This window comes from Siminovitchia terrae (genome assembly GCF_003605405.2).
GTDB lineage: Bacteria > Bacillota > Bacilli > Bacillales > Bacillaceae_C > Siminovitchia > Siminovitchia terrae.
In genome coordinates this window covers 1-57,671 of sequence record NZ_QYTW02000019.1, presented here as the reverse complement: position 1 = coordinate 57,671, position 57,671 = coordinate 1, and the positions used below count along the sequence as shown (strand labels likewise).

51 protein-coding genes, 1 tRNA gene and 1 pseudogene are annotated in these 57,671 nt (G+C 41.4%); 44 read left to right on the top strand and 9 right to left on the bottom strand.

Translation table 11 applies throughout. The features are described from left to right. Positions 1-105 precede the first annotated feature (105 nt). The 18 genes from D5F11_RS17020 (at position 106) to D5F11_RS16935 (ending at position 21,060) form a co-directional block, all read left to right on the top strand. Positions 106-441, top strand: a complete 336-nt coding sequence (locus D5F11_RS17020; RefSeq protein ID WP_120116075.1) for a PadR family transcriptional regulator — start codon at positions 106-108, stop codon at positions 439-441. 1 nt (position 442) lies between these two features. After that, entirely contained in the window at positions 443-1,321 is an 879-nt protein-coding gene (locus D5F11_RS17015; RefSeq protein ID WP_120115992.1) for a permease prefix domain 1-containing protein, read from the top strand. Between the two features lie 402 nt (positions 1,322-1,723). After that, a complete protein-coding gene (locus D5F11_RS17010; RefSeq protein ID WP_120115991.1) occupies positions 1,724-3,088 on the top strand; it encodes an amino acid permease in 1,365 nt (454 codons plus the stop codon). 514 nt (positions 3,089-3,602) lie between these two features. After that, positions 3,603-5,579, top strand: a complete 1,977-nt coding sequence (gene uvrB / locus D5F11_RS17005; RefSeq protein ID WP_120115990.1) for an excinuclease ABC subunit UvrB — start codon at positions 3,603-3,605, stop codon at positions 5,577-5,579. Positions 5,580-5,586: 7 nt separating this feature from the next. Next, complete coding sequence (gene uvrA, locus D5F11_RS17000; RefSeq protein ID WP_120115989.1) at positions 5,587-8,472, top strand: excinuclease ABC subunit UvrA; 2,886 nt, start codon at positions 5,587-5,589, stop codon at positions 8,470-8,472. A gap of 73 nt (positions 8,473-8,545) precedes the next feature. Further along, on the top strand, positions 8,546-9,730 hold the full coding sequence (locus tag D5F11_RS16995) for a DUF4097 family beta strand repeat-containing protein (protein ID WP_120115988.1): 1,185 nt from the start codon (positions 8,546-8,548) through the stop codon (positions 9,728-9,730). Between the two features lie 3 nt (positions 9,731-9,733). After that, positions 9,734-10,090 (top strand): phage holin family protein, encoded by a 357-nt coding sequence (locus D5F11_RS16990; RefSeq protein WP_120115987.1) that lies wholly within the window; start codon positions 9,734-9,736, stop codon positions 10,088-10,090. Positions 10,091-10,338: 248 nt separating this feature from the next. Then, positions 10,339-11,274, top strand: coding sequence for an HPr(Ser) kinase/phosphatase (hprK, locus tag D5F11_RS16985; protein WP_120115986.1), 936 nt, complete (start codon positions 10,339-10,341; stop codon positions 11,272-11,274). A gap of 214 nt (positions 11,275-11,488) precedes the next feature. Then, positions 11,489-12,298, top strand: coding sequence for a prolipoprotein diacylglyceryl transferase (gene lgt / locus D5F11_RS16980; RefSeq protein WP_120115985.1), 810 nt, complete (start codon positions 11,489-11,491; stop codon positions 12,296-12,298). A gap of 29 nt (positions 12,299-12,327) precedes the next feature. Then, positions 12,328-13,266, top strand: a complete 939-nt coding sequence (locus tag D5F11_RS16975) for a nucleoside recognition domain-containing protein (protein ID WP_120115984.1) — start codon at positions 12,328-12,330, stop codon at positions 13,264-13,266. After that, on the top strand, positions 13,266-13,916 hold the full coding sequence (ppaX, locus tag D5F11_RS16970) for a pyrophosphatase PpaX (protein WP_120115983.1): 651 nt from the start codon (positions 13,266-13,268) through the stop codon (positions 13,914-13,916). Before D5F11_RS16975 ends, ppaX begins: the two co-directional genes overlap by 1 nt. Next, positions 13,916-14,446, top strand: coding sequence for an acyltransferase (locus tag D5F11_RS16965; protein ID WP_120115982.1), 531 nt, complete (start codon positions 13,916-13,918; stop codon positions 14,444-14,446). The genes ppaX and D5F11_RS16965 overlap by 1 nt, the downstream gene beginning before the upstream one ends. 20 nt (positions 14,447-14,466) lie before the next feature. After that, a complete protein-coding gene (locus tag D5F11_RS16960) occupies positions 14,467-16,143 on the top strand; it encodes a tetratricopeptide repeat protein (RefSeq protein WP_244861986.1) in 1,677 nt (558 codons plus the stop codon). Positions 16,144-16,293: 150 nt separating this feature from the next. Beyond that, a complete protein-coding gene (gene trxB, locus D5F11_RS16955) occupies positions 16,294-17,244 on the top strand; it encodes a thioredoxin-disulfide reductase (protein ID WP_120116073.1) in 951 nt (316 codons plus the stop codon). A 687-nt stretch (positions 17,245-17,931) separates the two neighbouring features. Next, the gene (gene rapZ / locus D5F11_RS16950; RefSeq protein WP_373316015.1) at positions 17,932-18,810 is read left to right on the top strand and encodes an RNase adapter RapZ; all 879 of its coding nucleotides are present in this window, start codon (positions 17,932-17,934) and stop codon (positions 18,808-18,810) included. Continuing rightward, positions 18,807-19,790, top strand: coding sequence for a gluconeogenesis factor YvcK family protein (locus D5F11_RS16945; RefSeq protein ID WP_120115980.1), 984 nt, complete (start codon positions 18,807-18,809; stop codon positions 19,788-19,790). Before rapZ ends, D5F11_RS16945 begins: the two co-directional genes overlap by 4 nt. A gap of 24 nt (positions 19,791-19,814) precedes the next feature. Next, positions 19,815-20,774 (top strand): DNA-binding protein WhiA, encoded by a 960-nt coding sequence (whiA, locus tag D5F11_RS16940; RefSeq protein ID WP_120115979.1) that lies wholly within the window; start codon positions 19,815-19,817, stop codon positions 20,772-20,774. A 28-nt stretch (positions 20,775-20,802) separates the two neighbouring features. After that, the gene (locus D5F11_RS16935) at positions 20,803-21,060 is read left to right on the top strand and encodes an HPr family phosphocarrier protein (protein WP_120115978.1); all 258 of its coding nucleotides are present in this window, start codon (positions 20,803-20,805) and stop codon (positions 21,058-21,060) included. A 69-nt stretch (positions 21,061-21,129) separates the two neighbouring features. Here the strand turns inward: D5F11_RS16935 and clpP are convergent, their stop codons facing one another. Further along, entirely contained in the window at positions 21,130-21,732 is a 603-nt protein-coding gene (gene clpP, locus D5F11_RS16930; RefSeq protein WP_120115977.1) for an ATP-dependent Clp endopeptidase proteolytic subunit ClpP, read from the bottom strand. Between the two features lie 230 nt (positions 21,733-21,962). On the opposite strand from clpP, the gene D5F11_RS16925 reads away from it, so the two are divergent. Then, a tRNA-Arg gene (locus tag D5F11_RS16925) sits at positions 21,963-22,034 on the top strand. Between the two features lie 82 nt (positions 22,035-22,116). On the opposite strand, the gene D5F11_RS16920 is transcribed toward D5F11_RS16925, so the two are convergent. From D5F11_RS16920 to D5F11_RS16910, 3 genes are all read right to left on the bottom strand, one after another. Next, complete coding sequence (locus tag D5F11_RS16920; protein WP_120115976.1) at positions 22,117-22,548, bottom strand: tyrosine-type recombinase/integrase; 432 nt, start codon at positions 22,546-22,548, stop codon at positions 22,117-22,119. Positions 22,549-23,260: 712 nt separating this feature from the next. Beyond that, positions 23,261-23,719, bottom strand: a complete 459-nt coding sequence (locus D5F11_RS16915) for an ImmA/IrrE family metallo-endopeptidase (RefSeq protein WP_120115975.1) — start codon at positions 23,717-23,719, stop codon at positions 23,261-23,263. Position 23,720: 1 nt separating this feature from the next. Further along, positions 23,721-24,080 carry a helix-turn-helix domain-containing protein gene (locus tag D5F11_RS16910; protein ID WP_120115974.1) on the bottom strand — a complete coding sequence of 120 codons (360 nt, stop codon included), beginning with the start codon at positions 24,078-24,080 and terminating at the stop codon, positions 23,721-23,723. Positions 24,081-24,653: 573 nt separating this feature from the next. On the opposite strand from D5F11_RS16910, the gene D5F11_RS16905 reads away from it, so the two are divergent. The 13 genes from D5F11_RS16905 to D5F11_RS27515 all read left to right on the top strand — a co-directional run bounded on the left by D5F11_RS16905 (position 24,654) and on the right by D5F11_RS27515 (position 38,405). Further along, on the top strand, positions 24,654-25,430 hold the full coding sequence (locus D5F11_RS16905; RefSeq protein WP_120115973.1) for a phage replisome organizer N-terminal domain-containing protein: 777 nt from the start codon (positions 24,654-24,656) through the stop codon (positions 25,428-25,430). After that, on the top strand, positions 25,375-26,214 hold the full coding sequence (locus D5F11_RS16900; protein ID WP_120115972.1) for an ATP-binding protein: 840 nt from the start codon (positions 25,375-25,377) through the stop codon (positions 26,212-26,214). The genes D5F11_RS16905 and D5F11_RS16900 overlap by 56 nt, the downstream gene beginning before the upstream one ends. Positions 26,215-26,442: 228 nt before the next feature. After that, on the top strand, positions 26,443-26,931 hold the full coding sequence (locus tag D5F11_RS16895; RefSeq protein WP_120115971.1) for a sigma factor-like helix-turn-helix DNA-binding protein: 489 nt from the start codon (positions 26,443-26,445) through the stop codon (positions 26,929-26,931). A gap of 495 nt (positions 26,932-27,426) precedes the next feature. Further along, positions 27,427-27,942, top strand: coding sequence for a phage major tail protein, TP901-1 family (locus D5F11_RS16890; RefSeq protein ID WP_120115970.1), 516 nt, complete (start codon positions 27,427-27,429; stop codon positions 27,940-27,942). A gap of 56 nt (positions 27,943-27,998) precedes the next feature. Next, a complete protein-coding gene (locus D5F11_RS16885) occupies positions 27,999-28,361 on the top strand; it encodes a tail assembly chaperone (protein ID WP_120115969.1) in 363 nt (120 codons plus the stop codon). Between the two features lie 113 nt (positions 28,362-28,474). After that, on the top strand, positions 28,475-28,735 hold the full coding sequence (locus D5F11_RS16880) for a hypothetical protein (RefSeq protein WP_120115968.1): 261 nt from the start codon (positions 28,475-28,477) through the stop codon (positions 28,733-28,735). Continuing rightward, the gene (locus D5F11_RS16875; protein ID WP_120115967.1) at positions 28,728-30,581 is read left to right on the top strand and encodes a phage tail protein; all 1,854 of its coding nucleotides are present in this window, start codon (positions 28,728-28,730) and stop codon (positions 30,579-30,581) included. The genes D5F11_RS16880 and D5F11_RS16875 overlap by 8 nt, the downstream gene beginning before the upstream one ends. 10 nt (positions 30,582-30,591) lie before the next feature. Then, the gene (locus D5F11_RS16870) at positions 30,592-31,377 is read left to right on the top strand and encodes a distal tail protein Dit (protein ID WP_120115966.1); all 786 of its coding nucleotides are present in this window, start codon (positions 30,592-30,594) and stop codon (positions 31,375-31,377) included. Positions 31,378-31,677: 300 nt separating this feature from the next. Next, the gene (locus tag D5F11_RS26670; protein ID WP_185830760.1) at positions 31,678-36,357 is read left to right on the top strand and encodes a phage tail protein; all 4,680 of its coding nucleotides are present in this window, start codon (positions 31,678-31,680) and stop codon (positions 36,355-36,357) included. Further along, the gene (locus D5F11_RS16860) at positions 36,357-36,758 is read left to right on the top strand and encodes a hypothetical protein (RefSeq protein ID WP_120115965.1); all 402 of its coding nucleotides are present in this window, start codon (positions 36,357-36,359) and stop codon (positions 36,756-36,758) included. Before D5F11_RS26670 ends, D5F11_RS16860 begins: the two co-directional genes overlap by 1 nt. Then, entirely contained in the window at positions 36,758-36,976 is a 219-nt protein-coding gene (locus tag D5F11_RS16855) for a hypothetical protein (RefSeq protein ID WP_120115964.1), read from the top strand. Before D5F11_RS16860 ends, D5F11_RS16855 begins: the two co-directional genes overlap by 1 nt. Positions 36,977-37,009: 33 nt before the next feature. After that, entirely contained in the window at positions 37,010-37,402 is a 393-nt protein-coding gene (locus D5F11_RS16850; RefSeq protein ID WP_120115963.1) for a phage holin family protein, read from the top strand. 37 nt (positions 37,403-37,439) lie between these two features. Continuing rightward, positions 37,440-38,405 (top strand): DUF3597 family protein, encoded by a 966-nt coding sequence (locus tag D5F11_RS27515; protein WP_245998244.1) that lies wholly within the window; start codon positions 37,440-37,442, stop codon positions 38,403-38,405. A 1,755-nt stretch (positions 38,406-40,160) separates the two neighbouring features. On the opposite strand, the gene D5F11_RS16835 is transcribed toward D5F11_RS27515, so the two are convergent. The 4 genes and pseudogenes from D5F11_RS16835 to D5F11_RS27510 all read right to left on the bottom strand — a co-directional run. Then, complete coding sequence (locus tag D5F11_RS16835) at positions 40,161-40,457, bottom strand: ImmA/IrrE family metallo-endopeptidase (protein ID WP_120115961.1); 297 nt, start codon at positions 40,455-40,457, stop codon at positions 40,161-40,163. Positions 40,458-40,531: 74 nt separating this feature from the next. Further along, on the bottom strand, positions 40,532-41,032 hold the full coding sequence (locus tag D5F11_RS16830) for a DUF5067 domain-containing protein (protein WP_185830759.1): 501 nt from the start codon (positions 41,030-41,032) through the stop codon (positions 40,532-40,534). Positions 41,033-41,079: 47 nt separating this feature from the next. Next, positions 41,080-41,433 (bottom strand): helix-turn-helix domain-containing protein, encoded by a 354-nt coding sequence (locus D5F11_RS16825; protein WP_120115959.1) that lies wholly within the window; start codon positions 41,431-41,433, stop codon positions 41,080-41,082. Between the two features lie 452 nt (positions 41,434-41,885). Further along, positions 41,886-42,420 (bottom strand): annotated as a pseudogene (locus tag D5F11_RS27510) (transposase); the annotation flags it as partial. Between the two features lie 503 nt (positions 42,421-42,923). Here D5F11_RS27510 and D5F11_RS26665 point away from each other — a divergent pair. Then, positions 42,924-43,070 carry a hypothetical protein gene (locus tag D5F11_RS26665; RefSeq protein ID WP_185830758.1) on the top strand — a complete coding sequence of 49 codons (147 nt, stop codon included), beginning with the start codon at positions 42,924-42,926 and terminating at the stop codon, positions 43,068-43,070. A gap of 350 nt (positions 43,071-43,420) precedes the next feature. Here D5F11_RS26665 and D5F11_RS16820 read toward each other — a convergent pair whose 3' ends face one another. After that, positions 43,421-43,738, bottom strand: a complete 318-nt coding sequence (locus D5F11_RS16820) for a CotD family spore coat protein (RefSeq protein WP_120115958.1) — start codon at positions 43,736-43,738, stop codon at positions 43,421-43,423. Between the two features lie 509 nt (positions 43,739-44,247). Here D5F11_RS16820 and rpoN point away from each other — a divergent pair. The 11 genes from rpoN (at position 44,248) to smpB (ending at position 57,459) form a co-directional block, all read left to right on the top strand. Beyond that, on the top strand, positions 44,248-45,588 hold the full coding sequence (gene rpoN, locus D5F11_RS16815) for an RNA polymerase factor sigma-54 (protein ID WP_120115957.1): 1,341 nt from the start codon (positions 44,248-44,250) through the stop codon (positions 45,586-45,588). Positions 45,589-45,603: 15 nt separating this feature from the next. Beyond that, positions 45,604-45,864 (top strand): glutaredoxin family protein, encoded by a 261-nt coding sequence (locus D5F11_RS16810; RefSeq protein WP_120115956.1) that lies wholly within the window; start codon positions 45,604-45,606, stop codon positions 45,862-45,864. A gap of 934 nt (positions 45,865-46,798) precedes the next feature. Beyond that, positions 46,799-47,806 carry a type I glyceraldehyde-3-phosphate dehydrogenase gene (gene gap / locus D5F11_RS16805; RefSeq protein ID WP_120115954.1) on the top strand — a complete coding sequence of 336 codons (1,008 nt, stop codon included), beginning with the start codon at positions 46,799-46,801 and terminating at the stop codon, positions 47,804-47,806. Positions 47,807-47,931: 125 nt separating this feature from the next. Continuing rightward, complete coding sequence (locus D5F11_RS16800; RefSeq protein ID WP_120115953.1) at positions 47,932-49,116, top strand: phosphoglycerate kinase; 1,185 nt, start codon at positions 47,932-47,934, stop codon at positions 49,114-49,116. A 36-nt stretch (positions 49,117-49,152) separates the two neighbouring features. Beyond that, the gene (tpiA, locus tag D5F11_RS16795) at positions 49,153-49,914 is read left to right on the top strand and encodes a triose-phosphate isomerase (protein ID WP_120115952.1); all 762 of its coding nucleotides are present in this window, start codon (positions 49,153-49,155) and stop codon (positions 49,912-49,914) included. Further along, positions 49,907-51,439, top strand: a complete 1,533-nt coding sequence (gene gpmI / locus D5F11_RS16790; protein WP_120115951.1) for a 2,3-bisphosphoglycerate-independent phosphoglycerate mutase — start codon at positions 49,907-49,909, stop codon at positions 51,437-51,439. Before tpiA ends, gpmI begins: the two co-directional genes overlap by 8 nt. A 272-nt stretch (positions 51,440-51,711) precedes the next feature. Then, a complete protein-coding gene (eno, locus tag D5F11_RS16785) occupies positions 51,712-53,001 on the top strand; it encodes a phosphopyruvate hydratase (protein ID WP_120115950.1) in 1,290 nt (429 codons plus the stop codon). A 78-nt stretch (positions 53,002-53,079) separates the two neighbouring features. Continuing rightward, on the top strand, positions 53,080-53,313 hold the full coding sequence (gene secG / locus D5F11_RS16780; protein WP_120115949.1) for a preprotein translocase subunit SecG: 234 nt from the start codon (positions 53,080-53,082) through the stop codon (positions 53,311-53,313). Positions 53,314-53,806: 493 nt separating this feature from the next. Next, on the top strand, positions 53,807-54,553 hold the full coding sequence (locus tag D5F11_RS16775) for an alpha/beta hydrolase (RefSeq protein WP_120115948.1): 747 nt from the start codon (positions 53,807-53,809) through the stop codon (positions 54,551-54,553). A gap of 17 nt (positions 54,554-54,570) precedes the next feature. Beyond that, entirely contained in the window at positions 54,571-56,907 is a 2,337-nt protein-coding gene (gene rnr, locus D5F11_RS16770) for a ribonuclease R (protein ID WP_120115947.1), read from the top strand. Between the two features lie 84 nt (positions 56,908-56,991). Next, entirely contained in the window at positions 56,992-57,459 is a 468-nt protein-coding gene (gene smpB, locus D5F11_RS16765) for an SsrA-binding protein SmpB (protein ID WP_120115946.1), read from the top strand. Positions 57,460-57,671: the final 212 nt, after the last annotated feature.

Here is a 57,671-nt window from a genome sequence, read left to right as displayed (position 1 = left end):
AAAGGTGTTTACAATTTATTGTTTTTGGCATATTATTATGACAGACAAAGTAATATTATGAATATAATACTTTGGGCTGTTATGGTTCTAAGAGGTGGTGAGCAGGTGAAAGGGAAATTATCGTCTGATTTGTTGCGGGGGCATACGGATACGATTGTGTTGAGTATTTTACAAAAAGGCGACAGTTACGGTTATGAAATATATAAAACGATTTTGGAAAAGACAGATGACCAATATGAACTGAAGGAAGCCACGCTTTATTCCAGTTATCGAAGATTGGAAAAGGAAGGGCTGATCGTTGCTTATTGGGGTGATGAGACACAAGGAGGAAGACGCAAGTATTATCGAATTACGGATAAGGGAAAAACGCAATATTATCAAAACAAACTGGATTGGGAGTTTACCCAGCAAATATTAAATAGATTGCTTGAGGAGGGATAAAATGAGTAAACAGGTGAAGAGATATGTGGACGATTTATTCAAGGGGTACGTGGATACACCTGCATTGGAGGATTTCAAAGAAGAGATTGTTTCTAATTTGATTGAACGGATCAAAGGACTGGAAAGTGAAGGAATGGATGAAGAAGCAGCGTTTACCAAGGCCATTGGTGAGCTGGGCGATATTACTGCGGTGGCGGATGATATCAGCCGCCAAAAAAGGAATGAAGTAATCGGACAGATGTATTTTCAGCATAAAGTAGAGGTGGGTTTAAAACATGCTATCGGGTACGTCATCGCGGGAATTTTATTTTTGTTTGGGCTGACAGTCGGATTCATCTCATATTTTTCAACGGATGTAATCTCGCAGGGCATTTCTTCCTCGCTTCCATTTATTGTGATTTCTGGAGCCGCTTTTGTTTTTCTCGGTTTAACACAAGAGACGGCCAGTGACTATCCGATGTCTTGGATCCGCGCCCTCATTTATGCCGTTGCTGTAGGCGGAATCCTTTTCGGTTTGATAACCGCGGCATCTTTGTATTTTATGGACAATATGGGCCTTCATGCTGTGCTCGGAACATTGCTTCCATTTGTCATTCCAGGAGTTGGGATATTGGCTTTCTTACTGCTGACTGAAAAGAGCCGCCACAAGCCATGGGTCATTGAAGAGCAAAAAATTTGGATGGAGCGCTATATTAAGAAGGATCCCAAGCGAGTGGCTCAAGGTGGACTGTTATCGGGAGCTTTATGGATTCTTGCCATTGCCATGGTCATCCTTGCAGGATTTAAACTTGGGATCATCTATGCCATTGTTGTATTTTTAGTTACGATTGCATTGCAGTTATTCATTGAATTTTGGGTGCAGGCAAAAAGCTATGATTGAGTTAAGGGGTCAGACCCCCTTTAGCGCGTTAACGCGCTGGGGGTCTGACCCCTCTTTTGACGAGGAATCCTCGACAGTCTTTATATTTTATAGTAATATAGTACCAGTAAATACCAATCGGAAATAAAAAGCAGCAGAAAATTGACTAAATGAAAAGAAAAATCTTGAAGTGAAATTGCACTTTACCCCTACTTTCGCTGTTTTTATGGTAAAGTAACAAAAAGGGAGGTTAAGGACAAAAGTAAAATTTAAAGGTTTTTTTAGGTTTGATTAAAGGAAGAAAAATGAATGAAAATTTTGTTGATATAATGTAATCGCTTCCTAAAAAGAGGGGTAGTATGAAATGGTTATTTTTAGGTGAAACAATTTCACAAATCCTAAATAGTTAGAGAGGTCATTTACATGCAGCAAGAAAATCTATCAAGAGGTTTAAAGAACAGGCACGTACAATTAATTGCCATAGGCGGGGCAATTGGAACGGGTTTGTTTCTTGGAGCGGGGAAATCGATTCATCTGGCAGGGCCGTCTATTTTATTTGCTTATCTAATTACAGGCACTATTTGCTTTTTAATTATGCGTTCACTTGGAGAGATTCTTTTAAGCAATTTAAACTATCATTCTTTTGTTGACTTCGTTCAAGACTATTTTGGTGATACGGCAGCCTTTATCACTGGATGGACATACTGGTTCAGCTGGGTTACTATTGCAATGGCTGATTTGACAGCGGTTGGGATTTATATACAATATTGGTTTCCGAGTGTGCCCCAGTGGATCCCGGGTCTCATAGCATTGGTTTTGTTGTTATTGATGAATTTAGCCACTGTAAAACTTTTTGGGGAATTGGAATTTTGGTTTGCATTAATTAAAGTCATTGCCATTTTATTATTAATCGTTGTTGGTATTTTTATGATTTTGAAGGGCTTTTCCACAGACGCAGGTCCATCAAGTTTCACCAATCTATGGAGTCATGGCGGCATGTTTCCGAATGGCATGACCGGTTTTTTTCTTTCATTCCAAATGGTTATGTTTGCGTTTGCAGGTATTGAACTTGTAGGACTCACTGCTGGTGAAACAGAAGACCCAGAAAAGGTTATCCCGAGAGCGATCAATAATATTCCTATACGGATCATCATTTTCTACATCGGTGCATTGCTGGTGATTATGAGCATATATCCGTGGACAGCCGTTAAACCGACTGAAAGTCCATTTGTCCAAGTATTCGCAGCGGTTGGTATTGTAGCGGCTGCAGGCATTGTCAATTTTGTTGTTCTGACATCAGCTGCATCGGCTTGCAACAGTGCCATTTTTAGTACAAGCCGGATGGTCTATTCACTGGCAAAAAACCAACAGGCTCCCAAAAAATTTATAAAACTGACAACTCATAAAGTGCCTTCTAATGCATTGTTCTTTTCAACTGGTGCTGTACTGGTAGTTGTCGCTTTGAACTATGTCATGCCGGAAGGAGTATTTACGCTTATCACGAGCGTTTCCACTTTTTGTTTTATCTTTATTTGGGGAATTACCGTCCTTGCTCACTTAAAATATCGCAAAACAAGGCCTGATTTAGCCAAAACAAGTAAGTTTAAAATGCCACTGTTCCCATTTGCCAATTACTTAATCCTTGCTTTCTTCGGATTTATTTTGGTAGTGCTTGCACTTGGAGAAGACACCCGAATTGCCCTGTTTGTAACCCCAGTTTGGTTTATTCTTTTGTTCGTCATAAATAAAATCCGGGTTATGAGAATAAAGGGTGCGGAACAGGTGTGACGGAAAAAGGCAATAAAAAAGAAAGTGAAGCGAACCTAGTTTTGTAGATTCTGTTATTGGCCAAAGTGCATGTGCAGAAGTCTGCGAGGACATCAGATAATATATATAACTACTTTTTCTACAAGTCGACCGGCTGGATTAAAGTCCAACCGGTCTATTTCATTTTTATCTTTTTTACACTCATGATCAATATTTGGGGTAAATTGGAATTACCGCATATTTTCTATTAGTCAGGGGTTGAATGGAAAGAAGGCGTATTTGAACATACCCCATTTTGTATTCTTGCTACAATCACTACTTGACGAAATAGCATTAAATCATGCTCACCATCCATAGAGTGTTTTTTGATAAAAAATACAGTTGAGCAACTCCATGATTTTACACGTTGTCGAAAGTACGTTCGCATATTTCTGGTTATGAAAGGGCCGTTTGTGGTAAAATGACTGTATGATTATTTTAAGTGAAAATGCTGCAGAGTTTATAGATATAGAAAGAAAAACGGGAGGGTGCCGGCGTGAAAAATCAGTTTGAAGTAGTATCGAAATATAAGCCTGCTGGTGACCAGCCAAAGGCGATTGAACGTCTGGTCGAAGGATTCCATACAAGAAAAAAATATCAGACGCTTTTGGGGGCGACGGGTACAGGAAAGACGTTCACTGTCTCAAACATGATCAAGGAAGTGAACAAGCCGACGCTTGTTATTGCCCATAACAAAACGCTAGCAGGGCAATTGTACAGCGAATTCAAGGAGTTTTTTCCGAACAATGCAGTTGAGTACTTTGTCAGTTTCTATGATTACTATCAACCTGAAGCATATGTTCCACAGACAGATACGTTCATTGAAAAAGATTCCAGCGTAAACGATGAAATTAACCGGCTTAGGCACTCGGCAACTTCCGCTTTGTTTGAACGGAATGATGTCATTATCATTGCCAGTGTATCCTGTATTTATGGCCTCGGTTCCCCGGAAGAATATCGGGATCACGTCCTGTCACTTCGAACAGGGATGGAGATAGAGAGGAACCAGCTTTTACGCAGGCTCGTCGATCTTCAATATGCTCGAAATGACATCGAATTTACGAACGGAACGTTCCGTGTACGCGGGGATGTCGTTGAAATTTTCCCCATTGCTCGTGAGGAACAGTGCATCCGAGTTGAATTTTTCGGCGATGAAATTGAGCGAATCCGTGTAGTGGATGCTTTGACCGGAGAAATTGTTGGCGACCGGGATCACGCAGCCATTTTCCCTGCTTCCCACTATGTAACTGGTGAGGAAAAGCTAAGAGTTGCCATTAAGAATATTGAGCTTGAACTGGAAGAACGGCTAGCTCAACTTCGGGCAGAGGAAAAATTACTTGAAGCCCAGCGACTCGAACAGCGGACAAGATACGACTTGGAAATGATGAGGGAAATGGGATTTTGTTCAGGGATTGAGAACTATTCCCGTCATTTGACTTTAAGGCCAGCGGGAGCCACTCCTTTCACGCTGCTAGACTATTTTCCCGACGATTTCCAAATTGTTGTCGATGAGTCACACGTCACGCTTCCACAAATCCGTGGAATGTACAATGGCGACCAAGCACGGAAGCAGGTACTAGTCGATCATGGCTTCCGTCTGCCGTCTGCACTTGATAACCGGCCCCTCATGTTTGAAGAATTTGAGAAGCACATTAACCAGATCGTCTTTGTATCTGCGACACCCGGACCATATGAATTGGAAAAAACGCCAGAAATGGTTGAGCAGATAATCCGCCCGACGGGGCTGCTCGATCCGACAATCGATATCCGTCCTATCGAGGGGCAAATCGACGACCTGCTTGGGGAAATTAATGAACGGGTTGAAAGAAACGAACGTGTCCTGGTGACGACACTTACGAAAAAAATGTCGGAGGATTTAACGGACTATTTAAAGGACGTTGGGGTGAAAGTTCAGTATCTGCACTCTGAAGTCAAGACTTTGGAAAGGATAGAAATTATCCGTGATTTAAGACTCGGAAAATATGATGTTCTGATAGGAATTAACCTTCTGCGTGAAGGGCTGGATATACCGGAAGTATCTCTAGTGGCCATTCTTGATGCGGATAAAGAAGGTTTCCTTCGTTCCGAGCGTTCGCTCATCCAGACAATTGGCCGGGCAGCACGAAACGCAAACGGGCATGTAATTATGTACGCAGATAAAATCACTGATTCCATGGATCAAGCGATTAAAGAAACGAAGCGGAGACGCGCTATACAGGAAGAATATAACCGGAAGCATGGCATTACACCGACTACGATCCAAAAAGATGTCCGCGATGTTATTCGAGCAACAACCGCTGCGGAAGAGACAGAAGAATACACTTATGAAAATACAAAGAAATTAACCAAAAAGGAAAAAGACAAGCTAATTACTTCAATGGAGAAAGAAATGAGAGAAGCGGCAAAATCGCTTGATTTTGAACGAGCGGCCCAGCTTCGCGATGCCATTTTGGAGTTGAAAGCGGAAGGATGAAACAGCGATGGCACTAGAAAAAATTATTGTTAAAGGTGCACGTGCCCATAACTTAAAAGATATCGATGTCACGATTCCAAGGGACCAGCTCGTCGTGGTCACGGGGCTTTCTGGTTCCGGAAAATCCTCGTTGGCGTTTGACACCATTTATGCGGAAGGACAGCGGCGCTATGTTGAGTCGTTGTCCGCCTATGCCAGACAGTTCTTGGGACAGATGGACAAACCGGATGTTGATGCCATTGAAGGGCTATCTCCGGCTATTTCAATCGACCAAAAAACAACAAGCAGGAATCCTCGTTCAACTGTCGGAACAGTTACGGAAATCTATGACTATCTTCGCTTGCTGTTTGCCCGGGTGGGCCGGCCAATTTGTCCTGTCCACGGAATTGAAATTACATCCCAGACAATTGAGCAAATGGTTGACCGGATTATGGACTATCCGGAAAAGACAAGAATTCAGGTGCTTGCTCCTATTATCTCTGGAAGAAAAGGCGCCCACGTCAAGGTAATGGAGGACATAAAAAAGCAAGGCTTCGTTCGTGTACGAGTAGACGGTGAAATTCTGGATCTTACTGAAGACATCCAGCTTGAAAAAAATAAGAAGCATTCGATCGAGGTTGTCGTTGACCGGATTGTAATCAAAGAAGATATAGAAACACGTTTGGCTGATTCTCTTGAAACCGCGCTCGGTCTTGGCGACGGAAAAGTCATGATTGATGTGATCGGAGAAGAGGAACTACTGTTCAGTGAACACCACGCATGTCCGGAATGCGGCTTTTCCATTGATAAATTGGAACCGAGAATGTTTTCATTCAACAGTCCATTTGGTGCCTGCCCGGAATGTGATGGTCTCGGATCGAAGCTTGAAGTCGATAAGGAGCTTCTCATTCCCGATGATTCTTTGACATTGAACGAAGGGGCGATTGCTCCCTGGATTCCTGTCAGCTCGCAGTATTATCCACAGCTTTTAAAAACAGTGTGCAAGCATTATAGAATCAACATGAATGTCCCCGTGAAGGATCTGCCGAAGGAGCAGCTGGATAAAATTTTATATGGTTCTGGAGCTGATTTGATCCGCTTTCGCTATAAAAATGATTTTGGCCAGGTGCGGGAAAGCAACATTAGATTTGAAGGTGTATTCAAGAATGTGGAGCGCCGTTATCATGAAACAAGCTCCGACTATATAAGGGAACAGATGGAAAAATATATGACGGATCAGTCTTGTCCACGCTGTAAGGGCTACAGGCTGAAAGAAGAAAGTCTCGCAGTCAAAATAGAAGACAAGCATATCGGACAGGTGACAGAGCTCTCTATTCAGGATGCCTCGGAATTTTTCCAGACCATTCATTTATCCGAAAAAGAGATGCAGATTGCGCATATGATTTTAAAAGAGATCGACGAGCGGTTGAGCTTTCTAGTTAATGTTGGCCTTGATTATCTAACATTGAGCAGGGCCGCAGGTACGCTTTCCGGAGGGGAAGCACAACGGATCAGGCTGGCCACGCAGATCGGTTCCCGTCTAACCGGCGTATTGTATGTACTCGATGAGCCCTCTATCGGGCTTCACCAGCGAGATAATGACCGCTTGATTGATACGCTGAAAAATATGCGCGATATCGGTAATACGTTGATTGTTGTGGAACATGATGAGGATACGATACTGGCTGCAGACTATTTGATCGACATCGGCCCTGGGGCAGGTGTTCATGGCGGGGAAGTGGTGGCCTGCGGTACGCCGAAAGAAGTGATGAAACAGCCAGACTCATTGACAGGGCAATACTTATCTGGGGAAAAATTCATTTCGCTTCCGCTTGAGCGCCGTACTTCTGATGGCCGATTCATTGAAATAAAAGGTGCGAAGGAAAACAATTTAAAAAATGTGAATGTGAAGATTCCACTCGGTGTATTCGTTGCTGTTACGGGTGTTTCTGGTTCCGGGAAAAGTACGTTGATCAATGAGATATTACACAAGTCCCTTGCGATGAAGCTCCATAAAGCCAAAGCTAAACCCGGAGCCCATAAGGAAATTAAGGGACTGGATCATTTGGAAAAAGTGATTGATATTGACCAGTCACCGATAGGCCGTACGCCGCGTTCTAACCCGGCTACGTATACTGGCGTGTTTGACGATGTCCGCGATGTGTTCGCTTCTACCAATGAGGCAAAAGTACGGGGCTATAAAAAAGGCCGCTTCAGCTTTAACGTCAAGGGCGGAAGATGCGAGGCATGTCGTGGGGACGGGATCATCAAGATCGAGATGCACTTTTTGCCTGATGTGTATGTCCCATGCGAAGTTTGCCATGGTAAAAGGTATAATCGGGAAACACTGGAAGTAAAATATAAGGGTAAAAATATTGCAGATGTTCTAGATATGACTATTGAGAACGGATTGGAGTTTTTCGAAAACATTCCGAAAATCAAACGGAAACTGCAGACGATTGCCGATGTAGGGCTGGGCTACATGAAGCTGGGGCAGCCGGCAACGACACTTTCCGGTGGAGAAGCACAGAGAGTAAAGCTGGCATCCGAGCTTCACAGGCGTTCAAACGGCCGCTCCATTTATATTTTGGATGAACCGACAACTGGACTTCACGCTGATGATATAGCACGGCTATTAAACGTTTTGCAGCGGCTTGTCGATAATGGAAACACGGTACTCGTCATTGAACATAATCTGGATGTAATCAAGACAACGGATTATATCATTGATCTCGGACCAGAGGGCGGCGATAAGGGCGGAACGATTGTTGCTACAGGGACGCCTGAAAAAATTGCAAGTTGCCCTAAGTCCCACACAGGCCAATATTTGCAGCCGATTTTAGAAAGGGATAAGGCCCGTATGAAACGGCTGATCGCCTCGCAAGAAATGAAAGAAAAAGCCATTGCCAAGTAATTTTTGCTGAAAGTGAAACATTTTCCCGTTCATCTCGTATTAAATTAAAGATGAAAAAATAGGAGGATTGACCATGAACCAGGATCGAAAACGAATACTTGAAATGGTACAAGAAGGAAAGCTGTCGGCCCAGGAAGCTATCGTTCTGCTCGATGCATTAGAAGGTGGGGATGCTGAAGGCACAAAGGAGGAGCCTTCAAGCCTCGAAGAGCAATGGACGGAAGCACCTTCAACGGCTGAGTCGAAAGCGGAATCCAATTCAGGATCAACTCGTGGCTCAACACAAAATGAACAGAGTAAATCGAAGGAATCCGGTTCTGGCGATGACACTTTCTATTCGCAAATTGAGCAGGCTGGCGAGCGAATTTTCGATTTCGTCAATACGGCTCTTCGGAAAATCAAGGATATAGATTGGCAGATTACTCAATCGGTGGAAGTGCCTCATGTTTTCCAGCAGGCGGATGAGCAAATTGAGCGAATCGATATTGATATTGCCAATGGTCCAGTTCGTATCATTGCATGGGAACAGCAGGAAGTCCGTGTGGAATGTCAGGCGAAGGTATATCGTGTGGAAGATCGGGATGAGGGGCGAAGCTACTTCCTTGATAATACGGTTTTCTCCCAGGATAATGGAATGCTATGTTTTGCTACGAAATCCAAATGGATGCGCGTGGAGACAACAGTGTATATTCCAAAGAAAATCTATAAAAAGATAGCAGTTCGTGTGTTTACTGGTGAAATGACAGGTGAACTGCTGGAAACTGAGCATCTGATTGTAAAAACAACGAACGGAAAAGTCGACTTGACTGGCATTTCCGGGAAGAAGCTTGATGTGGATACAGTAAACGGTCAAATAAAAGTGATTGATTTAAATGCAGACCGGGTTGAGGCTGAAACTGTCAACGGGGCGATTGACCTGTCAGGGTTCTGTAAAAAGGTTGAGTTGAAATCTTTTAATGGGAATATTCATTGCACATTGGAGCATTCCGGAGCCGAAGTGATAGAAGCTAAAGCAGTGACAGGAAATATTTATGTAAATGTTCCAGATACTGCAACGATTGACGGAGAAGTTCGGTCCAATCTCGGAAGCTATAAGCTGGATTTGGAAGGTATTAACGTTCTTCATGAAAAGAAGGAAGTTATCCAAAAGCAAATGAAGTTCAAACGCAGTGGCTCGGATGACAAAACACTATATCTTGAAGCAGATACAAAAACCGGCTCCGTCTTCATTCGAAAAGCGAACCCAAAAGGTGTATAAAGCATGAGATGGTTAATTGGAATTCTCATCAACGCAGTTCTTTTCATCGCTTTTGCCGGTTACTTTGAAGGATTCCATGTCTCAAGCTTTGGAGCGGCTGTCGCGGCAAGCCTTGTACTGTCAATATTGAACGTCTTGGTGAGGCCGCTCCTCATCCTTTTGACCTTGCCCATCACCTTGCTGACGCTTGGATTCTTCTTATTAGTGATCAACGCCGTCACATTATCAATGACTGATGCCATCATGGGCAGCAAATTTGAAATTGACGGATTTGGACTTACCTTCCTGATCGCGGTGATCATGGTATTGATCAATTTAATCATTCAAAAAACAATACTAAATCCTGATCGTAATAAATAACCCGGACAGCCTTGGCTGGACCGGGTTATTTGCATCACTTATAACGGCAGCCACTCTCTTATAACCGGTGCCACTCTCTTATAAACCACCACCAATCCCGTAATAACCTCTCTCTCCCTGCTCCTCCAAACACAAAATTTCTTGAAAAGTGGAGTTTATTGAGTAGAAAATGCTAAAATAGACAAGGTAAAGTTTTTTGTGTAGAATCCAAATTTCACAGCAAGAGGTTTGGATAAGGAGGGATTCCGATGGCGAAAGTTCGTACGGAAGATATCATCAAAGAATTCGATCTGGAGCTGGTCAGTGGCGAGGAAGGGGTTCACAGACCGATAACGACTAGTGATATTTCCCGGCCCGGGTTGGAGATTGCTGGTTTTTTTCATTACTATCCGGCCGAGCGTGTTCAGCTTTTGGGGCGTACGGAAGTGAAATTCACGGAAATGCTCATGACAGGCGAAAGAAGATATCGCATGGAGCAGCTTTGCACTGATTCTACTCCGTGCATTATTATAACGGGTGGAATGGACATACCCGAAGAATTGATTGAAGTATCTGAACGGCATTCGGTTCCGGTTTTGAGGACAGAGATGAAGACAACCGGTTTTTTAAGTCGGCTTACTTATTACCTAGAAAATAAGCTGGCCCCCACAACGGCTGTTCACGGAGTGCTTGTCGAGATATATGGAGTTGGGGTTCTGATCACTGGACAGAGTGGCGTGGGAAAAAGTGAAACAGCGCTTGCGCTTATTGAAAGGGGTCACAGGCTTGTTGCGGATGACTGCGTTGAAATCCGCCAAGTCGATATGGACAGGCTGGTAGGAACTTCACCGGAATTGCTTGAGCATCTACTGGAGATTCGCGGGTTGGGTATCATCAATGTGATGACGTTGTTCGGAGCGGGTGCTGTCCGACCGTATAAAAGAATTACGCTGACGATTCATCTAGAATTCTGGGATGGTGAAAAGCAGTATGACAGGCTCGGACTCGATGAAGAAACAATCAAAATCTTTGATACGGAAATTACAAAATTAACAATACCTGTAAGGCCAGGGCGGAATCTCGCGGTCATTATCGAAGTGGCAGCGATGAATTTCCGTTTGAAAAGAATGGGAATGAATGCGGCTGAGCAGTTTGCTGACAGACTTTCCGACGTGATTACGGAAGAAGAAAGCCAGTTTGATTAACTTCATTCAGCAGAAGCCTCCCACTTCTATAAGTGGTGAGATGAAAGCATATTGGTATTCCGTTTAGTAGGGTTTCAAACCCCGGCTGAATAAAGTTAAAGCCTCCGGCGGATGCCACAGATTTTCAGAGGAATGTATCGAGTGGAGCTTGATAAAATCTGGGCGCAAATACGCCAAGGCGAATTTGATAAATTTATTCATGGAGTTGAAATTTATGGAGCAGGATATTCAACCGCTGAACCCAATTGCTATAGAAATTGGTCCGTTTGCTGTCCATTGGTACGGAATTATCATCGGCCTGGGCATTGCATTGGCATTATATATTGCGATGCGTGAGGGAAACAAGCATCGCCTTGATAAAGAGACTTTCCCTGATCTGCTCATATGGGCGATTCCAATTTCAATCATTTGCGCCCGCATATATTACGTGATTTTCCAGTGGGATTATTATTCTCAAAACCCTGGGCATATTATAAAAGTTTGGGAAGGCGGCATTGCCATTCATGGCGCTCTCATAGGAGCGGTTGCCACAGCTATCGTCTTTTCCAAATTCAAAGGGATTTCGTTCTGGAAGATTGCGGACATTGCAGCCCCAAGTATCATCCTTGGACAGGCGATCGGACGCTGGGGAAATTTTATGAATCAGGAGGCATATGGTGGAGAAGTAAGCCGCGCCTTCCTCGAAAATATGCACCTTCCCGAATTTATTATCAATCAGATGTACATACAAGGCGCCTATTACCATCCGACGTTCCTCTATGAATCCATTTGGAATATCATCGGATTTGTCCTGCTGATTTTATTGAGAAAAGTGAATTTGCACCGTGGCGAGCTCTTTCTATCTTATGTGATTTTCTATTCAATCGGCCGCTTCTTTGTTGAAGGAATGAGGATGGATAGCCTGATGCTGACGAGCGGCTTAAAAATGGCACAGGTCATTTCTCTTGTATTGATAGTCGGCGCGGTGATTCTTTGGGTATACCGGAGAAAAGCAGGTTTGGCAAAAGCTCGTTATGATGAATGAAGATATTGCTTAATGGGAGAGAATGATGATTGTATAAAACGTCAGTGAAGCAAGGGGCTATTAATGGAGTCAAAACAATCTGGACATTGGGAAAGGTCATTTTTCCGGTAACCTTGTTTGTTGTCGTGCTGCAGCATACTCCCATACTGCCATGGGTGATCCGGCTGATAGAGCCCATCATGGGGATTTTTGGATTATCGGGAGATGCAGCAATCCCACTTGTGCTCGGAAATTTCCTGAATTTATATGCAGGGATTGCGGGGATCATGTCGCTGGACTTGACAGTCAAAGAGGTTTTCATCATTGCTGTCATGATGTCCTTTTCTCATAATCTGTTCATTGAATCATCGGTTGCCATGAAGGTCGGAGTGCCGTTTTGGCTAATTCTGACGGTGAGAATCGGGTTAGCAGTCATTTCGGCTATAACCATTAATCTATTGTGGAACGGCGGTCAGGAAATGGCGCAATACGGTATGATTTCTGTGCAGGAAGAACAGGTGACAGGGGTTGTCTCTGTCATCACGCTTGCTTTGAAAAAGGCATTTCTCGGTGTCTTACAACTGACTGTCATCGTCATGCCTCTTATGGTTGGAATTCAGCTTTTAAAAGATTATAAATGGTTGGATGTCTTTTCACGCTGGGTCGCTCCATTCACCCGGATGCTAGGGATGAAAGAGAATACATCGACAACGATGGCTTCAGGGCTCGTTTTCGGACTTGCTTATGGAGCAGGGGTTATGATCCAAGCGGTCAAAGAAGACGGTGTAAGCAAAAGAGATGTGACACTTGCGTTTATTTTTCTTGTCGCCTGTCATGCAGTTGTTGAGGATACATTGATCTTTGTTCCGCTTGGAATTTCGGTGTGGCCGCTGCTAATCATCAGGCTTTTGACAGCCATTATCTTGACATGGTTCGTGGCATCTGCGTGGAGACAGGATGATACTGCAAGAGAAGGGAAAGTTGCATAATGACTGATAAAATCAACACATTGTTATTTGATCTGGATGGAACTCTTCTTGATACGAACGAATTGATCATTACCTCCTACTTGCATGTTTTTGAGCAATTTTATCCCGGAAGGTTTACTCGGGAGGATGTTCTACCGTTTCTGGGGCCTCCGCTGATGGATGCTTTTGCAAGTGTGGATCCTGAAAAGGCGGATGAAATGGTTGACATTTATCGGAAGTTTAATATGGAAAAGCATGACATGCTTGTACATGAGTTTGAAGGCGTCTATGAGACGATACGGACGCTGCATGAAAATGATTTTAAAATGGCGATCGTATCGACGAAGATTAGAAAAACTGTTTTAAAGGGGCTTGCACTTACGAATTTGGATGAGTTTTTTGATGTCATCGTTACACTTGATGAGGTAGAAAAAGCGAAGCCGGATCCGGAGCCGCTTGAAAAAGCGCTTGCCGCACTTGGATCGAAGCCTGGAGAAACAATGATGATCGGTGACAATTATCATGATATTTTAGGCGGAAAAAATGCTGGCACTTATACATGTGGAGTGGCCTGGTCTGTGAAAGGGGAGGACTTTTTAAAGGAGTACAACCCGGATTATATGCTTAAGAAGATGTCCGATCTTCTCGATATTGTCGGAGTGGGCATCTAATGAGAAGGACGGAACGGTTTCCAGTTGAGGGAGCCAATTCTTTATGGCATATATACAAAACTGTCCCTTTCTGGAAGGTAATGCGGAATTTCATCATCATCCAGGCAGCAAGGTACACCCCTTTTTTAACTGTGAAAAATTGGATGTATCGTGTATTCCTGAACATGTCAGTTGGGGAGAAAACCTCCTTTGCACTGATGGTTATGCCAGATATTATGTTTCCAGAAAAAATCTCTGTCGGAGCTAATACGATCATTGGCTATAATACGACTATCCTTGCGCATGAATACTTGATCAAGGAATACAGACTGGGACCTGTCGTTATAGGGGATAACGTTCTGATCGGTGCGAATACGACGATTCTCCCAGGGGTTGAGATTGGTGATGAGGCGGTGGTTTCCGCTGGCACCCTCGTACATAAAGATGTTCCGGCAGGGGCATTTGTCGGTGGAAATCCAATGAAAATCATCTATACAAAAGAGGAAATGGATGAACGGCGTAATGCCGATTCTTTCTATACGAGTGAATGACCCTTTTTAAGGGTCATTTTTTGATTGAAAAACCGATTTTACAGTTAAATGACTATTTGTACGTTCTATTAGGTCTGCATTTGGCATATGAATTTGAACGTTTCCCTTTTTGGCGATTTAAACAGACAAACTTGTATGGTATACTACAAAAAGCGACAAAGGACGATAGCAACGGAGGAAACACGATGTCCAGATACTCGAAAAAGAGACGAAATCGGGCGAAAATCTATACTTTTTTGCCGACAGGAGATTACTATTTTCATAGAGGGCTCCAGTCATACGATCGCTTTGATTTTACTAATGCCAAAAAGTACTTGCAGAGAGCTTTGGAGCTGGAACCGTTGGAACCGATGATTGCTTGCCAGCTCGCTCTTGTCCATACCGAGACAGGGGATTATGAAAAATCCAATCAGCTCCTGCTTATGACTTTAAATGAACTGGATGAGCGGATGACAGAGTGCTACTATTTTTTGGCAAATAACTATGCTCATATGGGCCTGCTAACGGAGGCCTACCGTTATGCAAAGCTTTATTTGGAAAAAGATGAGGTAGGAGAATTTACAGACGAAGCAGAAGAGCTGCTCGATTGGATAGGGTTTAGCGATGAGGATAATATTTCATTGATGAAAGAGCAGGAGGACCTTCTTCAAATGCAGGAAGAGTCAAAATCTCTGCTGGAAGATGGAAAGTATGCTGAGGCTGTACGATTGCTCGAGGAAATTGTAAAAGCATACCCTGATTTCTGGCCTGCCTATAACAATTTGGCGTTGGCTTATTTCTATGAAGGTGAGACGAGCAAAGCTTTTTCAATGACGGAAAAAGTAATCGCTCATAATCCAGGCAATCTGCATGCGTTGTGCAACCTGGCTGTATTTTATTTTTATGAAGATCAAACAGATGATCTGGATCGTTTGTTGAAAGCATTAGAAAAAATCAAACCGATGATTCCGGAACACCGTTATAAATTGGGAGCAACGTTTGCACTGGTCAAACAATATGACTTAGCTTATTTTTGGCTTCGCCATCTCCAAAAGTCAGGTTACCAGGGGAATGCCGGTTTTTATTACTGGCTGGCGAAGGCGGCTTATTTTACCGGAAATGAGAAAGCGGCAAAGGCTGCCTGGGATCATCTCGTTTTGCTTGAACCTGAAAAGGCGGGTTCTGAGCCGTGGGACGAATCTCTTGAAGAGGCTGATAAAAGAAGCAAAGGAGACCGAGCATTATTAAGCTTGCTCAGAAGCGACAATATCCCGGAACGGCTGTGCGCGATTTTCTTTATTGCGATTTCTGACAGACAGCCGGCGCTGCTGACCCATCCCTCTTTCAAATCGATTGATGAATTTAGCTACCCGGAGAAGCTATATTTAGCAACGGTTCTTCAAGTGGAAAAAAAGCAAAAACTTGGTACTGGAATGAGAATCGATAAGGGGCATGAAACGGCTTTTGAATTATATGAAAAGCATAAGGATCGTCCAGCTGATGTTTTTGAGTTGCTCAAAATTTGGTTTGAAATCTTTCAAAAGGTCATAGAGGACGACGGAAAATTTGCAAATCCTTCGGCTTATGCCGCTGCTGCGGAATATGTTTGGAGCATGCAAAAAAACGATACGAAAACACAACGCGAAATGGCAAAAAAATACGGAGTTTCTCCTGCTACACTCCGAAAATATATTACAAAAATAGAACTTTATCTTTAATTGAGCATATGTTTGGACGTACAGCAAATACTTTAATACGATATAAAGGAAGGGCTAATTAAAAACATTATAAAATTAAAATTGTTCTATTGTCGGAATTTGTTTCGATACGGACAAATACTCTTAAATATCTGAAGGAGTGTAAAAATGATGTCAGAAGATAAAATTTATGATGTGATTATTGCTGGGGCAGGGCCGGCTGGAATGACTGCCGCTGTCTATGCATCACGTGCAAATATGTCTACTCTCATGATTGAACGCGGAGTTCCGGGCGGTCAAATGGCGGATACAGCAGATGTTGAGAACTATCCTGGTTTCGAAACTATTCTGGGACCGGATCTTTCCACAAAAATGTTTGAACATGCCAAAAAATTTGGAGCTGAATATGCTTACGGTGACATCAAGGAAATTGTTGATGGTCACCCTTATAAAATTGTCAAAGCTGGGAACAAAGAATATAAGGCTTATGCTGTTATTGTTGCCACCGGCGCTGAGTACCGGACGCTTGGGGTTCCTGGAGAATCAGAATTGAAAGGACGAGGAGTTTCTTATTGTGCAGTGTGTGATGGCGCATTTTTTAAAGACAAAGAGCTGGTCGTTGTCGGAGGCGGAGATTCTGCAGTTGAAGAAGGCGCTTATTTAACCCGTTTTGTTTCAAAAGTGACCATTGTTCACCGCCGCGATAAGCTGCGGGCTCAGAAAATTCTTCAAGACCGTGCGTTTGCCAATGATAAAATTGACTTTATTTGGAACCACACTGTCAAGCAAATAAACGAAAAGGATGGAAAAGTAGGTTCAGTCACTCTTGTTTCGACCGAAGACGGATCCGAAACAGAGTTCAAGACGGACGGGGTGTTCGTTTATGTAGGAATGAACCCGTTGACACAATCCGTCGAAAACCTTGGTATCACAAATGAAACTGGATATATTGAGACCAATGAAAATATGGCGACAAGCGTTCCTGGTATTTTTGCAGCTGGGGATGTACGTGATAAACTGTTGAGGCAGATCGTTACTGCTACAGGTGATGGAAGCATCGCAGCACAAAGTGCGCAAACTTACATTGAACGTTTGAAAGAAGAGCAGCTTGCTAAAAAGTAATTGAGAAGCGTAATCACCATTTAATCTGTTTGTAACAGTGTTGCAATGAAATTTGTGTATATTTATTTATGAGATATTGACCCCCTTTTTATACAATATCCCTTTTTGATGCACAGGATGATTCCTGTGCTTTTTTTATGTTGAGCTTACTAAAAAATATTGATAACTTTTGTAATATTCAACTTCTATGGATTGGGTGTTCCAGTCCGTCGGCGTACAGGAAATACTAGTATAATTGAAATGGACAGGGTGCCGAGTATTGATGCTGTAGCTGTAGAGGAAGTACTTGGGCAAGCGAAGCGACAGGGTGTCATGCTCTGAACCAGCCGACGCCACAGAGGCGGCCGTACGTCATCAACGAAAGGGTCTGGGCAAATTGCGGTGATGGTTGAGGAATTGCCTTCACTTACTTCGCTTTGTGTTTTTCTTCTAAGGCTACTGGCTTGAAGCTTTTCTTATTGGATGACTATGACTATATTTTTGTGTTATTTTAGCCATGGAAACTTTGCCATGGCGCTGTCCTTCTTCAAAGGAAAATAGTATAATGTGTAAAACATCATCTTTTTTTACAAGTATATTTTAAAACTACGCATAATAACGAGGAGCGTACAAGCTGCTTTTACATATACATATGTAAAATCCCTGGTTTCAGATTAGAGAGGGTGAATTTCCATTAATAACGGGTCCATGGAGGATATTCAGTTAGTTATCATTACAGGCATGTCAGGCGCAGGGAAAACGGTAGCCATCCACAGCTTTGAAGATTTAGGTTTCTTCTGTGTAGACAATTTACCTCCCGCATTGATGCCAAAGTTTCTGGAATTGATGAAGGAATCAGGAAATAAAATGAACAAGGTTGCGCTTGTGATGGATTTAAGGGGCCGGGAGTTCTTTGATACTCTGCTTAGAGTCATTGATGAATTGTCCAATTCCAATTGGGTGACACCGCAAATTTTGTTCCTTGATGCAGATGATGCAGCGCTTGTCCGCAGATATAAGGAGACGCGCCGCTCCCATCCGCTTGCTCCCCTTGGCCTTCCTCTGGAGGGTATCAAGCAGGAACGGGACTTGTTGGAGGAGTTGAAAGGCCGGGCGCAGCATATTTATAATACATCCCAGATGAAGCCAAAAGAATTGCGGGAAAAAATCCTTACCGAGTTTTCCGCAAATAAACAAGCAACCTTTATTGTGAATGTCATGTCATTCGGATTTAAGCATGGGATTCCTATCGATGCGGATCTTGTCTTTGATGTGAGGTTTTTGCCTAACCCCCACTACATTGACCATATGAGGCCGAAAACAGGACTAGAGAATGAGGTGGCAAGTTATGTTCTCAAGTGGAGTGATACACAAAAATTTCTTGCAAAAGTAACTGACTTGCTTGCATTCATGCTCCCGCATTACAAACGGGAAGGCAAAAGCCAACTCGTGATTGCTATCGGCTGTACAGGCGGGCAGCATCGATCGGTTGCATTGACGGAATATATAGGGCACTTTTTTGAAGATGACTATCATATCCGAATCACACACCGTGATATCAAAAAGAGAAAGGAAATAGCCACATGACGGCACTGTCGAAACCTAAAATTGTTGTCATTGGCGGAGGTACTGGCCTTCCTGTATTATTGAGGGGGTTGAAAAAGCACCCTGTTGATATCACGGCCATTGTGACTGTCGCTGATGATGGAGGTAGTTCCGGAAGATTAAGAACAGAGCTTGAAATTCCGCCGCCCGGAGACATCCGAAACGTTATTGCCGCATTATCCGATGCTGAGCCGCTTATCATTGATATGTTTCAGCACCGCTTCAATACATCAAATGAGCTTTCTGGCCATTCGTTGGGAAATCTGATAATAGCCGCTCTGACATCCGTTACCGGTGACTTTGTTCAGGCCGTGAGGGAAATGAGCCGAGTACTGAATGTTCATGGGAAAGTCCTTCCCGCCGCCAATCAGAGCGTAGTGCTTCATGCGGAAATGGTGGATGGTTCTTTCGTTTCGGGAGAATCAAAAATTCCGGCTGTGGGAAAAGAAATCAAGAAGGTGTTTTTGACTCCTGAAGTGATTAAGCCTCTTCCGGAGACGATTCAGTCGATCTATGAAGCGGATTTGATCGTGATCGGACCGGGAAGTTTATATACGAGCATCCTTCCGAATCTTCTTGTTCCAGGTCTGGGAGAAGCAGTATGCAATGCAAAAGCGTGCAAGGTTTATATTTGCAACCTGATGACCCAGCCGGGTGAAACAACAGGTTTTACGGCAAGCAGGCATGTGAATGCTCTGTATGATCATATGGACTGCTCTTTTATCGATACTATTCTTGTGAATAATAAAGAGATTCCTCCTGATCTTCAGCATCGTTATGAGAAAGAAATGGCTATTCCCGTTTATTTCGATGTCGATCGGCTAATTTCCCTCGGGATGGAGGTTGTCCAGGGAGAAATAGCCACCATCGAAAAGGGTTTTATCCGCCATGATACAGAAGCGGTGGCAAACATACTTTACTCATTATTGGGCAGGGATATGAGCCGGATTGCCAGCACTTAGACGTTGGTAAAGGAGGAAGCGACAATGTCTTTTGCCTCGGAAACGAAAAAGGAAATTACAAATATTCCTTTAAAGGATTGCTGCTTAAAGGCGGAGCTTTCTGCGCTGATTAGGATGAATGGTTCATTATCTTTTTCCAACCGGGAATTGGTTGTGAATGTTCAAACTGAAAATGCAGCAATTGCCAGGAGGATTTATGTATTAATAAAAAAGAATTATGATGTGGCAGTTGAATTGCTTGTGCGGAAGAAAATGCGTTTAAAGAAAAATAATGTATATATTGTCCGTTTAAAAGAGAATGCTGAAGCCATATTGAAAGATTTGATGATTCTCGGCGACAATTTCATGTCCATCCGTGAAATTTCTTCCGCATTGATCAATAAGAAGTGCTGCAAAAGGTCCTACATGCGAGGAGCTTTCCTCGCGGGAGGGTCGGTAAATAATCCAGAGAGATCATCCTATCATCTTGAGATTTTTTCACTGTATAAAGAGCATAACGAATCATTATGTGAACTCATGAACGAGTATGGGTTGAACAGCAAGACACTTGAAAGGAAAAACGGTTATATCACCTATTTGAAAGAGGCTGAGAAGATAACCGAGTTCTTGAATATTATCGGAGCTCACAATGCACTGCTCCGCTTTGAGGATGTTCGGATTGTCCGGGACATGCGTAATTCAGTCAACAGGCTGGTCAACTGTGAAACTGCCAACTTGAATAAGACAATCGGCGCGGCTTTGAGACAGGTTGAAAATATCCGTTACATCCAGGAGACTGTCGGGCTTGAGTATTTGCCGGAGAGACTCCGAGAAATCGCAGAGCTCAGGATGACCCATCAAGATGTTACTCTCAAGGAGTTGGGTGAAATGGTGTCAAGTGGACAAATCAGCAAATCGGGCATCAATCATCGCCTGCGAAAAATTGATGAAATAGCAGATAAGCTTCGCTCAGGCGATCCATCTCTTTTGATTAATAAAAAATAAGTTTGAGAAAAATGAAGGAGGAAGCAAATTGGCAGAAAAAGAAGTGACAGTAGGGTTGAAATCAGGATTGCAAGCTAGACCAGCAGCGCAATTTGTTCAGGAGGCTAACCGTTTTTCATCAGATGTTTTCATTGAAAAAGACGGTAAAAAGGTTAATGCAAAAAGCATTATGGGATTGATGAGCCTTGCAGCCGGAACTGGAGCATCCATCAAATTGATTGCTGAAGGACCGGACGAAGAAGAGGCGATTAATACACTGGCGGATTTCGTTGAAAATGACCGCTGATGAAATAACAAAAGGGCTATCCTTTGAGTCTTTTGCCAGACTTTCAGGATAGCCCTTTTGGCGGCCATTTTATTTATCTTTAGTGAGACCTTCATTTCGGTCGATGATGTGATCGATCAAACCATATTCTTTCGCTTTTTCCGCAGTCATGAAGTTATCGCGGTCAGTGTCTCGCTCAATCACTTCAAGCGGCTGGCCTGTACGTTCAGCTAAGATTTTGTTGAGTTTTTCGCGCATGAACAAAATACGTCTTGCTGCGATCTCAATTTCAGTTGCCTGTCCTTGAGCGCCTCCAAGCGGTTGGTGAATCATCACTTCACTGTTTGGCAATGCGTAGCGTTTGCCTTTTGTTCCGGCTGCAAGTAGGAAAGCACCCATAGAAGCTGCCATACCAATACAAATGGTCTGAACATTCGGTTTGATAAACTGCATTGTATCGTAGATTGCCATGCCGGCAGTGATGCTGCCGCCTGGGCTGTTAATGTAAATGGATATATCTTTTTCAGGGTTTTCCGCTTCAAGGAATAAAAGCTGCGCGACAATTGAGTTCGCGACATTATCGTCTATCCCGCTGCCAAGCATGATGATCCGGTCCTTAAGTAACCTTGAATAAATGTCGTATGCTCTTTCCCCACGGTTTGTCTGTTCAATAACTGTTGGAATTAAATTCATCTTTCTCCTCCTCTTTAAACTGGCTAATCAATCGGTCAGTTTCATTGTAGTAACTTCATGTGTAATGTTATCATACATTGATGGTCAAGAAAGGTCAAACGATTCGCTTTTTCCTGACAAAAGAGAATGTCCTACAACCATATTAACCAACTAGACATATTTTAAACTATATTAAGGGTTGCAAGCTCCATATTTATCGATTATAATCATATATCGTACGGTAAAAATTTGCCCTCGTAGTGTAACGGATAACACGCAAGATTCCGGTTCTTGAAATATGGGTTCGATTCCTGTCGAGGGCGCTAAAACCTTGAAGCATCAACATTTGTTGGTGCTTCATTTTTGTTTTGACCTAGTTTTGTCCGACTGACTAATTTATTCCCTCTAATTTGTTTGAAACCATTTTTTCATAAATTCGTTTATTTTATTATTATTTAATTGAGCCGATCGGTTAGACATATGTCCATATGTTTCTAACAAAATGGTTTTATCTACGTCACCTAATCTTCCACCAATGTAATTCAAATCCGAAATACCAGCTTCCCACATAATGGTCTCATGGGTGTGCCTGAACATGTGAGAGGTAGTGTGAGTGATCTTGTTCCTGTTGCACAACGTTTTCAATGCCCCTGCATAGTTCGGCATCTTAATAAATTCTCCAATTGGATTGATAAACAGGAAATCTGGTCTTTCTTTGATACCTACAATCCATGTATTTCTAATATGAAGCCATTCCTTCAATTTTTCAACTGTAAAATCATCTAATCCAATAATTCTTTTCCCTGATTCACCTGTCTTTGTTGTGCTACTTTCTATATTCCCTTACAAGCGTTTTATCTAAGTTAATGGTACATTAATGTCTTCATTGAAGTTAGAAAGCTGCAGATCGCAAATTTCGCCTATTTTGGAGCCTGTTCCTGCCAACAACATAGGTGATATATGAATACTGAGGGTGCCTTTCCTTAGTAAGCTCTTTTACATTTTATTTTTCCTTTGCCTCTTAAGGGGATCTATGACAAGTTTTAGTTCATTTCTCTTAGCTAATCTGGTAGCAGATATTTTCATTGAGATCGGATAAATAATTTTTTGGGTTTCGGCCGATCCTCGCTAAAGGTGGTAATATCTTTCAAGCGTTTGTTTTAACTTCATTCAGCAGAATTCTCCGACTTCTGTAAGGGGTGAGATGAATGCATATTGGTATTCCATTCAGTGGGGGTTCAAACTCCAGCTGAACGGAAATTTATCGAGAGGAGCTCGATAAAATCTGGGCGCAAATACGCCAAGGCGAATTTGATAATAAGAGAGTATGAACTTCACATACTCGTAATAATATTTCCCTTGATAGAAGAGCTCGCATTTTTATTTCTGCATTGTTGTTTCTCTATATTATTTACAAACTTGGGAGTAGGATGCTTCCTCTTTCAGATACGGATTCTCCAAGACTTCTTGTTCAATTTCTTGGAGAAGTAATTTTTATTTGTTTTAGGATGCTGACTATTTCTATAAATCTCCTACTATAAGCTTTTAGTTAATCAAACAGCTCTAGGACTCCCAAAGGATCAAAACAAATAGTATAATTGTCAATCGTGGTGAAAGGGCCGTATTTTTCCCGGTAGCGCTCAATAGCATCCTTTAAAAACTCTTCTGATACTCCAAGATACTCAGCCAACTCATAACGGTTTCTTACTCTTGATTGATGTGCTTTTACAATTTTTTGGAGAGGAAACAGTTTTTCATAGGCCCATGAGCGGGCTTTTAATTCTTGTTTTCGATTCTCAATTTTTGATTGATCTAGGATGTTTCCTGCAGATGTATGGTAATGACCTAATTCTTCCGCTAAGATGCAAGCTTTTTCAGATGTAGTCGAAATGTGCTTGTTAATCCAAATATTGTTATCGCAATATAATCCTTTAATGGTTGGTTTCATAGGCTTTTCATAGATGTCAACTCCCTGATCAGAAGCCTCTCTCAGAAGTCTTTCATACATTTTATTCTCCCTTTTGTTTTCTTTTTGATTTTACGAATTCCATAAATTTTTCAATTTCTTCTAATTCGTCTTCTGTCCAATTTTCTCCTTCATGATGGGCAGCAATCGTATATAATCCTCCTTTAGCAGTGCCGCGTGGTCTAGCATCTTCGCTTAATCCAGCTAAATAATCAGCGGATACCTGAAAATGATCAGCGAATATCCTAACAATTTCCATTTTTGGATCAGATTGTCCGTTTTCGTAGCGTGATATCATACTTTTGCTTATCGTGGTAGCATATTTTTCATTTAATTTTTTCGCCAACTCTTCAATACTTCGGTTGCCTCTTAGTTCTTTTATCCGTCTACCAAATACACTCATTTTCAATCTCCCTTTGGCATTCCTGATTTAGGAATATAGTATAATATAGATTCCTTAAATGCAACATTTCTTTATTTTATTTCCTTTTGAGGAACGTTATTAATTGACAGTGGTCAATATGTGTTTTATAGTAATGTTGTTCCATAAAAGGAACAGCAAAAATAATATTTGATTAAGCAAAGACAAGTTTATTATAAACTCACAGTATTTTTAAAAAATAAATTGAGATGGAGATGAGGTGATCGAATAAAGATAAGCACATCGACAAAAATTAATTTGTTTCGGTGATTTCAATTAGATTAATATTCAGAAAAAGTTTATTCTAATAGCAATTTTTTTTGGTTTTGTTGTTCCTGTTAAGGAACAGGAATGGTTTGATGGAGAAGATGCAAGAGCATATTGCTACACCTGGGTTAAATGATCGTGAAGATTATCATTAACCAAAAAGAAGTACTTCTAATAGTTCCAGAATCGTCAGTACACGGTCTGAAAAACAGTAGCAGTGATTTCTTTTAGTAGACAGTATTGATGTATATCACGATCCTAATCAATTTTAAACAGGAAGTGAAATGTATGAGTGTAAAGTGGATCAAATTGAGCACACAAATGTTTGAAGATGAGAAGATCCGCCTTATTGAAAGTATGCCGGAAGCTGACACCATTTTAATCATTTGGGTCAAGCTTTTGGCACAAGCTGGAAAGACAAATGCGAGTGGGTATATCTACTTGAGTGAAAATATTCCATACACGGACGAGATGTTGGCAACTATTTTCAATAGGCCGCTTAATGTTGTAAGAATGGCTCTTAAAATATTACAGGAGTTTGGGATGATTGGTATTTCAAATGAGCATTTGATCATTATTACTAATTGGGAAAAACATCAAAACATTGAGGGGATGGAACGCGTTCGAAAACTAAATGCGGAAAGAAATAAAAGGTATAGAGAACGAAAAAAACAAGCAACATTAAGGGAGGATAAAAATGATGATGTTAGCGTGACGTCACGTGATGATGCAGATATAGATAAAGATATAGATAATATACCTTATGTCGAGATAGTCACTTACCTCAATAATGCTGTTAATACAAATTACCGACATACGACCAAGAAAACCAAGGAATTCATAAAAGCGCGTTGGAATGAAGGCTTTAGGCTGGAGGATTTTAAAACTGTCATAAATATCAAATGTAAAGAATGGCTTTTTAATGAAAATATGAATAAGTTCCTTCGGCCTGAAACATTGTTCGGAACAAAATTTGAATCCTATCTTAATCAAAAAGGCGGTGCAATAAGTGAAAAAGATAACGATTCCAGAAAAATTGCCAAAGAATATAACATACCATTCTGAGAACTGTGAACGTCACATCTTTGTTAAAAATGGCTTAGAGATTGTTAAGCCGATTCAAAAAATGATGATAGATGGTGAATTGATTTGTCCCCGCTGTGAATTAGAGAAAAAAGATCTCGAATTACAGGAGGCAATACAAAGGGAATATGATGAATTATTTAAACGAAAAAAATACAATACCTTTTACAATTGGAGTATCTTGTCTGACAACACTATCTTGGCAGCCAAATTAGAGAACTATCAAGTCGAACACCAGGAAGAAAGGGAGAATAAACAAACAGTCCTAGAATCATTAGCCAGGTTTAAAGATGGTCAAGTGTTTAATTTAATCCTTCAAGGTAATCAAGGTGCAGGAAAAAGTCACTTAGCTTATGCTGCTTTACGTGAATTAAATGAAAGTGGATTAGATATATCATGTTTATTCGTAAATGTGGAAAGCATGATGCGGCTGATTAGAGATTCATTTGGTGATAAAGAGAGTGAATATACTGAAAGTTATTTTGTTGAACTGATGTCAGAAGTTGATTATCTAGCACTGGATGATATTGGGGCAGAAACAGGGGCAATAGGTACAGACAAAATTGCCACAGATTTCGTGCAAAGGGTTTTATATGCTATTACAACCACCAGGCAGGATAAATCCACTTTTATTACCACAAATCTCTCCAGTGAAACATTGCTTCGGATGTACGATAAAAAACTGGTATCACGGCTTTTTAGAAATCCTAAGTTTGTTGTATTCAAGGAAACCAAGGATAAACGGATGGAGAATATCCCTTTCTAATGAATGACTAGATGATGATCAATATGTGCGAAAGACTCAAATGCAAGTAGTAACGATTAAAAGAACCAAAAGGGCTGTATTGGACGAGAAAACAGTATGTGTGATCTTCCGAAAGAATAGGAGGATGGGTGAAAAATAAGCAGTTATAAAAACCACAACAAAGAATTGAAATAAAACTTGAACAGTAGATACAGTAGTCCATTTAGACAGAGATAAGGAGGATTTTTTATGGAAAGTTGGGTAGATAGATTAATTGAAGAGTACTCAGAAGGAAAAAGACAGCTTCATAAATTACGTGAAAGTTTTGATGAAACGGATCCTTTACATCAAGCAGATAGAAAAACCATTAACAGCATGATTGGGGATATGGATTTTGTGATCGAGTGGCTTGAAACTGGGCGCCAACCAGGCGTAATGCGCGGAATTGATGTCAAACATGTATATCAAAAACGATCGTTAGAAAGCATGGAATTTATCCCGGATATAACAGAGCAGCTGGAGACAAATGATAAACCATTAAGTTTAAACGAAGAAGAAAAGAGAATTTTGCTGGACATATTTTCTTCTTTTTCTTTTAGAGAAAGGCAATGCTATATTTTGCATGTTGCTCAAGGAATGAGCATGTCTCAAATAGCAGAAATGCTTAGTATTCAAAAAAGAACAGTCCAGCAGTATATTGAACGGGCAAGAGTAAAAGTTGAACAAATAGTTTCATGACGTACGGTTTGACGTATAAAGTCTCTATTAGTGAAGGGACTTTTTCTTAATAAAAAATCCTTTGACTGGTAAAAAGGTTAGGGACAGACAATGTAAAAAGATGGATATCATTGTAGTATGGAAGCAATCCACATGATTGAGAGCAAGAAAAAAACTTACTCTGCCCTTCTTGATAAGGATTGACCTAAGCAAGTCATTAAAAGGCTTATTTATTATGTCAATTGTTCAGAGGCTTCAAAACAATCAACGAGATATGTGTAAAGAACATCAAAAGACCTTTATAAAATTCTTCTTTACTAGTTCTCTATTAGTTGAAAGGAAGCGTCTGATGGAGAGGGGGAAAAGATGATGGCTTTTAAAAAGAAACATACATTTCTTTGAAGAAACTTAAAAAAACCGAGTCCAATAAAAAGATGAAAAAGGCTTATAAAACGTCTCGGGAGAAATGAATGGCATCATAATAGTAGAATTTCAATTCCAATAGGAGGGATTTACATGTCAGAAGAAAAACAGATGCAACATGGTAAAAATAAGATTTTGTTATTTAGAAAGTTAGAGGATCAAAATAAGGAAGCTGCAAAACTAGCCTTCCAAACGGAGCACACATTTACTTATTCCCGAGAACTAGAAGCACTCGTCACAAAAGATGGGAGAGTCATCCAAGTTGGCGGGCTTGAAGCAGAAGTGGAGGTCAATGCTATTCAAGCTAAAGATGATCCGCTTGGAAAAATGTTGCAAGAAGCTGTCATAAAAGGCGAGAAACTAGAATTATGGGAAGTGACAGTAGACGAGGATCTAAAAGATTCAGAAGGTAAGTATCCTGCTGTGTATGCACAGGGGTATCTATCTGAATGGGAAGATCCAGCAAACGCAGAAGAAAATGTAACGATTTCAAGCACATTTACAGTGGAATTGGAGCCTCAATTCGGACGAGCAACTTTAACAGCTGAACAAGAACAAGCTGTACAGTATGCATTTAAAGATACAACAACGGTAACTGATTCAGAATAGATTGTAGAAGGGGGAGCTTACTCCCCTTCTACATAACGAAAAGGAAAGCGGGGATAATGAATATGAAATTAATGATTAACGGTAAAGAATATGAAATGAAGTTTGGGATTGGTTTTATTAAAAAATTGGACCAAATTTATCCTGCCAGTATGAATGGAGTAGAATTCGGTATGGGTATTGAACAATCCATGTTTTATTTTAAAACCAAAAATCCAACCGTACTTTTCAATGTCATTAAAGCTGCAACGGATCACCTTAATTCTAAGCCTTCTAATAATGACATCGAAGACGAATTAGAAAAAATCGCTTCCGACGGCCAATTAAACGGATTATTTGAAACACTAGAGGACGAAATGAGGGAATCAGTTTTTTTGAAGCAGAAGATCGAGGATTTCGAGGAGAAAGCAAAAGTACAATAATAAAAACATCGCAAGAAACTTATGATGCGATCGTAATCAATTGTCTTAGATTTCTCGAATGCAAGAACCTGTACGAAATAAATACGATGTCGTTAAAAGAGTATCTATATAGAATGAGAGCTTATCAATTAAAAAGAATAGATAAACAACATGAAATGCATATCCAAGCATGGTTAAATCACATTGCGGGTTCAACGAAAGAACAAGGAAAGAAACAAGTTCCTGTATTTAAAAGGTTTGAGGACTTCTACAACTATGAAGAAGAGCTTAAAAAAGTAGAAAGACCCGAAAGAAGTAAGCTATCCCCTAAATTGCAGCGGATGGCTTCTTTGGCTGCAAAAATAAACTTAGGAAGGGGGATTGCTGATGGCTGAAAGTTATTCTATTGAAGCATATCTAAAAGCCAGTGGTGCTGGTGCTTTTTCATCAGCATTAGAAAAAGAAACCGGCAGTATAGGTCAATTAGGAAAAACATCAAAAGAATTTACGGATGGCTTTAAAAGAGTAATGGCGAAAATTCCAAAAGGAATAGCAGGATTTGCCACCTCTGCAATAATAGAAAGCGAGTTATTTCAAACTGCATTAGGCGATGCTGAAGAAGCTTTTTTTAATTTTGCTCAAACGATTATGGCGCCAGTTCTTGATCCGTTAATGGATACACTAAATTCTGTAACTGGTTTAATCAATGATGCTGCTGGAGCATTGCAAAATTTCGATACACTTTCGAAAGAAAATCAAACTACTATCATTCTGGTAGGTGTTGCCCTGGCTACACTAACGGCAGCAATTATTGCATATAATGCAGCGGCTATAAGTGCATTTATATCAACAAACATACTGACTAATGCAATGGCAGCTTTTCAAGCTATTGGAGCATTTATGGCATCACCTATAACTTTAATAGTGCTTGCCATTGGAGCGCTAGTGGGAGTATTAATTTATCTGTACAATACGAATGAGACGGTAAGAGCAGCAATACAAACAGCATGGGCTTTTATATCCGAAATCATTCAAACGGTTATAACAACTGTATATGCATTTATTATGAACATATGGGGACAATTGGTCGAGTGGTGGCAGCAAAATAACCAAATGATATTACAAGCTGCACAGAATGTGTGGAATGTTATAAGTACTGTTATAGGAACAGTAATGAACGTGATTTGGACTATTATGCAAGCATTATGGCCGGTCATCCAAGTGTTGATTGTATCTACTTGGGAGGCAATAAAAGGGGTCATACAGGGTGCTATTGATGTGATTTTAGGTATTATCCAGTTTTTCAGTGCGTTATTTACTGGCAATTGGTCAGCTATGTGGGAAGCTATTAAACAGATATTTAGCGGTGCATTACAGTTGGTTTGGGGATTAATAAACCTCTATTTTATCGGAAAAATCCTAAAAATTGGCTCGTTTTTTGCTCAAGGTTTGAAAAACATTCTTCAAATCATGTGGAATTTTATCAAAGGCATTTTTCAAGCCGGGGTAAATTTAGTAAGAAACGTAGTCAGTACAGGATTTAATTTTATATCCTCTATTATTTCCAACATAATGGCCACTGTTATAACTGTTATTTCAGGTGTTTGGAATAGTATAAGCTCCGTGATATCAACTGTTGTAAACACAATTAAAAGTGTTATATCCAGTGTGTTCAATGCTTTAGGTGGCATCGTACAAGGTGCAATGTCAAATGTAAAATCAGCTATATCAACTGGCATTACAGGCGCATTAACCGTTGTTACCAACTTGGTCAGTAAATTTTTTAATGCTGGAAGAAATATCGTCACTTCCATAGCAGATGGAATCAAATCAGCAGTTGGTAAAGTCACTGATGCAATTGGTAATGTCGCATCAAAAGTGCGTGATTTCTTACCGTTTTCACCAGCAAAAGAAGGGCCGCTGCGTGATATTCATAGACTAAACTTTGGAGGCACAATAGCGCAAAGTATCAAAAGAGCTGTTCCAATTGTACAAAGGCAAATGAACAGCCTTGTCGCAATACCGGATATTGAGCCTGTTGGTATTGGGGGACAGATGGCAAGCATAAACAAGATGGCGAGCGCACAGATGCATAGTACGATGACCGGTGAATGGAACATTGGCAAAGAACCCGCCTATATCCATGTACGGATTGGTAACTCAGACTTTAACACATTTGTTGACGACATTTCCAATTCACAAAACCGCAAATTAGCTAGATTAAAACGTTCACCAAGATAGGAGGGGGCTTATGTATAAGTTTGCTGATACAGTGGCAGGAAGTGGATCATCAACACCTTACCTGCCGTTGAATACTGTGTTTAATAGCGTGAATCTTGATGAGGCCTTAACAGATAATAATGGCAGCTTTACAACACTAGCGGTTAGTGGCAGGGGAATCTTACCCAGAAATATTCATATGACCGAAATGTCGGGGAGTCACGGGGCCAGAGAAAAAAGATACACATATGACGTCAGAGAGATTACTGTTAAGTATAAACTAACTGATCGTAGCAATGAAGGCTTCCGGGAGCGTTTCAATCGGTTAAACGGCTTGCTGATTGGGAGCAAGAAAAGATTGGAATTTACTGATGAGGAAGCGTACTTTTTAGCAACATTGCAAAGCGGAGACACGCCAGAAGAGGATTCTAATGACATTGTTGGAACGCTAGTTTTTATTTGTACTGATCCAGCTAAGAATAGGAACGAAAAAACCTTGAATATCACGACCACCACACAAGTATTTACAATTGGTGGCCTCGAACCCGCTCCTTGGACTAGCAGGACCCGATTTACCGCTCCACAATCGTCATTTAGCTTGGAGACCAATAAAGGTGGCAAGGTTATCCTGTATTATGATTTTACAGATGGCGATGTTTTGGAAATCTATTATGAAACGCGTAACATTTTTCTAAACGGTAAGGATTTAGCCGTATCCATTGCACTTGAGACTGAGTGGTTTGAATTGAATCCAGGATTAGTGAGTTTGAGAGCGAGTCACGAGACCGCATTGAATTATGCAGAAAGATTTTATTAAGGCGGTAGTGGGGAAGAGAAAGTGAGTTTTATGAATTTGTAAGGTTAGGGATGACTGAAAGAGTATTGGAAAGAAGTTGGACAGGCTCTTATGAATAGAGCCTGTCCACTTTTTTAGCAAGACTTCATTCATGAGTCGAAACGAATTTAAAAAAGAATCGACTTAAGGAAGAACAATGCTTGAGCCTATTCATTGAGGCTGTAACAATTATTTTGATCTTACATGGTTACTCACTGCTCCCTCTACCCATAGTTAGCATTCGATAAGCGGGACATTTAACCTGCATGAAAGGAGGATATCATGTCAGAGCTTTATATATTCAGCCAGGATGGTGTTTTACTTACAACACTAACTGAATCAACAGGGCTAGTTAGCGCGCTGTTCCGGGATGAAATAAACAGTGTTGCTAGTGAGCCTTTTGTATTTACTGTGGATGCTGATGTTCAAAGTGCCAAACATGTAAAAGAAGAAAATCGTCTGGTTTTCAAGGACAAGGATGGCTATTTCCGTGAAATGGTTATCAAAGAGCTTGACGACATCGACAATGATAACGGGCCGCAAACCACGGCAACATGTATTCCTGCATGGCTGGATGAACTAAACGACAACATTGTCATAGAGAAGCAATACACAAACAAAGAAGCACAATTGGCTCTAGATGATGCATTAGAAGGAACACGCTATGAAGGAGAGGTAAAAGTAAGCTTGGGTTTGGCATCTACAAACTTTAATCTCTTATCTAGCGTTGATTGTATATGGAAGATTCTTGAAGTGTGGGGTGGTGAGTTTAGAGACACCATCAAAATTGTTGGGAATAACATAACTGTCCGTAAAATTATCATTGAACAACGTATAGGAGCAGACAAAGGCGCTCGTTTTGAAATCGATCATAACATCGAAGAAATTCAGCGAACTGTCTTGTCTTATCCAAAAACTGCTTTGTACGGCTGGGGTGCAAGTCTCGAAGTTACAGATGGTGAAGAAAATCAAACAGACGGACACACTCGGTATATCGATTTTGGTGATGTAGTTTGGTCAAAAGCAAAGGGCGATCCCACGGACAAGCCAAAAGGACAAAAATGGGTCGGTGATCCGGATGCGTTGCTCAAATATGGCCGCAAGCATAACAGCCAGTTATTGCATCGATATGGCGAGTTTAGTAACCAAGACTATGAAGACCCTGCCGAACTACTACATGCAACTTGGGAAGCTCTCAAACAAGCTAAAAAACCTGAAGTACATTACAAATTGTCTGTAGATTTGCTTGATAAAGATGTAAGTTTGGGCGACACTGCTGTCGCTATCGACCGTCAATTTGCTCGGCCAATCGAAATCCAAACGAGGATCATTGCCACTGAATATGACTTGCTGGATATTGAGGAAACAGCCGTTGTTGAGATGGGCCAGTTTTTATCTGTCTACGATAACGAGCTAGGACGTGAGCTTGACGATCTAAAAGTAACCATCCGAGACAATCGCGGCAAATGGGAATCTGGGTCCCGCCCAATCGACAATAGTCGATTTCCGGACATTAAGCCTCAAACGCCAGTCAACCTTGAGGCAACAGGTGGCATTGAAATCATCCAGCTCTATTGGGACTATGATGAGCACGTCTATATCAACTATTACGAGGTATACGGGTCGTCAGTAAAAGACTTTGTGCCGGACTCACAGCATATGTTATGGAGAGGCAGAGTATCTGGCTTTACTCACGAAGTAGGCACAGATCAGCGTTGGTATTATCGTGTGCGGGCAGTAAACATGCATGGCAGACCGTCTGATTATAGCCAGCAAGCGAGTGCATCTACACGTAGGGTAATATCCGATGACATACTTTTCGGCCCTGAAATTGCCGAAGAGTTAAGGGGGTTATCCGAAACGGCGGAGCTACTAGCGGATGGAACGATTGACTACACCAAGCTTGGCGATGACGTTACGTTGGAAATTGACACGGCTAAAAACAAAGCCGCCGAAGCTGTAGCCAAGGCTGACTTAGCCACAAGTAACGCCAATGAAGCTATTGAACAAGCACAGGGTGCATTTGACGAAGCTATCAACGCCCATAATATTGCAGATGCCGCCAAACAGGCAAGTGATGTTGCTAAACGATTAGCAGGAGAAGCACAAGAACAAGCAGGCACAGCAATTGCGGATGCACAGACGTCAATGAAAAACGCTCAATCTGCAATTAAAAGTGTTAGTGACTTGCAGACGAGTATCGACGTTGAGTTTGAAAATATCAACGGAAAACTATCCAACAAAGTAAGCCAAACTGAGTTTAATGCTCTTAAAGGGACTGTGACCAACCACAGCACGCAAATACAGCAAACGGAAATTGATATAAAGTCAAAAGCTGATAAAAGTTATGTCGATACGGTCAAAGGTACAGTCGACAGTCATTCCACATTGATACAGCAAAATGCTGAGGAAATACAATCCAAGGCCAGCCAACAAAGCGTTAATACGTTGACCGGGCAAGTGGAATCTCACGAATCACGGATTACTCAAAATGCCAAAGAGATAGAGTCAAAAATCAGCACAACGGATGCTAACGCCAAGTTTGCCACACAGTCACAGTTGACGCAGACAGCTGATAGCTTGACGAGTCAGATTTCGGCTGTCCAGGATAATCTTGATAATTTGGAGATTGGTGGAAGGAATTTATTATTAAATAGTGATTTTAATGACGGGTTTACTCGATGGCTTCTTTTTAACAGCACTCCGTCCAATTTAGTAACAGTAGAGAATGGTATTTTAAAAGTTAGAACATCTGGGTCAATGAGCTATTTGGGTCAATCGTTTTCTAGTAGACCCGAAGTAGTTGACGGGAAATACGTTGTACAGCTGTATGCGAAAGGTACAGGAAAGATAAACGCAAGGTGGGGAACTAAACAGGGTACATCCCAAGAGCTTACAGAAGATTTTAATTGGTATACATTTTACATTGAGGGTATTGGAAATAGAAATCTCGTAATAGATGTAGAAAACTACGCAGAAATAGACAAGATTAAGCTTGAAAATGGCAACAAAGCAACCGATTGGACCCCTGCGCCCGAAGATCAGGTATCAACTGTCCAATTTTCCAAACTAGAACAGACCGTTGACAGTATCAGCGGACAGGTCACTAAAAAAGTAGACAAGACAGTCTATGATAGCTTTGTCCAGCAGACGGCTACGAGTCTATCCAGCAAAATATCAACTGTCGATGCCGATAAGAAATATGCTACCCAATCAAGTTTGACTCAAACGGCACAGGGATTGCAAAGTACGGTTACTTCCATTCGGAATGATCTTGATAATCTCGAGATCGGTGGAAGGAATCTACTACTAGATTCAGATAGATCAACAAGTACAAATTTTTCTTTTAGTAACCGTCACCTAGTCACGCCAGACATGCTCAATGAAGCCTCTTTCTCTCTTTCAGTGGATATTGATGTGGTAAATGGGACATACGGACAAAGAGGCAGGATAGGGGTGGAGATGAGTGTCACATACAGCGATGGGACAAAGGGTTATTTTGGAGCTTGGGAAAGCGGGTTTACTGATGCGAATCCTAAGACAATCAAAAAGAGGATAGTAATAACCTACAAACCCCCAGCCAAGAAAGTCAGCGAGATTAACGCAATCGGCATATATGTTCAATGTGGTGGTACAGCTAAGGTCGGAAAGCCCAAACTTGAAAAAGGCAACAAGGCAACTGATTGGTCTCCTGCCCCCGAAGACATGGCAACCCAATCTCAAATAAGCCAACTCTCTGATGCTATCAATCTACGTATCAAAGCTAATGATGTAATCAATCAGATTAATATAAGTACCGAGGGCATATTGATAGCCGGTCAAAAAATCCACATATCGGGTCAAACCAAAATAGACAATGCCGTCATAAAAACGGCTATGATCGCAGATGCCGCAATCAACAGCGCAAAGATTGCCAGCGCTGCTGTAGGCACAGCGGCTATTGCCAACGCCGCAATTACACGGGCAAAGCTCGGCACGGCTGTCGTAGGCACGGCGCAGATTGAGGACGGCTCAATTGTTAATGCCAAGATCGGAAACCTTGCCGTAGACAGCGCAAAATTAGCAAATGCTGCAGTCACAAACGCTAAGATTGCTAGTTTGCTTGCGGACAAAATAACTGGCGGCATTATTAATGCTAATAGCGTCACTGTCCGTGTCACAAACGGCAAACAGGAGTTAAAGCTGGACGATACTGGCCTGCGATCAATCGACAGCAGTGGACATGACCGCATACACATTGGATTGCGTAATCTAGCGGGTAAAGGGCAGTCAGACCCAGCGACTATAAGGTTCTTTTCCGGCAACGGAGCTGTTGCAGCCGGAATCGGAATGAATGTTAATGATACGTTTGTTATAGGCAGCACAGCTAATAGCGTGCATATGGAGACTTACTCAGGTGGCTTGACCACTATGTATTCGCAAGAGTTAAGAATCGTAAACAAGGAAGGGGCAGCTTCAGGGCCACATAGTAAAAGGTACTTTATCTTTAACAGTCTTCAATCAGCAGAAGGTCAATATAATCCATGTTTGTATCCAGATACGTCAGGATGGGGATATATAGGCCGGAGTGCGAACCGAATGTGGCGCATCTATACCAACTATCTACACTATGTGGATTTGGTCAAACTGTCCACACGTGATAGCAAGGCTAATATCCAGGATGCGAACATCAATCAAATGCAGTCCGCTTTTGATGACATGGACTTAGTCACGTTTAATTACAAACACGAGGACGGCAGCCTGCGGGATACACTAAGCATTGGATGGATAGCAGAGGATAGCCCAGACTTAATTACAAACACGAAAAAAAATCAAATCAGCCTTGATAATACGGTTGGTGTCATTGCCGGATCACTCAAGTATCAGACAAACCGCATAGATCAAATGGAAAAAGAAAACGAGGAATTAATCCTCAAAATTGCCAAGTTAGAAGAAAGGATAAACAAATTGGAGGTAGCATAATGAAAATCGAAATCGAAAATATCAACATCGCAAAGGTGATTAACTTTTTGGACGGATTATCTTTAAAAGGATTAAACAGTATCCATAGGACTAACTTTAGCCGGAAGCTTAGCGAAAAATTGAAGGTTGTCGTAGAAAATGAAAAGCAATTAATTGAAGAAGCAAATGGAAGCCCCAAAAAGCAAAAGGAGTGGTTAGAGAAATTTTATAAAGAAAAAATAGTAATTGACGGTGGTGACTCTCAGACTATGTTGCAGTCTGTTAAGTCCGTTATTAAAGAAATCACTGCAGAAGACAGCGAGCATGAATTTAATGGGGATAATGCTTATGCTGTTGCCTGTTTATATGAAGAATTTGGCTTGGGAGAAGAGACTAATAACAAAAAAGGGGAGGAAGCATAATGAAAATAACAATTACGGGGATCAATTTTAATTATGAGAATGGTTTTGATCAGGAGTTTACGAGTGTGGATTTAAACTTTATATCAGTAGGGGTGCAATATTCTTTAAGCGGACCTGTTACGGTATCCAAATCGGACTATCAAGCAGCATCAAACAACAACGATCAATTGAGGTCACTAATTAAACAGACCGTCATCAACGATCTGCAAGCCGAATAGGGCTTTTTATTTTGCAGGAAAAGGAGGGAGGGCATGGAAACTATATTTAAATCAGTTGTCGCTGTCATCGGGGCGATCATTACATTTTTATTAGGTGGATGGTCGCCTTTGTTACAGGTGCTGGTTATTTTTATCGTCATGGATTATGTATTGGGATTTTTGGTCGCCGCAACACTTTGGGAATTAAACAGTTCTTTTGGATTCAAGGGAATTGCTAAAAAGGTAATCATCCTGTCGCTGGTCGCTGTGGCTTATTCAATTGATACAATTATGGGAGATGGCACATTCGTCAGGGATGCGGTCATCTTTTTTTATTTAACAAATGAATTGTTGAGTATTTTGGAGACGGTCAGCAAAACAAATTTGCCAGTACCGGAAGTGTTAAAAAAAGCGGTAGAAAAATTAAGTGATAAGGGAGACGCATAAGTGTTGCTCTTTATTTTGAAAAGGTAGAGGATTACTAATGACTTATAAAATAGAAAAAATAATCATTCCAGGCTTACCAAATATTCCATTGACAGTGAGCCGTTTTGTTGTGGCTCATGAATCAGGTAATGATAAAAATACAGGACCACATTCGCTTGACGCTGAAATCACTTTTATGACAAGAAATTTTCGCAAAGCCTTCACATCCCATTGGGTAGGTGGTGGAGGTCGAATTGTGCAGCTGGCTCCCGTTGGTAAACTCCAATACGGCGCTGGTCCGAAGGCTAATCCATACAGCTATGCCCATGTTGAACTAGCGCGCACAAAGAATCCGGAAACGTTCAAAAAAGATTATGCAGCTTATATTTGGCTCCTGAGGTATCTTGCTGATCAAGCTGGTATCCCGAAAAAGCTGGACGAGGGAACAGCGACAACGAAGGGAATCAAGTCTCACGATTGGATTAGGCGTAACCTTGGCGGCACTACCCATACGGACCCATTTGGTTATTTAAGACAGTTTGGGATTACAGTAGCGCAATTCAAAAAAGATGTGGAAAACGGTATTGGGGCAGCAACAGTGGTAACAAAGCCAGTCGACAAGTCCTCTACATCGAAGCCTGTGCCCAAGCCAAGTCAGCTAGTAACCAAACCAAGCGCTTATACAGGTGATTCCATTGTTGACTACCTAAAGAGCATTGGTGTGGACTCGAGCTTTTCAAACCGGACAAACCTGGCCACGCAGTATGAGATTAAAGGGTACAAAGGCTCCGCGAAACAAAATCTTGAATTGCTCAATAAAATGAGGACTGGTACTATGACGCCTGCAAAACCCACAGCTAAAAAGGGTGATCAAAAGACGACATCAATCGTCGATTACCTCAAATCAATTGGACAGGACTCATCGCCCACTAATCGAAAAAATCTTGCGGAAAAGCATGGTATTCAAAATTATACCGGTACGTTAAGCCAAAATACGCAGTTGCTTAAAAAGTTGAGAGGATAAATAAGATAGAGGCTAACTATATAAAGTTAATACTGTTATTGGTAAATTCCATCATTTTTCTCAGTTGAAAAGTAGGCATGACAAAAAAGCTTGATGATTCAAAAATTCAAATTTGGATCATTGAGCTTCTTTAAAGCTTCATCAGTTTTCCTCATATAAAATATAACTCTCATTAACTTCTTTGCTATGTGGCTAAGCACTACGTTATAATGCTTGCCTTCCGAAAGCTTTTTTTCATAATATGCCTTAAATGTTGGAGAGTAAATCGCAACTAACCTTGATGTATGATACATCGCCCACCGAAGGTAAGGAGAACCGCGTTTTACCATTTGTACCGATATATTCGGTTTGTGACTATATCCGGCAGAGTATCTCGTAAAGCTTTTTGAATCCCGACTTATTATTTACTACAACCAAGTTGTCTTCGTGAATTTCGCCTTTGTCATCAATGATAGCTACTTGATGTTTATGCTTCGCCACATCGACACCCGCATATCATTAATATACTCCTTCTTTATTATTACGCTGTGTTCCCAAGCTACGCAACCATTGCCCTGTATCCTTGTGTGAAATCAAGATTTTTAAAAATAATTTCATGCGGTTTATTCATTTTTATAGGGTTTTGTCCCAGTAACTTGACTTTTTCAATCCACTTCACCGTTTTCTTAAAAAAGTTAACAATTAAAATTTAAAATAACAATCCATGAATTAGAAGAGGCCAAAAGCTAAAACACTTGAACTTGATGCACATAAATCATATAAATAACCATCCAAGAAACGGAGACCCAAAATAGTTTCTTCTATAAATTTTACAAACTTATCCTCCCTCTATAAATATTGATTTATCAACGGTTTGACCCTTTTGTGGGGTGTCACAAAAATTTCGACAAGTTCTTTTACACTACCTCCATATTATGTAAAATTATTTCAATGCATGGGTGCGCTACGCGGCGACTTTTGGACAACACTAGTAAATAGTGATAGAATTAATCCTTCTTTCCATTTCTTCTGTAGCTAATTTAGCTTCTATTTTCGACTGAACGCCACTCACCGAACCTCGCCTGTTTTTTACATGTATAGTAAATCCTGTATTCCCATTTGTTTTCTCGTCTATGGAATGTCGCTATATCTAATTCTTCTTCTATGTATTTTATAACGCTAAACTCATTTGCATTTCCGATGGGAGCATCGAAACTAACTCTCCAATCTCATGAGAAAGCAATAGCACCTTTCTCAAAACCCGCGGATTAACGCCATAAAGTCAGCCAAACTGATCGATGTAGTGATGATCGAATCATCAAACTCATGCCTTTTTATAAATTCGAACGGCTTGTATGCTTCATAATCATGCTCAGGCTTGGCCCAAACAATTTCGCTGTATTCAAATTTTAGGGCGTACCAATAGGGGATAGTTGGTTATCCCAAAAATCACAGTAAAGTCTTTGCTGCGGCATTATGCTTTTGCTCTTTCTTTTTTTTATGGCGTTTTATTGGTCTAACACCTTATTCGTCTCATCGCTATAAGGTGGGGCTTTTGGATAGAGCCTTTCCATAAATTTTTTGTGCATCTCGTCGACTCCCGCCTGCAAAATCTTATTTCTGAGGTGAACTATTCTTTTCCTTGCAAATGTTTTTCGGTGACGCTAAAATCTCGTGCTATAATAGGCACACCATCTTCGATGTTGTAATAGTTAGCAATCTTGTAACCTTCCAATATAAAAGTGGGACGCAGAAATGATACATGAAATTTTCAGTCTAAACCTCTTGATAGAGACGAAATTTGAGTGGCAAGTTATGCTGATTTCCAGCGTATTGCAAAACATGACACAGTTCATGACCGAAATCTTGCCATTGTTCCATAAGACTTAGAATCTCGTTGATAAATATCCAGTGTTCACCAGCACTTTCGGTAGCTTGGCTTGATTCGTCCCAAAAGTGCGGTTTGATATTCAACGAATCTGCTATCATTTGCATGTCAATTTCATTTGGCGTTAATATCCCGATCTTACGGTGAATTTCAGTCACAAAGTCTTCTAAATTACTGTAAACCATGTTTATTGTTCTTCATTTTACAAACGTATGTTCTTTGCTGGTTTTTAAAAATAAGAGCCCAAAAAGGGCTCTTATTATTCTACATCTAGTTCGAATATCGCATTTTTATCAAGAGAGAACATAGGTTGAAAATAGACTTCAATTGGTCCGTCTTCAATTCCGTAATGCTCAACACCTTGAAGTTTTTTTCCAGGTTTCAGGCTCCCCATTGTGTTGTCCAACGCATATAAATCAACTTGGTTACCTGTGCTGTCATAAACTTGGAAATCAGCTCCTACAGGTATTTCTTCATCTCTGTTATTTTCCATTTCGTATTCAATTTTAACTACTTTATTAGGTTCTGATTCTTCAAATTCATTTCTTTCGTCAGTCAAAGAAACTTTAGTTATCGTCACCTTTACATCGCCAACTTCAGCCGTTTCACCGAGTCCATACTTTTTATCTTCTTTCTTTTCCTTCTTCTCAGCGCTTTCTTTTTCTTTTCCACTGCTGCTTGATGAAGTTCCCCCTTCATCACAAGCGGCTAGTCCAACCGCAAGGCCGATGGCCAAAAGAATAAATAAGTATTTCTTCAAAATATTTCTCTCCTTATGTATTATTATTTATGATTAACACCTAAGTGTTACTCATCATTCATCATAATCTCCCACAACTTACGAAGTTTCCTCAAATCTTTTTCAGGAGTTTTAGGTAATTCTCTAAGCCAACGCTTTAATTCAGGATCGATGATGATTTTTTGATAATCCTCTTCATTTCTATCGTCATCGTTGGGATTACCAGAGCGTCCCAACAAATAGTCTGTAGTTACATTAAAAAAATCAGCTAATAAAGAAATGGTTTCAGGATCAGGTTTTCTATCACCTGATTCGTAACGGGAAAGTTGAACATTCGAAATGGCAATAGCATCAGCTACTATTTTTTGAGAGTAATCATTTTTCTCTCTTAATAATTTAATCCTATTCCCCAATCTTCCCAATTCTTTTTCTTCCCCTTTATGTATTTGTTACCATTCTAACATTTACCAAAATGGTAATGAAATATTTTTGCCAAAAAGGTAATAATATTGTTATATTGTTCGTTTTTCTAAAAGCGTAATGTAATATACTAATCAATAGTTACCGAAATGGCAAAATGCGCTGGGGTTATGAGAGTACAAACTGTTATTATTGTCTAGAAGTTGGCCGCGGTAAGTTCTTAGCTGAGACTCCTGTGAGGTTGCTGATCTTTTGGGTGAAAAAATTTGCCAAATCGAAAAAAGTGATAAAGAGGTTAGTTAGACCTGTGGTGGTATGTCATGAGGAGGAGGACTAATTATTTGATTATCAAGGTTCAATTTCTTTTAAAAAAAGGTAATGAAGAACTAGTTGGATTTTTCAGGAAAATTACAATCGTTATTAATGGGTTTTAGAAGCTAGGCATGCTTATCTATTACGCTCCTTTCAGTGTGTAAATTAGGTTTTTGTGTCGTAGAGTATCCACCAAACGCACAAAATTTCTTGTTGTTAAGAAACGAGGGCTCTTTTATATTGATGTTTCGATACTTCCTGATACTTTTTCGCCTAGTAATCACTGTATTCAGGTATCTCAGATCTTACTGAGTTGGTGGCTTCGACTAAGTAAGAACGGAGATACTGATTTCCATTACGCGATAAAGATGTACCATCTGCCATATAGCGACCAAATTTGTGAGTCAACCAATAGAGACCTTATATACTTGGAAATTTTTGTTTTGTCGTCAAAAGGCTCAAATTTGGCCGATTTCAGCAATAATACCAGCAGTAAGCACAGGTCAATACCAGGTACAGTTTGAAGTATCTGTGGCATGTCTTTCATGATGTGCGTAATTGATTTAACACTTTTTTGCTTTTCGAATGTGCGGATCAATGTGATGGAAGATGGAATCTTCAACAACTTTATCTAAACGATCGGAGAAATGAACAGCTCTGAATAACATGCTCTGGATATCTAATCCTCCTTGAGACATAACCACATTAGTTAGAGTTAAAAAATTTCCATTCAATTAGACGGTCAAAAAACGCTGCTACGAAGGAAAGATAGAACACAAATGCAATAGGGTATTAGTTCAATTGAGTTAATCTTTAAAAAAGCAGCCCGAAGTTACTATTGGATAGTTCTAAATCCCATTTGGTAGCTTAGCTCTACCTTCTCTCCCAGAAAAACATCGATAAAGTAAGTTAATAAGGAGATAAAAATTTACACTGCATCTAATTTTCCTCTTTTAGAGGTTGAATATAAAGAGTAATAGCCCTCAAATTGAGCCAGGCCTTTTTCACTTCCTTCTATTATATGTCTCTATCTCAATAAATTTAATCACATAGATTCCAATTTTTACTCCAGAATAGTCTCTAGTTTTGTACAAGATTAAACAGAAACTTTACACTGCCTTTACACACTGTTAACAAGCGAATGCTAAGTTATATGTAACAAGTGAATGGGGGTGGAAAGGTGTTAAAAAAACTCTTTGGTTTTTTCAATGGAAAATTCAAGTCCGATCCTGACTTTTACGAGGGATGTTTCGAGTTCGATGAGGATCAGTTTTATGAATCAACCGAAGAAGAGTTTGACTATGAATATATGTATTATATGCATTAAATCATAACAGAGGGAAAGGTGAAAATATGGTCCTTCGATCCGGGATAATCTTTTTGCTTTTGATGACGCATTTATATATATTATGAAGAGTTATTGGGGACATCTCGATGGAGGTGTTTTTTATTTTGACAAAAAAAGCCCGGTATCTCCCGGGATAAAATAAGAAAACCCTTCGTTAGAAAGGGCTTCTCTTGTATTATAAAAGGGGGTATAAGGTCGATAATCGACCTTATTTCCATTTTAATGCAAAAAAATGTTAAAAACAATGCGCCCTAAGGTCCATTTTCTGGAATTTCAAATGAAAAGTAAATAAGCGTAAAAGCAGCTGGTCCTGCCCTTACGCATCCAATTTACCAGTAATGTTTCGGTTTGCATCCGTATTTCTGCTTAGGCGGGCATACACAATAGTGTTCCTCTGAAACAGAGTTGACCACTGATTTTGTGTGCGGGTAGGAGTGCATGTATTTATAAGTCGTGTGATTTACCTGTGTTGTATGAGAAGGGTGTACCATTGGAATATAGACATCCTGGCCCACATACTCGTTTAGCTGTTTTGTAGGACTGGTCTGAGCAGGCATTGTTTTGTTGGGTAATTGCTGTGCAGGCTTCGCCTGTGGATATCCACATGTGCATTTCTTGTAGCATCCGCAAGGTTTGTAGTTTCTCATGACAAAATCCTCCTTATTAAATAATCAAGATCATATCAGTTTTTAAGGGATGTATATTTGAAGTAACTTATGCTGTGTCTAGCTTCAGCGCCCAGCGATTAGTAAACTTTATACTCTTTTTAGGGGAAACGGATTAAAGTCCTCCGATAGGTCAAGAAAATCCTAATCCTGCTCCATTGCTTATTCGAGAGATTTTCATCAGCTTGTTGCAAAGGGCATGAATTCCTTTGCATCCGCTATTCTGTTTAGTTTGTACTTCGCTAAAATGGGCACTTGTGCTTTCAAGTTCATATAGTAAATAGTATGTAGGACAACCGTCCAGCGAATGGACAACTACCTAGAAAGCGACAAAATAGGCACTTCATTATTCCTCACAAACTGTTTTTTTGGGTGTTTTACTCAGTAAAAGAAGAAAAAGGATGCCTAAGGGGGGATATCTGTCACAAATTCTTAAAAAATATGTACGGTTTTATGGTAATATAGTAGAATAGCAGGAGGGGGAGAGAGCAATGAAACTGGAACCGGCTTTGTTGCAAAAGCAAACATTGAATCTGACGATGACGCAGGAGCTGCAACAGGCGATTACGATATTGCAGTACACCGCCCATGAATTGACAGCTTTTCTTGAAATGAAAGAAATGGATAATCCGCTTATCCAACTTGAGTCACCGATCGTTCGATCTATAGATCCCCGTTACGACAAAGTGAGGAAGAGAAAAGTCACGAATCCTGAAAATGATCAAAAAAAATGGCTTGAGCAAATAGCAGAGCCAACTGAGGGGCTTGCTGATCATTTGTTTTCTCAGCTGTTGATGAAAGCGCTGTCTGATTTTCAAGAAAAACTGGTGGAACAATTTATATATAATTTAGATCCAAATGGATATTTGATGATAACGATTGAAGAAGCTGCTGCTATATGCGGGACTTCGATTGAAGAAGCAGAAGAAATTCTGCAGCTTGTCCAAAGTCTTGAGCCTGCTGGGGTAGCAGCGAGGTCGTTGCAGGAATGTCTTGTATTACAGGTGGAAAGAAGAAGTGATGCACCCGAATTGGCAATCAAGTTATTGACTGAATATTTCAATGAGTTTGCGGAGAAAAAGTGGAAGGTTTTATCTGAAAATCTAGATGTTAGCCTGAAAGAAATTCAGCAGGCGGCTGATTTTATTACGACGCTTGATCCGCGTCCAGGAACTCACTTTGATTATGAAAGGCCTCAATATGTTATTCCGGATCTCATTTTGGAGATCATTGATGGGAAATTGGAGCTGCAATTGTTTGAAAGACATCTGCCGGCCATTCGTTATCAAGCTGATTATTATAACGAGATGGCCAGCATCGCAGATGATAAAGTGAAACAATACCTGAATGATAAGCGCCAGGATTTTCGTTGGATCATGCGCAGCATCGAACAGAGAAAGCAGACGCTGATGAAAGTCGGCATGGCGATTATTGAAGAACAGCAGGACTTTTTCCTAAAAGGTCCCCGTTATCTTAAGCCGTTGACATTGAAAGATGTTGCTGAAAAAATAGAAGTGCATGAATCGACTGTGAGCCGGGCTATCAGGGGAAAATACATTCAAACGCCAAGCGGCATGCATGAACTTAAAAAATTCTTCTCCCAGGCGCTGCAGGTAAATGCGGCAAGCGATGGAGAACAGGCATCAGCGGGGCAGGCGAAAACCTTGATCAAGGGGCTTATCGATAAAGAGGACAAGAGCAAGCCATTGTCCGATCAGGCGATAGCAAACATGCTGAAAGATAAAGGCCTTACTTTGTCGAGGAGGACTGTTGCCAAATACCGGGAACAGTTGCGCATCCCGTCATCAACAAAACGTAAACGGTACGAGTAGGAAATGGAGCGGCATATGGAAGTACTTTATTATACGAGAAACAAATGTGAGCTTTGTAAAGAAGGCAAACTTCTTTTACAGCTACTTCAAGAAGATTATCCTTTTAAGATTATAGAGAAGGATATTGATGCCAGCGACGAGCTGACCGAAAAGTTTGGGCTGATGATTCCAGTTGTGGAAGTATGCGATGAGATCATTCAGTATGGTCGCATCGATTTGCTGGCGTTAGAGGACAAGCTCAAAGATTATATGCATAGAAAAAAATACACCTGCTGACTCGTTCAGTAGGTGTATTTTTTTCTATGCGTAAGAAAGTATAAATTTAGATGAAATATTTTGTTCGAATAAAGATTTAACTTCATTCAGCAGAAATCTCCTACTTCAGTATGTAGTCAGATGAATGCCTATTGGTATTCCATTCTGTGGGGGGGCAAACCCCGGCTGAATAAAGTTAAAGCCTCTGGCGGATGCCACAGATTTTCAGAGGAGATNATTCCATTCTGTGGGGGGGCAAACCCCGGCTGAATAAAGTTAAAGCCTCTGGCGGATGCCACAGATTTTCAGAGGAGATTTTATCGAGCAAAGCTCGATAAAATCTGGGCGCAAATACGCCAAGGCGCATTTGATTAAGTCTAGCTGCGCCGTACAGGAAGTACTAGTGCAGGCGAAGCGACAGGACGTCGCGGCTGAGCCAGCCGGCGTACAGGAAGTACTAGTGCCACCGAAGCCACAGGGTGTGGGGGTCTGAGGTGGCTAGGCGCCATCGGCGCAAGGATCAAGTCACGCGGAAGTTTATACAGGAAGAAAGTGCTCCTGCGGCACAGTATATTCAAGGAAGCATATGTTTCCCTCGTCGCAAAGCTGCATGAAGCATACTCAAGTAAGCTTTTCATGATGTAATTGAAATGAGCAGCTTTGCTGTGGTGGCTGAGGAGCTCCCTCATCAAAATTTGACTTGTGCTTGTTGCGTAAGGCTGAGCGCCTTACCCTTTTCTTAATGGAACCTTAATGAAATGTCTGGACCCAGCATACTCATGGAGAAGATAGGAATAAGATAAGACAAGGTCATTCGGATATTATTTTGCCAGTCGTGGAAAATAAGCATGAAGCACCTGTGATTGAAAAGAAATTTTAGGTTGAACAATCATCTCAGAAATAACAAGACGCTGCATTGGGGCATAGATGATTTTTTAAAGGGGGAATAAAAAGCATGTCTGTCAAAATTGGAATCAATGGATTTGGAAGAATTGGAAGGAATGTTTTTCGTGCTGCAATAAAGCAGCACGAAGTGGAAATCGTAGCAGTGAATGATTTGACGGACGCCAAGATGCTCGCACACCTTCTCGCATATGATTCTGTGCATGGAACCCTTGGAGAAGAAGTTGCTGCAGAGGAAGACAAAATCATAGTTGGTGAACGGGAGTTGAAGGTATTTGCCGAAAGGGAGCCGTCCCTAATTCCCTGGGGAGATCTTGGAGTCGATATCGTGATCGAATCTACCGGACGTTTTACCCAAAGAAATAAGGCAGCCAAGCATTTGGAGGCAGGGTCAAAGAAAGTGATCATATCGGCTCCGGCAACGGATGAGGACATTACTATCGTAATGGGTGTGAATGAGAAAAACTACAATCCGGAAAAAGATCACATTATTTCAAATGCCTCCTGCACAACGAATTGTCTTGCTCCGTTTGCCAAAGTATTGGACGAGAATTTTGGCATCCGGCGCGGTATGATGACAACTGTCCATTCCTATACAAATGACCAGCAAATCCTTGATTTGCCTCACAAAGATTACCGCAGGGCACGAGCGGCGGCTGAATCAATTATTCCGACAACAACGGGTGCAGCTAAAGCCGTTTCTCTGGTGCTTCCACAATTAAAGGGCAAATTGAACGGAATGGCGATGCGTGTTCCAACACCGAATGTTTCAGTTGTTGACCTAGTTGTCGAACTAGAAAAATCTGTAACAAGTGATGAGGTGAATCGAGCCCTAAAATCAGCATCAGAAGGAAATATGAAGGGGATATTGGGGTACTGTGACAAGCCGCTCGTTTCCCGTGACTATAACGGGGACCCGCATTCTTCCGTAATTGACGCGCTTTCTACAATGGTGTTGGAAGATAATTTGGTCAAAGTTCTGTCTTGGTATGATAATGAGACAGGGTATTCGAATCGACTTATCGATTTGGCTATTTACATCAAAAAAAGAGGAATGTAGTCAAAAATTCAGATTTGGTATTGGATATTCGCCTCTTGGCATCTATAATATAAAGGGGTGTAGAAAAGGGAGCGGGAAAAGAAACCCACTCTCTTATTTTCTGCGTTTAGGAGGAGGCTTACCCAGTGAAGAAAAAATCAATCAGGGATCTGGATGTACAAGGGAAGAAAGTTTTTTGCCGAGTGGATTTCAATGTTCCGATGAATGACGGAATCATTGCTGATGATACAAGAATTAAGGCGGCACTGCCGACCATCCGCCATTTGGCTGACAATGGGGCAATTATTATTTTAGCCAGCCATATGGGAAGACCAAAAGGTAAAGTAGTGGAAGAGCTTAGATTAGCTCCTGTTGCTAAGAAGTTAGAAGAACTGTTGGGCAGAGATGTACGTTACTCCGAAGAAGTCATTGGGGAAGACGTGAAAGAAAAAATCTCCGATCTGAAGGAAGGCGACATTCTGCTTCTGGAAAATGTACGGTTCCATCCTGGTGAGGAAAAGAACGATGAAGAGTTGGCCAAAGCATTTGCAGAGCTTGCTGATCTTTATGTGAATGATGCTTTCGGTACTGCGCATCGCGCGCATGTCTCAACAGAAGGTGTGGCAAAGCATTTGCCGTCTGCTGCCGGGTTTTTGATTGAAAAAGAGCTTGAGGTGCTAGGAAATGCACTCTCCAACCCAGCAAGGCCTTTTACGGCAATTATTGGGGGCGCCAAAGTAAAAGATAAGATTGGCGTTATTGATAATTTACTTGATAAGGTGGATAATTTGATTATCGGCGGCGGGCTCGCATTTACATTTGTCAAAGCTCAGGGCTATGAAATCGGTGATTCCTTATTGGAAGAAGATAAAATTGAGCTTGCAAAAAGCTTTATGGAAAAAGCGGAGAGTAAAGGTGTAAAATTTCTTCTGCCGATTGATGCAGTCGTAGCAGATGCTTTTTCTGAGAATGCGAATTATAAGGTTGTGGACATAGACAGCATCCCGGATGGCTGGCTTGCACTAGATATTGGACCGAAAACGGCAGAATTGTACAGCCGTGTAATTCAAGAGTCCAAACTCGTCATCTGGAACGGACCAATGGGCGTATTTGAAATGGCCCCATTTGCCCAAGGAACGAAAGCTGTAGCGGAAGCGTTGGCTGAAGCTGACAATACATATTCTATCATCGGCGGCGGAGATTCTGCCAGAGCGGTGGAGCATTTTTCACTCTCTGAACAAATGGACCATATTTCCACAGGCGGCGGAGCTTCCTTGGAATTTATGGAGGGTAAAGACCTGCCGGGAATTGCGGCGCTCGATGAAGAATAAAACATTTACCTGTACAGATTGAAAGGATGAAACTACTTGCGAAAACCGATCATTGCAGGCAATTGGAAAATGCATAAAACAATGGAAGAAGCGGTGGATTTTACCGAAAAGGTAAAAGAACTCGTTCCATCGAATGCCCAGGTTGATACGGTCATTTGCGCCCCTTTTCTGTTTCTTGACCGTCTCGTGAAGGAAGTTGACGAATACAATGTGAAAGTTGGCGCACAGACGATGCATTTTGAAGAACAAGGCGCCTATACCGGTGAAGTTAGTCCGGTCGCATTAAAAGGGATCGGTGTTTCTTATGTGATTTTGGGCCATTCCGAGCGGCGTGAATTATATAATGAGACGGATGAATCCGTGAATAAAAAAGTGCTTTCTGCTTTTCAATATGGCTTGACTCCGATTGTTTGCGTTGGAGAATCCCTTGAGCAATGGGAAAAAGGAGAAACGCGTGAGCATGTCGGAAGCCAGGTTACAAAGGCGCTTCAAGGACTTACAGAGGAGCAAGTGAAGCACCTTGTTATCGCTTATGAACCTATCTGGGCGATTGGAACAGGCAAATCATCGACAGCTGAAGGAGCGGATGAGGTGTGTGGTCATATTCGTCAAGTGATAGAGAACAATTTTTCAAAAGAGGTTGCTGATTCCGTCCGCATTCAATATGGTGGTAGTGTGAAACCAGATAATATCCGCGATTTTATGAGCCATTCAAATATTGACGGAGCGCTTGTCGGAGGGGCAAGTCTGGATCCGAATTCGTTCCTGTCATTACTGGAGGCGTCCATCAATGAGTAAATCACCAACAGCTTTGATTATCTTGGATGGCTTCGGCCTTCGTGAAGAAACAAAGGGAAACGCTGTGGCTCAGGCAAAAAAGCCTAATTTTGACCGTTACTGGAACAAATACCCGCATACACAGCTTACAGCATGTGGCGAAGCGGTCGGTCTTCCGGAAGGACAGATGGGAAATTCCGAAGTCGGGCATTTGAACATCGGTGCGGGAAGGATTGTTTACCAAAGTCTGACAAGGGTGAATCTAGCAATCCGAGATGGTGAGTTTGAAAAGAACGAAACATTTTTAGATGCTGTGAAAAATGTAAAAGAAAACGGGAAAAAGCTTCATTTGATGGGACTGCTTTCTGATGGCGGTGTGCATAGCCATATTGACCATATGTATGCCCTTCTGAAGCTTGCTGCTGATCAGGATGTGAAAGAAGTATACGTTCATGCCATCTTGGACGGCCGCGATGTTGGACCGAAAACAGCTGAGAAATATATTAGAGCGGCTCAGAAAAAAATGGATGAATTCGGAGTCGGCAAATTTGCCACTGTATCCGGAAGATTCTATTCCATGGACCGAGATAAACGCTGGGACCGTGTGGAGAAAGCGTATCGGGCAATGGCGTTTGGGGAAGGTCCGGAGTATTCTGATCCGCTGAAAATGATCGAAGACTCGTATGCTCATGAAATTTATGATGAATTCATGATTCCTTCGATCATCACTGACGAAAATGGAAAAGCGAATGCTACAATCGAAAGTGGAGACTCCGTAATCTTTTATAATTTCCGTCCGGACCGTGCCATTCAGATTTCCAACGTGTTTACAAATGAGGAATTTCACGGATTCGATCGCGGAGAAGAGAGACCGAAGGATTTACACTTTGTTTGCATGACGCATTTTTCTGAAACGGTAAAAGGATATGTCGCATTTAAAACCGTTAACCTGGATAAGACGATTGGCGAAGTAATTTCCAACGCTGATTTGAATCAGCTCCGGATTGCCGAAACAGAGAAATATCCTCATGTCACTTTTTTTATGAGCGGCGGAAAAGAGGATGAATTCCCAGGGGAAAAGCGGATTTTAATTGATTCTCCAAAAGTAGCGACATATGATTTGAAGCCTGAAATGAGTGCGTATGAAGTGACAAACGCTCTATGCGCTGAAATTGAGGATGACCGCTTTGATGCAATCATCTTGAACTTTGCCAATCCCGATATGGTTGGACATTCCGGTATGCTTCAGCCGACAATTGATGCTATTGAAGCAGTGGATGAGTGCCTTGGACGGATAGTGGACTTAATTTTGCAGAAGGGCGGTACAGCCATTATAACAGCAGATCATGGAAACTCGGATGAGGTGGTCACGCTTGAAGGTTCGCCGATGACCGCTCATACGACAAATCCTGTTCCGGTGATCGTGACAAAGCAAGGAATTCATTTGCGTGACGGTGGCATCCTTGCGGACCTTGCTCCAACGATGCTTGATTTGCTTAATGTCAAAAAGCCGGATGAAATGACAGGCACTAGCTTGATTGATTAAAAAGGCAGAGAGCGCTCGTGTATCGGTGACAAGCACACGAGCGCTGACAGAAACGTATGTTGCCTTTAAAAAGAATTTGGCTTAATCCTTGCGCCCCATGGAGCTCGGCTATAGTAAAACGCCACGTCCTGTACGTCGGCAGGCTCAGGCGCGACATCCTGTCGCATCGCATGCACTAGTACGTCCTGTACGTCGGCAGGCTCAGGGCGCGACATCTTGTCCATCTAAAGTTAAATATAGCAAAAATAATTTAAAAACAAGGAGAGATTTAGATGCCATTCATAGCTAATGTATATGCAAGAGAAGTGCTGGATTCCCGCGGAAATCCGACAGTGGAAGTGGAAGTTATCACTGAATCAGGAGGATTTGGTCGGGCCCTTGTACCAAGCGGTGCATCCACTGGTGAATATGAAGCAGTGGAACTGCGTGATGGGGATTCAGGCCGTTACCTTGGAAAAGGTGTAGAAAAAGCTGTTGAGCACGTAAACGAAGTGATTGCAGAAGAAATCATCGGTATGGACGTCACTGACCAAGTTGGGATTGACAAAGCAATGATTGAGCTTGACGGCACTAACAATAAAGGAAAGCTTGGCGCAAATGCCATTCTTGGTATTTCCATGGCTACTGCTCGTGCGGCGGCTGATTTGCTTGGCCTTGAGCTTTATCAATATTTGGGTGGATTCAATTCAAAGCAGCTTCCTGTTCCGATGATGAACATTTTAAATGGTGGAGAGCATGCTGATAATAACGTAGATATCCAAGAATTCATGGTCATGCCTGTCGGAGCACCAAGCTTTAAAGAAGCGCTTCGCATTGGCGCAGAAATTTTCCACAGCTTGAAAGCAGTATTGAAGGAAAAAGGCTTGAATACGGCTGTTGGTGATGAGGGCGGCTTTGCACCTAACTTAAAATCCAACGAAGAAGCATTGGAAACTTTGATGGCAGCGATTGAAAAGGCAGGCTATAAACCTGGAGAAGAAATCAAACTTGCAATGGATGTCGCTTCTTCCGAGCTTTATAAGAAAGAAGATGGAAAGTACCACTTAAGTGGTGAAGGTGTCGTTAGAACTTCTGAAGAAATGGTTGACTGGTACGAAGAGCTTGTTAATAAATATCCAATTATCTCCATTGAAGACGGATTGGATGAGAATGACTGGGAAGGACACAAATTGCTGACTGAGCGGATCGGTTCCAAAGTACAGCTTGTTGGTGACGACCTTTTTGTAACAAACACTGAAAAGCTTGCCCAAGGAATCGAGCAGGGAGTCGGCAACTCTATTTTGATCAAGGTAAACCAAATCGGTACTTTGACAGAAACCTTTGATGCCATTGAAATGGCTAAGCGTGCAGGCTATACTGCGGTTATCTCTCACCGTTCCGGTGAAACGGAAGACAGCACAATTGCTGATATCGCAGTAGCAACGAATGCTGGGCAGATCAAAACAGGAGCTCCTTCCAGAACGGACCGCGTAGCTAAGTACAACCAGCTTCTTCGCATTGAAGATACACTGGGAGACACAGCCATCTACCCTGGAGTAAATGCTTTTTATAATGTGAAATAATTATCCAGCCCCTCTTGTCCAGGGGGGCTGTTTATGCTACATTTAAATTATTGTTAGGGCATGGAGGTGTGTTACTCAGTGCATACGTTAGCTATCACGCTGTTGATTATTGTTTCGATCGCTTTAATTATTATCGTTTTATTGCAATCTGGAAAAAGTGCTGGTCTTTCAGGGGCAATTTCCGGTGGGGCGGAGCAGCTTTTCGGAAAGCAGAAAGCCCGCGGAATGGACCTTGTCCTGAACCGAATCACCATTATTTTATCCGTACTGTTTTTTATTCTTACTTTGGCTGTGGCCTATTTTGAAGTTTAATATGGATGTAGAACCTGGTTCATGAGGGCCGGGTTTTTTATTTTTGATTAGGAAATTATAAAATGCCTAAGGAGTGAATAACTTATTTATCGCTAAATGTTACGTCCAGCTCTAGCGCCTATCGACTATCAGACTTCTCTCCTCCTCCTACGATAAGTCAACATCGGCTCCGACGGACAGGACGTCCTAGTGCAAGCGAAGCGACAAGATGTCGCGATTTGAGCCTGCCTTCGTCGCCGTGTTTCCTTTATCTCGTCGGAGGAACTCCAGTCTGTAAGTCGATAAACAGGCTCTTACGCTTTTGTTCTTTGGGAAAGCTAATATAACAGAAAATGAAAATAACCACACAGCTTCAGCATCTTCTGCAACGAATGTAAATGAACAGTTTTTTATTCTTTGTTTGCTCAGTGTTTATCATTGGATTGTAAGGTATAGTTTGCTTAGAATAGGGTAAGCAGATTATAGAGGCATGGATAAAAAGGAGATCGATGGGATGAGAATCAAAGCTCCTGAACCTTTCATTTTTAAATCAGGAAAAAGAGCTGTGCTATTGCTTCACGGTTTTACAGGAAATACAGCCGATGTCAGGATGTTGGGGAGGTTCTTGGAAAAGAATGGGTATACATGCCATGCTCCCCAATATAAAGGACATGGGGTTCCACCCGAGGAGCTTGTCCATACCGGGCCGAGCGACTGGTGGAAAGATGTCATGGATGGATATGAATTTCTAAAAAATCAGGGATATGAGGAAATCGCTGTTGCAGGATTATCTCTTGGCGGAGTATTTTCCCTTAAATTAGGCTACACTGTACCTGTAAAAGGAATTGTTCCGATGTGTGCACCGATGTACATAAAAAGCGAAGAAGTCATGTACCGGGGAATACTTAAATATGCAAGGGAATTTAAGCAGTTCGAAGGAAAGTCCGAAGAGCAGATAGATATGGAAATGCATGAATTTGAAAAAACGCCGATGAACACGTTGAAAGCATTACAGCGGCTGATAGCAGATGTTCGCGATCAAGTGGATATGATTTATACGCCACTTTTTGTTGTACAGGCAAGACATGACCATATGATTAATCCGGACAGTGCTAATATTATTTATAATCAGGCCGAATCAATTGAAAAGGATCTGAAGTGGTACGAGCATTCCGGCCATGTCATCACATTGGGAGAGGAAAAGGAACAGCTCCATGAAGATATCCTGCACTTTTTGGAAGGACTTGATTGGACAGTATAGAAGAGAGGAGGAGTAAAATGGACGAAAACATAAAGCATTACACTGATCAAATTTTAACTTATATGAAAGATGAAGTGTATAAGCCGCTGACCGTTAAAGAACTGGAAGAAGAGTTTAAAATTGAGGGATCAGAAAACTTCAAGGACTTTGTAAAAGCGCTTGTGGTAATGGAAGAAAAAGGGCTGATTGTCCGAACCAGGAGCAATCGGTATGGCCTACCGGAAAAAATGAACCTCGTTCGGGGATCCTTGTCCGGGAATGCGAAAGGCTTTGCTTTCCTTTTGCCGGATGAGCCAGGGATGGATGATATTTTTATCCCGCCGCATGAAATCAACGGAGCCATGAATGGAGACAAGGTTCTCGTAAGGGTTTCTCCATTAACTGGGGGAGCAAGGCGAGAAGGAGCGGTTGTCAGGATTCTGGAGCGCGGCACTGTGCAAGTCGTTGGTACCTATAGTGAAAGTAAATATTTTGGGTTCGTCATTCCAGATGATAAAAAAATCGCGGATGATATTTTTATCCCGAAAAATGCCAGCATGGGGGCGGTTGATGGACATAAAGTGATCGCTAAGATTACCACATATCCTGAGAACCGGAAAAATGCGGAGGGCGAAATCGTCCAAATACTGGGGCATAAAAATGATCCGGGTGTGGATATTTTATCTATTATCTACAAGCATGATTTGCCGCTTGCTTTTCCTGATGAAGTGATGGAGCAGGCCAATAATGTGCCGGAAACAATCGATGAAAATGATATTGGGAACCGCCGCGATCTGCGTGGTGAAACGATTGTGACAATTGATGGTGCGGATGCAAAGGATCTAGATGATGCGGTAACGATATCAAAATTGGATAACGGCAATTACAAGCTCGGAGTCCATATTGCCGATGTGAGTCATTATGTAACAGAAGGATCGCCAATTGACCGCGAAGCGTTTGATCGGGGGACAAGCGTCTATTTGGTGGATCGCGTTATTCCCATGATCCCTCATAGACTCTCGAACGGAATTTGTTCCCTTAACCCTAAGGTGGACCGTTTTACATTATCATGTGAAATGGAATTGAATGCACGGGGAGAAGTCGTCAGTCATGAAATTTTTCCGTCCGTTATCAAGACGACTGAACGGATGACCTACTCTGACGTAAATAAAATTCTGATTGATAAAGATCCGGTTCTACGAAAAAAATATGAATCGCTTGTCCCGATGTTTGAACTGATGGAGAAGCTTCAGGGGATTCTTCAAAATAAGCGGATGAAGCGCGGGGCCATCGACTTTGATTTCAAAGAAGCGAAAGTAATCGTAGAAGAAGACGGCAAACCAGTAGATGTTATTATACGAGAAAGATCGATTGGTGAGCGGATCATTGAGGAATTCATGTTGGCTGCGAATGAAACCGTAGCTGAACATTTCCATTGGATGGAAGTGCCGTTTTTATACCGTATTCATGAAGACCCTAAAGAGGAGAAGCTCCAACGGTTTTTCGAATTTATCACGAATTTCAATCTCATTGTAAGAGGGACAGCCAATACAGTTCACCCACGGGCGCTTCAGGAAATTTTGGAATCTGTTCATGGCAAGCCGGAAGAGCTGGTCGTTTCTACGGTCATGCTTCGTTCAATGCAACAGGCAAAATATTTTCCGGAGAGCATCGGGCATTTCGGTTTATCAACAAAATATTATACACATTTCACTTCCCCGATCAGGCGTTATCCGGACCTCATTGTCCATAGATTGATCAGAGAATATTTGTTTGAAGGGAAAGTGGATTCACAGACCCGTGAAAAATGGAATGCAAAGCTTGATGAGATTGCTCAGCATACATCCCAAAGGGAGCGCCGTGCCGTGGATGCTGAAAGGGATACAGATGAACTGAAAAAGGCAGAGTATATGGAGGACAAGATTGGAGAGGAATTCGACGGAATCATCAGTTCTGCGACCAACTTCGGTCTCTTTGTTGAACTTCCGAATACGATTGAGGGCCTTGTCCATGTCAGCTATATGACGGATGATTACTATCATTATGATGAACGCCAATTTGCCCTGATTGGTGAGCGGACCGGGAATGTGTATCGAATCGGTGATGAAGTCACAGTCCGCGTAATCAATGTCAACAAAGACGAGCACTCCATTGACTTCGAGATTGCCGGCATGAAGGGGAGAAAAAGCCGTGCAGATGATAACAATCAAAAGAAAATCGTTAAATTGAAGGACAGTGGGGAGCAAAGGAAAAAAGGCCCTCAGGGAAACAGCGATGATGAGGAATGGACAACAAGAAAGCCGCGAAAGAAAAAGAAAAAGTACGATAATAAACCCGCCAATGTAAGAAACGGAAAGCGCGGAAAAAGACGATAAGGTTAGAAGATAACGCTTCTAACCTTTTTTTCTTTCACATGTTATAATGATTAATCATGAAGAGTGACAAGGGGGGAAGTACAAATGGGGAAGCAAGAAGGGAAGCTGGTCGCGCAAAACAGAAAGGCGAACCATGATTATTTTATTGAGGATACGTATGAAGCCGGAATTGTTTTACAGGGAACGGAAATCAAATCGATTCGTGCGGGAAGAGTCAATTTGAAGGATTCGTTTGCGCGTATCCAAAACGGTGAAGTTTTTATCCACAATATGCACATCAGTCCGTATGAACACGGTAATCGATATAATCATGATCCAATCCGGACAAGAAAATTGCTGTTGCACCGCAAGCAGATTAATAAGCTAATTGGTGAAACGAAAGAAGCGGGGTATACGCTTGTACCGCTAAAGCTGTATTTGAAAAACGGGTTTGCCAAAATGCTGATTGGTCTCGGAAAAGGGAAAAAGCAATACGATAAACGCGAAGATTTAAAAAGGAAAGAAGCAAAACGTGATATCGAAAGAGCGTTTCGTGATCGCCAAAAAATGTAACCCACCTGAATCAAATATCCAGACACCCCTGATGAAAAAACATTCTCAACAATATTTGGGAATGTTTTTTTATTTAAAGTTTTAACTTCATTCAGCATTCATCTCCGACTTCTATAAGTGGTGAGATGAATGGCTATTGGTATACCATTCAGTGGGGGTTCAAACCCCGGCTGAATAAAGTCAAAGCCTCCGGCGGATGCCACAGATTTTCA

Bases quoted from the DNA above. Each gene is read 5' to 3' on its own strand.
- D5F11_RS16850 (WP_120115963.1), top strand. From the start codon at position 37,010: ATGGAAACTATATTTAAATCAGTTGTCGCTGTCATCGGGGCGATCATT.
- rapZ (WP_373316015.1), top strand. From the start codon at position 17,932: ATGGAGGATATTCAGTTAGTTATCATTACAGGCATGTCAGGCGCAGGG.
- D5F11_RS17015 (WP_120115992.1), top strand. From the start codon at position 443: ATGAGTAAACAGGTGAAGAGATATGTGGACGATTTATTCAAGGGGTAC.
- D5F11_RS16945 (WP_120115980.1), top strand. From the start codon at position 18,807: ATGACGGCACTGTCGAAACCTAAAATTGTTGTCATTGGCGGAGGTACT.
- eno (WP_120115950.1), top strand. From the start codon at position 51,712: ATGCCATTCATAGCTAATGTATATGCAAGAGAAGTGCTGGATTCCCGC.
- D5F11_RS16810 (WP_120115956.1), top strand. From the start codon at position 45,604: ATGGAAGTACTTTATTATACGAGAAACAAATGTGAGCTTTGTAAAGAA.
- whiA (WP_120115979.1), top strand. From the start codon at position 19,815: ATGTCTTTTGCCTCGGAAACGAAAAAGGAAATTACAAATATTCCTTTA.
- D5F11_RS17010 (WP_120115991.1), top strand. From the start codon at position 1,724: ATGCAGCAAGAAAATCTATCAAGAGGTTTAAAGAACAGGCACGTACAA.
- ppaX (WP_120115983.1), top strand. From the start codon at position 13,266: ATGACTGATAAAATCAACACATTGTTATTTGATCTGGATGGAACTCTT.
- gap (WP_120115954.1), top strand. From the start codon at position 46,799: ATGTCTGTCAAAATTGGAATCAATGGATTTGGAAGAATTGGAAGGAAT.
- D5F11_RS16820 (WP_120115958.1), bottom strand. From the start codon at position 43,738: ATGAGAAACTACAAACCTTGCGGATGCTACAAGAAATGCACATGTGGA.
- trxB (WP_120116073.1), top strand. From the start codon at position 16,294: ATGTCAGAAGATAAAATTTATGATGTGATTATTGCTGGGGCAGGGCCG.
- lgt (WP_120115985.1), top strand. From the start codon at position 11,489: ATGGAGCAGGATATTCAACCGCTGAACCCAATTGCTATAGAAATTGGT.
- smpB (WP_120115946.1), top strand. From the start codon at position 56,992: ATGGGGAAGCAAGAAGGGAAGCTGGTCGCGCAAAACAGAAAGGCGAAC.
- D5F11_RS16855 (WP_120115964.1), top strand. From the start codon at position 36,758: ATGAAAATAACAATTACGGGGATCAATTTTAATTATGAGAATGGTTTT.
- hprK (WP_120115986.1), top strand. From the start codon at position 10,339: ATGGCGAAAGTTCGTACGGAAGATATCATCAAAGAATTCGATCTGGAG.
- D5F11_RS16860 (WP_120115965.1), top strand. From the start codon at position 36,357: ATGAAAATCGAAATCGAAAATATCAACATCGCAAAGGTGATTAACTTT.
- D5F11_RS16890 (WP_120115970.1), top strand. From the start codon at position 27,427: ATGTCAGAAGAAAAACAGATGCAACATGGTAAAAATAAGATTTTGTTA.
- D5F11_RS16895 (WP_120115971.1), top strand. From the start codon at position 26,443: ATGGAAAGTTGGGTAGATAGATTAATTGAAGAGTACTCAGAAGGAAAA.
- D5F11_RS16880 (WP_120115968.1), top strand. From the start codon at position 28,475: ATGAGAGCTTATCAATTAAAAAGAATAGATAAACAACATGAAATGCAT.
- clpP (WP_120115977.1), bottom strand. From the start codon at position 21,732: ATGAATTTAATTCCAACAGTTATTGAACAGACAAACCGTGGGGAAAGA.
- D5F11_RS27515 (WP_245998244.1), top strand. From the start codon at position 37,440: ATGACTTATAAAATAGAAAAAATAATCATTCCAGGCTTACCAAATATT.
- uvrA (WP_120115989.1), top strand. From the start codon at position 5,587: ATGGCACTAGAAAAAATTATTGTTAAAGGTGCACGTGCCCATAACTTA.
- D5F11_RS16875 (WP_120115967.1), top strand. From the start codon at position 28,728: ATGGCTGAAAGTTATTCTATTGAAGCATATCTAAAAGCCAGTGGTGCT.
- D5F11_RS16775 (WP_120115948.1), top strand. From the start codon at position 53,807: ATGAGAATCAAAGCTCCTGAACCTTTCATTTTTAAATCAGGAAAAAGA.
- D5F11_RS16965 (WP_120115982.1), top strand. From the start codon at position 13,916: ATGAGAAGGACGGAACGGTTTCCAGTTGAGGGAGCCAATTCTTTATGG.
- rpoN (WP_120115957.1), top strand. From the start codon at position 44,248: ATGAAACTGGAACCGGCTTTGTTGCAAAAGCAAACATTGAATCTGACG.
- D5F11_RS16835 (WP_120115961.1), bottom strand. From the start codon at position 40,457: ATGGTTTACAGTAATTTAGAAGACTTTGTGACTGAAATTCACCGTAAG.
- D5F11_RS16990 (WP_120115987.1), top strand. From the start codon at position 9,734: ATGAGATGGTTAATTGGAATTCTCATCAACGCAGTTCTTTTCATCGCT.
- D5F11_RS16905 (WP_120115973.1), top strand. From the start codon at position 24,654: ATGAGTGTAAAGTGGATCAAATTGAGCACACAAATGTTTGAAGATGAG.
- rnr (WP_120115947.1), top strand. From the start codon at position 54,571: ATGGACGAAAACATAAAGCATTACACTGATCAAATTTTAACTTATATG.
- D5F11_RS16995 (WP_120115988.1), top strand. From the start codon at position 8,546: ATGAACCAGGATCGAAAACGAATACTTGAAATGGTACAAGAAGGAAAG.
- D5F11_RS16915 (WP_120115975.1), bottom strand. From the start codon at position 23,719: ATGTATGAAAGACTTCTGAGAGAGGCTTCTGATCAGGGAGTTGACATC.
- D5F11_RS16885 (WP_120115969.1), top strand. From the start codon at position 27,999: ATGAATATGAAATTAATGATTAACGGTAAAGAATATGAAATGAAGTTT.
- D5F11_RS16870 (WP_120115966.1), top strand. From the start codon at position 30,592: ATGTATAAGTTTGCTGATACAGTGGCAGGAAGTGGATCATCAACACCT.
- D5F11_RS26670 (WP_185830760.1), top strand. From the start codon at position 31,678: ATGTCAGAGCTTTATATATTCAGCCAGGATGGTGTTTTACTTACAACA.
- gpmI (WP_120115951.1), top strand. From the start codon at position 49,907: ATGAGTAAATCACCAACAGCTTTGATTATCTTGGATGGCTTCGGCCTT.
- D5F11_RS16910 (WP_120115974.1), bottom strand. From the start codon at position 24,080: ATGAGTGTATTTGGTAGACGGATAAAAGAACTAAGAGGCAACCGAAGT.